We start from the raw sequence: 57,671 nt of genomic DNA on the forward strand, positions 1-57,671 counted from the left end.
GGTTGGCGGTTTTCGCGGAGTATGAGTGGAGACACACCCCCCGTCGTCGATGTGTAAGTTGCTGGCCCCTCCCCCCGTCATCGAAGTGTAACTGGTTTCGATGCAGTGACTGATTCCACGAAATCGAGCAAGGGCGTTCGGTATTAGTGAACGCAGAGTCCAAGTCGCCAATCGTACAGAGCACTCCTATCAGACTCTACTGATATCTGAAGGTGCCTTCGTCCAAATGAAGGGGAAGAGTTCCCCGACGAATTACCTCGAGTCCATACCGCTACCCCCTCCCCCCGTCATCGATGTGTAAATCACCGATGAAGGACGGGTAGAGACGACAGGGAAGACGGTCTCAATCAGGCAGAGAGCGTCTAACGCTAGTGATAGCAAGGAAAGAAGGGTGTAGAACACCAGCCATTCAGAGTGTTTGACCTCGTTCGGTCAGCTGGAACACTACCCCACCTGGCACTCACTCTAGGTCCATTGCGGTTCTGGTTAACCCGGAGGTTACATAAAACTTCGTTAGACTAGAGTCATAACTTCTAGAGATGTTATTTCTGGAGCCTCACGACCTCTCGTCCGTGTCTGCGGCTGTTCCGTCTGTTTTCTACGATCTCGTCTACTCCCCCCGCCCCCTTCTCACGGTTTTACACATCGATGACGGGGGGAGAGGGTCCCCGTTTCCGGCCTCGTCGAACTCGTCTTCACTTTGGGTTAACCGGTGCGATGTACTCGTTCTTCCACGAATCGCCCTCTCGCCACTGCCAGTAGAAGTAGCGGTAGCTTCTCTCGCCCGTTTGCTTCGTTGTCTTCACTGTAATGTAGGCCCCACTAGCAGGGACATCATCGTAATCCTCAGGATCTGTCGATATCTCACGTTCTTCCATCTCCTCGAGGTCCTCTTCGTCGACCTCTTCTTCAGCCCGTCGACGTTCGAGTTCATCTTGGCGTTGCTGGCGTTTCCATTCCGCCAACTCGGTCGCGTACGACGCAACCTCTTCTAGCCGCTCCGACGATTGCTTCTCCAGTGGCTCGCGAAGATATTTTGGGAGATCGGGCGCTGGTGGTTTCGTTGACTCCTCTTCTCCCATAGTTACCCCACGGTGTGCGACCAATATTAATCTGTGGGGTAACTCAAAGTCGTTCGCTCAGGTCCAAACGAAGAAGCTCTCCTCAGTGACGCAGGATCTGAAACTACAGTACTTCGACGAGATAATCAGACGCATCCGATTCGAGCGCATCGACATAATCGTCGTAGGAAAAAACAGACGCATTTGTGGAGATGGTTCTCGAGCGAAGTCTGTATTCGTCTAACACCCTCGATTGTTCTGATCCTCGATCTCGATGTCCTGGGAAAACCAGCACTCCGTCAGTTTCCATCGCAAGGATATAGGAGGTCAACTGGTACACGTCTCCAGATGAAACAGAACCTGTCTTCCATTTCGCGTCTACAACCGTAATCGGAGCTCCTTCGCGATTTCTGACGACGACATCAGGACGCATCGAGACGGCATGTGGTCCATCTACGATGTTCTGAATTGATGCTTGGCCTTCCACGACCAAGTCACCGTGTTCCTTCGCTGCCGCCCGAAATGCCCGTTCCACGATCCGTTCAAAAATATAATTCATATTCACGAAGAGAGCGAGTGACCGCTGTGATCCAGCACTAACATCCTCGAAGAAATCACGTGTCAAAACAGTCCGAGTCAGGTCTACCAGAGTCTCGTAATGGTCATTCAGTCGCGACAGCTCGATTCGCTCTACTGCCTCCACTGAGACTGGCGAAGGGGTTACAAACTGCCGGAGCCGCTGCTCCTGAACACGGAGACTGCTGGCGAGGTCTGTGTCTCGAACCAACCGAGTGAGGACTCGAGTCGCTGTGAGTACAGCACGATTCAATTCAGAATCCGCCGTGAACTCATCGTGCTCGATCGCAAAGTTCGTTGGTGCACTTATCGATCGCCGGAGCTGTCGTTGGACGTCAATTCGACCGGTGACGTGCTCTCGAACCGAGTTCGTCCTAACGTATTCCCGATGCAGTCCCCGGTCAAGAACAGTCCGTAGCTCACTGAGAAACAATACAGCGATCGCATCGAAAAAGGTCGATGCAGCACTAAACTCTGTCTCGACATCAATTGACTCGACAGAGGTATCGAAGGCATATTGCAGTGCCCAGAGTAGGTTAGTGACGGAACGTTTCGGTGTTACCTCCACCTGCGTTCCGCTTGGGAGGGTCAACACACCAACATGCGAACCCGTAGAAAGTACCGCTAGTCCCTCGCTTGTATATGATACAGAGAGCGGTGCTGGCGTACACTCCTCCTCAAGTTGTTCTAGAAAGGCAATATCTTCTTCACTAATCTCAAATGGAATTGTTTGGTCATGTTCCTCTAGCGAGATCGGGTTTGACGGTGGAACCGTTTCATCCTTCGATGTAGAGTCAACTACGGGTCCGAAGTGGCTGACAGCAAACTCACTCATCTTTGTTTGCCGCTTGTTGAGCGAAGGACTGGAGCCCCTCAACCAATGCGTCCATCTCTTCGTCGGTTAACGTGGCGACATCGAGCGTCGGTGATTCGAACTCATCCTCATCAGGATTCCATGTGTGTGCATATCCGTCAATTTCATCAAATACGGATGCAGCATCATCTATGAATTCTGGAGTGAGCGAATTCTCTTCGCGACCCGAAAGCCAGTCCCATCGGAAATCGATTTCCCCGTCCTGATTGAGTTGAATCACGCCGACACCAGGATCAATGTCGTCTGTTTTGAGCTGGGCTGTTGGGAATTGATCTCCCCGGCCAGTATCAACCCATCCAAGGTCCTCACCGATGTCCAACAGCCGTTCGACCCGTTCTGCGGCTTCCGAATTCAAATTGCTTCGTATACGCTCTCGAAATGCCTCTTGAGTCTTCTCGCCGGCAGCCCAGGAATCCTGGCCCTTGACCGACGTACCGTCTCCGTCCGATACGACGACCTCTGATGTATCAATAAGCGGGATCGGATCGCTGATTCGCGCAATCTGGCATAGCGCGATATACAACGACTCGGCATCGAATGACCGAATCTGTTCTGTCTCCCAGTCGATGAGGCGTTCGCCGGTTTCGGTGAGAAGGTCGTTCTGAAGCCGGTCGAATTGGCCGAAATAGTACTCCTCCAGTTGCGGAAGGATATCGTACCGCCATGCGTCGACGACGTCTATTGCTGAATCATGTCCAAGCAAGTAGGTGTGACCGAGCTGCTTGCCTTTCCCAAGCTCAGGTGCATGTAGAATCCGCTTATTCAGCTCCGATATCGCCTCTACACTTGCGCCCAACAATTGTTCTCTGCGAGAGCCTGCAGCGCCTGGCTGCGTCACTGCAACGGTCGGTGAGTTCGCCTCCATGTTGTATTCCTGCCAGACCACATTGAGATCCGGGGGGAAATCCACGAACCGGAAGCGCCGGCGAAGTGCTGTATCCACCAGCGCAATCGACTGATCGGCTGTGTTCATGGTTCCAATCACGTATAGATTAGGCGGCAGCGAGAACTGTTTACCAGAGTGAGCCAATGAAACCTCAAAGCTCCCGCGTTTGTCTGCCTCAAGTAACGTGATGACCTCTCCGAACACTTGGGCGAGATTCCCGCGATTGATCTCGTCGATGATGAGAACATACGGGGGTGCGTTTCCAGACTCACTAAATCCGTCCGAGGCCGATGCGGACTCCTGTGCTTGGTCGTACGCTTTTTGAGCCCGTTCCGTGACACGCTTCAACACACCGTCTTCGATCTGGTACTGGACGTCGCCTCCTTCTGTGGCCTCAGCTGTCAGCCCCTCAATGAAGTCTTCGTACGAGAACGAGGGATGGAACGTTACGGACGCAACCTGCTCATCGCGCGGCTTCCCGTCGCTCTGGTCGAACACCCACCAATCGGCAAAACGCTTCGCCTCGAACGTCTTACCCGTTCCCGGTGGTCCATAGAACACGACCTGCTTTGCAGACTCCAACTGTCGCGTTACCGTCTCAACCACATCTTCTGGCGGCCGTTCTGGGGGGTCAACACTCTGAATCTCATTCAACCGATAGTACTCCGGCAGCACTTCGTCGAATTTGTCGATCAAGAGATCCAGCGTCAGCGCGTCGGTTTCGGTGATGGTCTCAATATCGACTCGGTCTTGCCATCCATCTTCACGTAGTTCGTCTCCAACGTACAACCCGTACCGCACACCGTCCCACTGAATCCCCATGAACAACTGGTACGCGTTGCCCTTGCTCCCACGGCTTTCGGGATAGATCGCAAACCAGGCGTCGTCACTAAGGATATTTCGAGGGGCGAGGAAATCGACGACGTGAGCCGTACTTTCGTCAATTCCCACCTCCTCAATCAGAGCGCTCGTAATATCGTCTAAATATGCACTGACACGCGGGCGGAAATAGTCGAAGTACAGTTGACCGAGAACGCTGAATGAATCGAACGCCCGCATGATGTCAGTGTCATACTTTGTATTCTCTTCATCCACGAACGTCTGCAGATCTTCTTCTGACAACGAACCCTGTTGCCGGATCCTTTCCAGTGCGCTGAACCGGATCTGATTGACTTTGATATCACCCTCGTACTGAGCGTGCTTCGTCTCCAGGTATTCTCCAGGAAGGCGATGGATTACTGGTATTAGTCCGACCTCGTCAGGATTGTCGATATCTGAATCACCAGAGCTTTCGAGCTGCTCTGTGCCAGAAAACAGCGTCTGGTCGTACTCATGCAACTGCTTCGAAAACCGCCACAACCAGCGTAAGAAGAACGTTCCAAGTGGCTTCGGTACAGGTTGTTGTGTGATTCGGTGGAGAAACCCCTCAAATTTCTCTTGATCAATATCTCTGCTGTACTGCTCTTCGAGATTCCTGGCTAACCGCTTGGTAAATTCGTTGTAGAGCTCTCTCTTTTCATCGCCGGACAAGGACTTCAACGTCTCTTCTGGTTGTGCCATCAATGACTCTTCACGGGCAGGCCACCAGTCAGCAAAATACCGGATCAGCGCTTCGAGCGCTGCCTCATCGTACCCCTTGTTGGACGATCGCGCCGCAGGTGGAACCGCTAGATACGCATCCTTCAGTGCCTGCGTATCGAACACGAACCCCTGAATTTTGAGAAAGCTCGGCATCTACGGATGAGATGATACCCTACTCAAATATCAGTTTCGCTACTCATAATCTCCCGAACAGGGTCTCGTTGGCTAGAATATCTCTCCAGGGAATGAGGGTATATTCGCTCTCACAAGAGTTACCCCACAAATCAGAACTTGTTTGGTTTTGTGGGGTAACTAACCGCAATGGAATCTCTGTTTTCCTCGATTAAATCTCACTGGAACCCGACGGCAGAATCGTCGTCTGATGCAGAGCCAGTCCAGTCGGCATCGCCAGAACCGATATCGGGAGTTCGGTTAGAGGAGGAGGAGGCCCCACCGGTCACATTGAGGTCCTCGACGTTCGGGAAGTCTTCTAGAGAAACCCCGTCGGCATCTCGCGTCGCCGCATTCCGCTTCGCTTTCGTGACGATTTCTTCGATATCTGCACCACTGAGACCGCGACTCCGCCTTGCGATATCTGCAAAATCATCGCCCGAGAGGTCGTGCGGAACCCCCTGTAATTTCGACTGGAAAATCGCGTGACGACTCTCCTCTTCGGGAAGACCAATCTCGATATGCATGGCTAATCGTCCTGGTCGAAGAATTGCTGGGTCGATGTCTTCGGGGCGATTCGTTGCTCCGACAACGATGGCCGTTCGATCGTCCGCAGTGAGGTGAACCAGAAGTTCGCTCGTAATCTTCCGGTCTTCAGCGTGAGCTCCGCCGGCGCCGACATCGCGACCGCCGAGGAGATGTTCGGCCTCGTCGAGGAAGATCACACAAGGGCCGACCGATTCAGCTTCTTCGAACAACTGGCGAACTCGTTGTGGCCCCTCGTTGATCCATTTACTCGTGATGTCAGCAGGGCCTAACTCGACGAACGGGACAGCGAGTTCACCTGCTAGCGCTCGAGCAAATAGAGTCTTCCCAGTTCCTGGCGGTCCGTGGAGGAGAATCCCTCGTGACGGCTCGATTCCGAAACGGTCGAAGCGTTCGTCACCCTGGGTCGCTGCATGAATTGGTTGTAGAACCTCGTCTGTGAGCCGCTGCTTGACTTCGTAGTAGCCCCCAACGTCGTTGAAGCCAATCTCTGAGTTCATCCAGTTGTACTCGAATTCGTCGGTAGCTGCTTTCGCTGGTGCCCTGGAGGTCTGGGAGTGACGTTGAGTCTTGTCTGAGCTGGCAACATTCGATGAGTCCGGCTCATCCCGACCTGTCTCACTTTCTCGCTGGATCTGTCTGAACTTGTCGTAATCGACGTTCGGCGTTACATGACGGCCAGTAGCGTAGTGGTACCCGTTTTCTCCTCGGGGATTGTAGTACATCGTCGAGACAATCGAAGCGGAAACAACCAATCCGAGAGCCGCTTGGATCCGGACATCTGCTGGAAAAACAGCCCCGAGGAATCCCGACTGGGGAGCTGAAAGCATCGAGGTAGCCCACGAAGCCGCCTCAGCGATGAGTAGTAATACGAAGAACAGCTCATACACAAGTGCGAATGGGAAGAGTCCGATGACACCTACTGATTTGAACAGGGGGAATCCGAATCCACCTGCGACATAGACAATCAAGATCCCGAGCCCGAGAGCCACTACAGCATTCGGTGGCAAATCGAGCCAAGGGGCCACTATCCACATGTGGATAAGTGCCAACGCAGACCAGGCGAAAATAAAGAATAGCCTGTATATGCTTCGCTTCTTGTGATCTCGCTCCATGACTCGGTAGGTCACGTACTCGATAGTGGCGAATATACCGAGGAAGATGATGACGGAGAGTACGGTGTTGAGGAGTTTCATCGGCTCACGAGGTCTCCCTCTGTACGCTGAGTACGTCACCGAAAGACGTACTCATGGGCTTCTACACACACTCTATGCCGTTACTACGCTATAACATCTCGCTCCGTAGGGAGGTGGTCGGGTCGTAGTCCCAGGCGCAATTTCACAGGGTCTCTGATTGCTCACCTCCACTATCATTATCCCACGGAGGGTCGGAGGCTCGACTCGGTCCCTCTCTTTGGGCTGCCCAGTCGATGTCTGCCTCACTTGCTGAATCAGCCAACTCGTCGTTTCCAGGGCCGATGAGGTGTTTTCCACCCCGCTTTCCCATATTGTACGCTGCGTATGGGCTTCGCGTCATTGCCCCTGCGAAGACGATTCCGCTTGCCTTTCCGGCCTTGACTCCTGTCTTCCCGACTTGCTTGCTGGCTCGACCGGTCGTGATCGCAGCTCGTCCTGGAGCTTTCGCCGCGCTCTGTGCAGTCCGAAGTCGCTTCACACTCCTGGCCGATTTGGAGGCGTCATCTCTGAGCGCCACAGCTTGCTGACTGAAACTTTGGGCTCTATCGTTGATGTCGATGGTTGTATTCCCGCCAGAGGCAGTCTCGTAGGTCACCTTGCCCTCAGCGTCGGGAGTTACAGTGGAGACTCCAGTTGCTGGCTCTTCAGAACCAGTCAGAATCCCTCGACTGGATGCTTCAGTGACATCGAATTCGCCATTTTGGTAGGCCTCAGTCAGGAAGTCTCGGTTCGCATCAGCCTCATCGGCGGCAGCAAGGTTCTGACTGATCGCTCTTCGGTGACTGTCGATGCTCTCCGACCCAATTGCCTTACGAGCGCTACCCAGTCCACCGCTCTTCGCTCTTGAACCCAGTTTCTTCGCGGCAGAGGAAGCCCGATTTGCGTGTGAACGCGCCGCGTTCACTCCCGGGGCACCAGCAACAAATCCAGCGGCCGAGTCTTTCCCTCTTGAGAATAACCCGGGTGCTGAATCGACACTGTCCTCGACGGCTGATTCTCGCGTTCCCAGCGCATCTGAGATACTACTCCGCATCGTGCCACCGACGGTCGAATTCCCGGTGGAGGCAGATGGATCCGACGCGGTCCCTCCGCCACCGGCGGCACCGGCCGCTCCACTACTTGACCCACCGGCACTCCCACCACTCGCTGCTCCAGACCCAGAGCTGGAGGCGCTGCTGACAGCCGCCGATCCGGCTCCCGCGCCGACAGCGACTGCACCGACGCCGGTGGCTGCGATTGCGGCGGCCACCGTCATCGTGAACGCGGCGTCGACGCCGAGCGGCTGGCCTGCCCAACCGATGGTCTTCCAGATCACGACGAACAGGATAATCGGGAAGATCAACGCCAATGCTGCCGAAACGTAGAAGTCGGCGACGTCGCCGGTCGCGGAGATACCACCGGTCGCGATGACGTTGAATACACGCATCACCAGGGCGATGATCGGACCGACGAGCAGGGCGTAGACGCCCATTCGGAGCCACGTCGCAGCGAAGTTGCTGATAGCCTTCATCGGACCCCAGTTCGCGTACCAGAGGACGGCGAAGAAAGGCGCACCCACGGCGACCGTGACGACGATGAACTGCCGGAGGACCAGCAGAACAGACGCAAGGATCGTCGCGATGAGCATCAGCGGCACTGCCACGAGGAGCGCGACGACCTCGACGCCAAGTCCGAGCGTGGATCCCCAGCTCCCGCCGAGGTCGGCGTTGAACGTGAGGACGAACGTCGCTGGTGCAAGCGCATTTGTGACCGCGTTCGAGGCTTCGATGAGGAACCCGAACAGCGGCTGCGAGATCGCGATGAAAAATATGACGGCGACCACGCGAGCCACCATGTTCCAGAGCGAGGCTTCGCGGTCCTGACTGAACGGCATCGCGATCAATCCGGCGGCGATCAAAATCGGGAGAAGTGCAATCGAGAGACGGAAGACGTCGTCCCAGGCGGTCGTGACCTGGGCACTGGTCATGATTGCTGGATCGATGTTCAGCAGTGGCTTCAGCCCGAAGTTGAACATGAAGTTGATCGCACTCACGAGCATCGAGCGGATGAACTCGAAGAGTGCCCGAGCAATAGCGTCAGGAATCCAGCCGAGGTCTAGGAGGTCACCCATCGGCCAGATCCTCAATGTCGTCGACGCGTCCGCTCATCTGGACCCCGCAAGCGGTCGACAGTGTATGGAGTGACGAGTTCATGCCTCCTCCGGGGTGTTTCCGTTCTCGCTCGACCCGGCTGGCCCGTCCGGGTCTACGTCGCTGGCATCAAACGACGGTTCGTCGATCTCGACAGAGAGCCCATCGTCGAAATCAGCCTCCATCGCCATCTGGAGGTCCATATCCCGATTCATCACGTGGGGCAGGTCCGTCATATCGAGGTCTTCGTGGAGTTCGACGTTTCGGGCATGACCTTCTCCCTCGACGAGGTCGACGCCCTCGACGCCGGCGAGCCAGTCCCACGGGTCGAGCGCGTCATCGAGAACCGTGTGTTCGAACGGCCCGCTCCGAATTTCGAGCCGTCGTCGACCGTGGACACTCGTCGCGAGCAGACACTCCGAGTAATCAGAGTCCTGTCCACGGGCCGCCGTCTGGATGAAGCGAATCTCGTCGGCGGACAGCCCATAGTACTCGGCGGTCTCCTCGGAGACGGATTCGGCGTAGAACAGGCACTTCACGTCACAGTTCTCGTACACCTCGCGGCGCTCAGGCGTTCGAACGAACTCGTGGGCTGTTTGGCTCATCAGCGTCAGGCCTGCCTCGTAGTGGCGGGCGTGCCGGATGTAGAGGTTGATCAGGTCGCGTGCAGCTGGCCGGCCCAGGAGGTAGTGTGCCTCGTCGAAGGTCACGTCAACCTTGTACGGCGAGCGCTTGGCCTCGAGGTATGCCCACGAGAGCATCGCGTGGAGGATGAGCGGCATTTCACCTGTGTCGGCGAACGAACTCATGTCCATCACGACCAGCCGCGAGGAGAGGTCGAGGTTCGTCTGGCCGTTCAGATTGTGGTTGATACCGCCGGGTTTGAACGACTCGAACTTTGGTTGGAGCGAGGTCGCCAGCGCGACGTGGTGCTCGGTCGGGGAGACGATCGTGTCCGAGAACGGGACACCCTTCGCAGCCGCACTGCTGCCGGATTCCTCATCGAGTTCGTCGCCGAACACACCAAGCGCTCGGAAGTGTTCGACCTCTTCGTCGTCGATGACGCCGGCTTCGGTTGCGGCTTCGATGCCGCCGGTCGCGATGACGTTCACGCCACGAATCAGGTCGTCGATGACTGGCGATTCGTTGCCGTAGGTGTCGAACTCTCCGAGGATGATGCCCTTCGAGAGATACGCGTAGTGTGCTGCCTGAATCAGGATACCCTCCTCGCCAGCAGACATCCCGTCACGCTGTTCGAGGTGCGTGTTCAGCATCTCGATGACAGACCGAATCGTGAGCGCGTACGTGTCTTCACCGCCCTCGTACTCGGCCTCAGCAGGTGGCGAGATGTCCAGCGGGTTCACCGTGTAGTTCCCACCGAAACGGATTACCTCGCCACCCAGCGACTGAGCGAAGCGTGGATAGTCGTCGCCGGCGGGGTCGAACAGGATACACTGAACGTTTGGGTCGCCGAGCAAGCGACGGTAGATCTCCATCTTCCGGAAGTAGCTCTTGCCCGACCCGGTTTTCCCGGAGATCGCCATCGAGTGTCCCGATAGGGCGTAGCGGTCGAGGATGACCGGGCGCTTCGTATCGTCGAACCCGAACAGGACGCCCTCCGGGTCGTAGATGGACGGCTCGACCAGGTTGAAGAACGTCCCCAGCGCTTCGAGCTGGATCGGATGGGTGTTGTTGATCGTGTCGGTCGCGAGCGGCGCGACGGAGCCCATTGCGTCCAGCTGTTGGTGCTTGACCGGACTGAGGTCGACGTCCTGCTCGGCGAGGATGGCTTCGACGCGGTCGAGCATCTCGTCCAGTTCGTCCTGTGTGTCCGCGACGAGTTCGAGGTAGATCGAGACGTCGTAGAGCTTGGTCGTTCCTCGAATGGTGTTCTGGAGGAGTCGTTCCAGGTCCTGGCGTTCGAGCTCGTCCTGATAGGTGTCCGTGCGACCGCGTTTCTGCTTAACTGCGACCGACGTGACTGCCTGTGTGTAGCGTTTCTGAAGCTGGCGACGAACGTCCTTTGCGGCTCGTGGTCGAACGTGCAACGAGAGTCGGAGGTCGACATCAGCGAGCGTGAGTGGGACGAGCCAGCCCAGTCCTACCTTTCGGGGGAACGAGGTGACCGTCAGAATCTGCGAGATTCGGTCGTCGCGGATCTGGAACTCCGGATAGTCCTGCACGACTCGCGGTGCGATGAGTCGCTTGTCGAGTTCACCGCGCTCTTTCATCGTCTCCATCGGCGTCGCGAGGTTGACGTCGTCGGCCTGGAGCTGGTAGGCCGCCCACTCGATGTTCTCGGTCGTCGTCTCCTTCCCGAGGAGATTCAGGTAGTCGAGGGCGTGCTGTGTTTCTTCGCCTGACAGCCCATCTATCGGGAGCCGTTCGTCACCGTCTTCTGGTGAGTCGTTACTGAACGCTTGCGTGATTCGATTGATCATCTCTGGACCTCCAGCCCCGGTTGAGCCAGAGTAACCGTCTCCCGGCGAAGCCCGGGTCGCTCAGACATCTGCCTCCTCCGTCGGAGATTCGTTGTCTCGACTCTCGTCCGTCGGCCCGCTCATCTCCTCGAAATGTTCGAGGACGCTTCTGCGACCGCGCACGGCGAGGCCGACACCGACGACGAGGAGGAGCAATCCGACTGCATACACCTCGACGACGAACGCCGTCGACGCCGTCGGCGTACTGTCCCACTGGAAGGGATACGCCTGACTGAACAGGTAGACTGCCACAGCAGTCACGCCGACGCCGGCGAAGCCCACGATGGTCGCACGCTGGCTCGATGGAAGCAAGACAGCAAGACTCAGCAGGAAGGTCGGGAGACTCCCCGCCGCAAGTCCGAACGAGGCCTCGCGGACGACCCAGTAGGACTCCGATCCCGGCTGACCGCTCCCGAGAAACGTCGTGAGCGAGACCACTGCGAACAGGAGACTCGCAGCGAACAGTCCGACGCCAGCGTACACTGACAGTGGGGAGTGATAGTTCGTCCCTCGACCAATGGGGCCGACGGCTCTGGCGTACCACGCGAGAATCCGTGAGTTGTCGACCTGTTCGACGTACTCCTCTTGAACCCGACCACCATACGGGAGGTCGCCCGTCGTCTCCGGACGCGGATCGGCGTCCTCGTCTGGTTCAAGCAGTGCCTCTTCTCGATCTGCGCTGTCAAACGCCGCTTCCAGATCTAACCGCTCACCAGTCGCTGGATCGGTCTGCGTCTTCTCATCGGGTTGGGTGAAGACGCTATGCTCGAAGGAGACCGGTGCCTCCTGTCCTCGATAGACCTGATAGAGGACGTCGAGGACCTCCGCTCGGTCATCGAGGATCGAGGTTTCGACGCGGGTCCGGGGTAGCTGTGAGGCGACCCGCTGAACGCGAGCCCAGACCTCGTCGAGATACGGCTCTTCGTCCTCAACGTTCTTCGCACCTCCTCCGAACGGGAGTGCATCCGCAATCGCGTCGAAGCGACCGCCCTCGTCGTCTTCTCCCTTCATGACCGCGACCGCGACGAAGAACCGGCGATCTCGGACATTCGCAAGCGCAATCGTTCGGTCGAGCCACTCCGCGTGAGCCACGCGTCCGTATTCGAGGAGCGCCGAGTCAGCGACGTGGTCGATGTGTGGCTGTGGAGCCACGCCCGCCGAAGCGACGCCGCCGTCAGTGGCAGTGTCCTCGACGACATCGTCGGGTGCCTCTTCATCCTCCACTGCTGGAATGGCTGTCGGCTGTCCAGTTGGCGCGCCCAGTGCATCCGGGCCGATGAAGCGTTCGAGGTAGCGGTCGCCGTCGAACCGGGTCGTCAGCGTCAGGAACTGTGTCGGGAACTGCAGGCCCCGGAGGAACGTCATGTACGAGATGTACAGGCTGGTCCGACGCTCTTCGGAGAGCGTCAGCCACTCGCGGGGCTCAATCTCGACGAGCATCGTGTACGCTGTGGGCGTCTCGATAACGCCGCCATCTCGGACGTTCTCGAAGTTGAGTAGGTCGAGCGTTGACTGCTCGCCCCCCATGCTATTCCCAGGGTTCATCGGTCGTCCTCCGTCGACGGGGAATCGAGGTCTGGTCGTGTCGCGTCGACGACACCCTGGTAGGCGAGATCTGTTCCACTATCCTTCACGGAGTGCTCTGCCCACCCAGCTGGTCGTGGCTGGGTCAGCCACTCATCCTGCGTCACTCCGATACCGAGATCGCCGTGTTCCGGGTCGGGATGCCGCCAGACGTAGACGTTCGAGCCTGTCTTGAAGTGAAACACAGCGTGAGCGTACTTGAGCGGACGCTGTCCGGGTGGTGTCTTCATGAAGATCAGCCCGCCTATCCCGATGCCTAGGGCGAACAGCGGGAAGGTGAACAGCAGCGGGAAGCCAACCGTATAGAGAACGGCACACGGCGCTAACGGGATCGCCAGCGATTCTGCGAGTCGCTTCACCGAGAAGCCCAGAAACTTCGACTCCAGGAGATTGCTCGCAACGGGCACAGGGTCGGGCATCTACTCGACCTCCTCGCCGTCACAGAGTTCTGCTTCGGTCGGAAGCACACCGCCTGCTTCCAGCCGTTCAGCTCCTTTGATCAGCATCCCGCGCCAGTTGACCCCGTGCCGCTCACGAACCGCGTCTAACTGTTCGAACTGCTCGTCGTCCTTGATGATGATCCGTGTCGACTTCATCGCTCGACCTCAACTGGACTGAACTCGTCGACCGATGGGCGTTCGTGACGTGCTCCGGTGTCGAGCGTTCGCAGTGACCCTCGAGAATCGAACAGCGAAGAAACCGGGTTGTGGTCCTCAGCAGAGCTACCTGGTTTGTCATGCCTGCTGGACTCCGTGAGTTCCTCTCGCCTTCGCTTCTTACGCCCGTGTGACCGTTCCGACCCGTGGCCCTGGGAGGGTTCTGTCGAAGCTTCACTCCGCTTCTGATCGGTGAACCAGATCTCCCGACCTTCGAGTCGCTTGGCTCCTTGAATCAGCATGCCCCGCCACTGCACGCCGTATTTGTCTCGGATCGTTCTGAGTCGGTGGTACTCTGTCTCGTTTCTGAACCGGATCTCGATTTCAGGCATTCTCAACTCACCACCCTCAGCTGGCACACTCGGCGAGCGAGCCGTCACTTAGGAACGAGAGTTCGAATGCAGTCACGACTGGTAGCATCGTGCCGGTGGGGAGCGACAGGACTGCCCCAGTTGTGGGTACTGTTTGGTAGTGCATCACACCACTCCTCGGCGAGGAACCCATTTGTTTATTTCAGGAATGCGTATGGCGTAATCCTGCGTACAGCGCACTGTTGCGGCAGGCGCAAGCGTGCGATTTCCGCATTCTTAGAGGACTTTTCTCGCGGTACAGCCTCGTCGATAACGACGACCATGCTGACACCTCACCAGTCCCACCTCCTGCTGCCGTTCGCTGGTGGCTTCCTTGAGCGCCTGCCTGACCTGCTGCTCCCCGTTACAGGGCCACTGACGATTCCAATCGAACGATTCCACGTCACTGGTGATGTCTTGGGCTCGTTCACTGACCTCGGATGGCTGTCTCTCTTCGTATTCCAGCAGTTCCGTCCGGAGACAATACTCGCAGTCGTGGACTTCAGTTCGATGCTCGACTTCCCGCCGTGGACGGCGACAGTATTCGTCTACGCTGGTCTCGTCCTGTTGGTTTTGGGAGTGATGGCCTGGCTCGGGAGCCACAGCCTCTATCGCCGTGCCTGGGGTCGAAGACTCGCCATGTCAGGCGGCGGGCTGTTCGTTGTTGGGACCGCTTTCGGGACGTTCGTGGACCTCCTGCAGTATGTCCTCGGATAAGTCTCGTGAGGGCCGCTCGTCCCTCTCAAAACCACGCCGAGTAGCCCGACTCACGAAACGACTACCTCGAACTCCCGTTCGTCTCTCTGGAACACTCGTGAAGACACGGCTCGTCGTCGCCGGCGTCGTTTTTCTTCTCGTCTCCAGTGCGGTCATCGGGGCAGCGGCAGGCGATCTGCTCATCCCCAGTCCAGAGCCGGGCGTCGAGAAGGACTACGACGACACCTTTCGGGTGTTGTCGAGTAACGATCCCGACCCAGGGCGGGGGTCCAGTGTCGTTCAGGTCTACGAGTACGGCGAGAACGGAACGATCACCGAAGTGAACCGGACCGTCGTTACCCAGCCGGTCCAGCTCTGGGACTCGAACATCCAATCACGCGACGCACTGCTCATCGCGAACGAGTCCGATATGTACCAATCCGGACTCCACGGGTTCGTTCAGGTCCCGTACCGTGACCAGTGGACGACCCTCCGGGACTGGTGGGACGGCGAGTTCCGAATCCTTCCGATCTATACCGGCGACCCGAGTCGAGCCACGAGCAACGACGGCCAGTACACCGTCGAAGTCCGACACCCCAACGGCTGGTGGAACCCCGTCTACAACGCAGACGTCGAGCGCGTCGACGGAAACCTCACCGTCACGAATCCAGACGAGGCGCTCGTCCTCTCCTCGTACTACAGTACCGTGATCGAGCGGAAGATCCAGATCATCGAATCGCTCCTTCAGCACTCCGAGATGGCCCCCAGTGAGTCCGCCGCGCGAAGCACGTCCGTCGTCCCCACAGAGAACGGCATTGAGGTATTCCCAACCACCGACGGCGCTAACGTCAACCTCCAGTGGCAACCGGGCACTCATGCGCTTGTCCGTGATGCGTACGTTGGAAACATCGACGTGATTCCCGGCGTCTGGCACGACGGTCGGTACGTCACCCCGAGCTGGCAACTCACTACCTACGTCCCGTGGGATTACCGGATTGAGGAGCCAGCCGATTACAGCGAGAGCGGAACCTGCACGATCACCCACCACCACAAGCAGGGCAACACGACGGTCACTCACAACCACACCTATCCCCTGACCCGCTGGGCCAACTACCAGCTCATCGATTCGAACGCCTCGATTGTGAACGTCACAGCGGGGAACATCAGCCTCGACCGAACGCGACCGGGGATGTGGACGACGATGAACTACACGACCTCTCGACCACGTCGGCTCCCACCGGGGAACTACGACCTCACCGCGACACTTCGAATAGAGGTCGAGATGGAGACTCACTACGGCGTCTCTAGCGCGCAGTGTTCCGAGTGGAACAACCGACGAACGGTCAACCGGACGGTCGAACTCCAGTACTCGGTTCCCATCGAGACGGTCAACAGCGACGACCTCTCCATCGACGTCCAGGTGTACGACCGACCGGGTCGAGACATCGTCGCCGTCAATTGGAGTGGCGAGCAGGGACTCGCAGCCGGCGCAGCTGCATGGGAAGACGTCGAAATACAGATCGGCGAAAAGACGATGTACGTCACGGCGCCGTGGCGATTCTACTCTGTCTCTCGGAATACGCACGTCGAAGAGCGGACCCAGGGTGGAACGACTCAGGTAGAAGCCTCCCATTCGTACAACGGGGCCTATCCAGCGATGCTCCGGTATCGGATGAGTCCCGGGAACGTGAGTGTCCTCGCGGAACAAACCGCAGACCAACGAATCTGGTGGGAGACGACGTACGTCGCTCAGAACCGATCAGTTCCAGCGGCGTCGCTGCCCAGTACCATCGTCGCCCCGGAGAACACGAAGCCGACCTACCTCTACGACCAGTACGCGGGCATCCTGAAAAGCCTGGATCGCACGATGGGCGAGACGGTGAGTGCTCAGGCAGGTGATGTCTGGGGACTTCCCGTCGCTACCTCTGTGAGCGTCGTCCGCTATCAGGAGTCACGACTCACAGTGACGATGAACCACAGCGCTGGGACAGCCGAGGTATTCCTCTCTGATACTGCCGGGAACCCAATCCCGAACCGACTGGTCAGTCTCGATGGAGCCAGCGTACAAAACGTGACGACAGATGCGAACGGACGAGCGACAGTTCCTCTCTCAGGGACGCTCGTCCGTGCTCACTTCGCCGGCGATGATTGGCGCGAGTCTCGGTCCCAGTACTACCTGGAGACCCACTCCTATGGCGTCTCGCCCACCTCGTTCCTTTCGGGGGCTACCGACCTCTTCGGCTACCTCAACGCCGCAATCTCGAATACAATCATCTTCATTGAATGGCTCGTGCTCGGAATCTTCGCGCTGTTCTGGATGCGATTCATGCGCGAGAAGCCTGCATGATTGTGGCTTCTGTAACCTGCGGGTTTGTGATCTGAAAAGCTCGGTTGTGATCTTCTAAGCCTGACGGGTATGGCGTATCCGATACAGGGCGTGTTTTCTACGCCGGTTTTCTGCGTATTGCAGCTGAAGAGGTGTGATCCAAACTTTGTCTGAGGATATGAACGTAGATCTCGATTATAACCGAAGAATCAGTGGGTTATTCCCATTCTGGAGAAGTTTAATGGAAGTCACAAGAGATGGGGTTAGACATGGGCGAGGAGAGTCTGGAGTTGGATACGGAGCGGATAGAGAACTTCATCGACCGATACTTGGAGATTGATCGTCAAGCCCAACAGCCGTATGGTGTATTTTCATTTCTATCTGGGCAACGGGAGAAGAAATATCAACAGACGCTCAAATACTTCCTGGATCCGCACAAGCCCCACGGTTTCGGTGATACACTTCTAAAAGTGTTCTTAGAGGTTATTGGTTCCCCTGAGTTGAACGTTGCAGCCCAACACGTCGAGATCGAGGAAGAGGTGCATGTCGCAGACGACAATTCGGATGGTCGTATCGACCTCGTTATCTGTGGCGGGCAAGCCTTGGACGACCACCCAGACTGGGCAGTATTCCTTGAGCTGAAAGTCGGTGCCGACGAGAACGAGAATCAGACACCAACATACGCTGCAGCAGATCGTTGGCAATTCACGTGGTTCGACTCGACCGAAATCACAGTCGACGAACTTGAGGAGGCAACCTATGTGTACGTGAAGAAAGCATTGGCAGATCCCCCTGAAGACGACGAATTTGACGCGGTTGATTGGGCGGCAATAGCAGAAACATTCGACAATCGTCTCCAAGGCTCGCTATTCCAGTACCCGAACAGGAGTGTCATCCAGTTCACTGATTTCATTCAATCACTACAGGAGACCGAAAACATGGACTCACCACTCGACGAAGACGAACTCACTGAACGTCTCAAGCTATACTTCGAATACGACGACGTCATCCAACAAGTGGAACAAGCACACAGGCAATTCGAGAACGATTTCGACGACGTCAGCAAGTACCTCACAGATCGGTGGGCGGATAAAATCCGAGACCGGTTCGATGTGGCAGAGTCCGGGTGGAAGGTCCGGTCGAATGACAGCCCGAAGTGGCAGGGGTTGATGCCGGAGTACTGGGATCAAGACCCGTTTGGCTGGGACAGTACAATCGCACTGTACTTCCGAATCCCATCCACAACCGAGAACCTGCGAAATCAGGAACTCTCGTTCCAGTTGCGACTGCCACCGCAGCGCAAAGTCCACAAGCAGACCTTCGAGGGAGAACGTTCGTTCAATACCGTGTTTACCGAGAAGTGTACGGGTGAATATGAGGAAGACATCCGTACAGAACTAAAGAAACTGGACGTGGACGAGATTGAAATGGGGAGGGCCTCCGCGCTGGTCACTAAGAAATACGACCTCGATCCAGAGAACTTGGTCGCCTCTTATTTCGCCCAAGTTACAACTGCCGTCGACGAGTTTTGCAGTGAGAGCACCCAGTTGTTGACGCTCATGAACTCAGTGTTCGAAATATCGTACGAGGAAGCATTCGGTGAACAACCGACTGGTGAGTTTACAGGCACCCTGTCGGAACGATAGTATTCAACAAATCGTTCTTTCGGGAGTGGCAAACTGAGCAGGTGACGTGGTTCCATGCCTAATCCTCAAAGGAAATTTCGCCAATGGTGTCAGAATATCCACAAAAACCCATCAACTGTCAATGGTTCCAATGTGGCCACCTGGGCTTCATTGTGAGTCTTTATCAGTTATTCGTCAGTGGCTAGTGTTATGGGATTGCTTAGTCGGTTATTCGGCTCGGGCAACGATGCCGATTCGGAATCGAAGGACACCTCCGAGCCGGAGCCAGATATCGTGATTGACAGCCCATTAGACAAGGAGTTCATCCAGGGAGAGTTTCGTGGCGAGCGGGTCACCTTCTCGTCAGTGCCATCGCCAAATGGGGAGTGGCGGTGCTTGTACGGACGGACTGGAATGAACGGCGGCACTCCAATCGTCTTAGTCAGAGGGGACGGGGAAGTTCAACACGCATTCGCTGTCACTCGTGCAGAAAACGTTGCCGTCGCAAACACCGGGCACGTCGTTGTAACCGACATCGGCGAAGCTGATAATCAAGATCTCGCTGGGACACTCAATGTTGTCGCTCCTGACGGCCAGCCAAGCGTCGAGCATGAGTTCGATGCGAACATCTGGGAGTGTTCGATTACCGAGGATGGTCAATATGCTTCCACAGCAACCCATAATCCCGACCGTTCGGTATACATCTTCGATATCGAATCTGAGGAACTCATCACGGAGTTCGAGACGCCGAATCTCAACGGCCCACCACAAGAATTCGGAGAGATCGATGGCGAACTCGTTCTGTACCTTTTCGATGGTGACGAGCGATATCGAGCTATCGACCTCGACGGTAATACAGTCTGGAAGAGCCAGAAACTCGAGAATCAAGATCGTATCGACGAACTTCTGGACAGCAGCGAACGAGCTGATCTGGAGGAGTCTATCGAACTTCTCGAAGAGGCGTACGAACTCACCGACGACAAGAACAGAAAGAAATCGATCGCAAACAAATTAGCAGACGCTCACTGGAAGCTATCGAAGGAGATTCACAAAGAGGAGGGAGACACCGACGCCTGGTGGTCGCACCTCAACCAGGCGAAACAGTACTACTACGAAATCGTATCCTGGTACGACGGCAAGAAAGGGGTCGCCAAAGTGGAGCGCAAACAGGCGAAGTACCATCTGAAAGAAGGAGACGAAGAGACGGCGCTCCAGCTATTACAGAATATCGCCGAGCTTGAGAAGGAGCACGACGTTCAGTTGCTCACTGACGCCGACAAGGAGAAGATCGAGAATCTATCCTAAGAGCCATTCTATAGAATCGGGAGATTCACCTTCGTCAGAAGGGTCGATAGAACAGTCCCAGTGCGAGTATCTGTGCCCCAATTCCACCGACTAGTAACGCTCCATTCCAGATCCGTGAGTTCGACCGAACGAGGCCGAACCTGAGTTGTTCAGGGGATAGTGGTTGGAACGGGCGAATTGCGTGATCACCACGGCCGACCGTTAGGGCATCTGCGATCAGGTGTGAGACGATCCCCAGGAAGACGGTAGTTCCTGCGAGTAGAGCGAGCGGCCAGGCTGGAATCTCAATAGGGAGTCCGATGAGACCGACATAGAGTCCAGCTGTCGTTACTGCTCCAGCACCCACTGCGAACCAAATCGTGTGGGTCAGACCTCTGTGTGGGAGCCAACCGTAATCGTGGTCGAGATCGGGAAGCCGACAGACGGCCACCGCGAGAATCGTCATCCCAAACCCGACAATCCCGAACAGACCTGTTAGTGGAACCATCAGCAGTAATGCAACGCCCCGGTGTCCGTCCTTGTACATGGGTTAGTATAATCGATTATCGTCTTTGTAGTGAATCATGCCTAGAAAGGATACGAGCGTGGCTATATAATCTGTTCTGTAGAGTAATGGGCGTTTCATGACTGGTCTTCCCCCATGCCATATCTTCCGACACGACCATAACCTGCGAACTTGTGTTTCGTCTTATGCCAAGTTATAACCAGCCAAATATTGTTTGCCCACTGGATGATTGCGCCACTCAGGTTTCTCTGCCAGATCTTTTCCAGTACAGCGATATGAGCTACGGATCTTTTGTGAATGACCTAACTTGCCCTTCTTGCGGAAATTCGATACATCCAGAAGACGGCGTACTTGAATACTTGAGCCGGATTGATATTGAAGAGGCTCCCTTACATCCACTCTCTATCGGTGGATATTGTTTGAATGGAACGATAGAGGTCCCTCTCGGCCGGACACGAGAGGAAGGAATAATTCAACAGATTTCAACGTCAGTATCCAGTAATGGTGAAGAGGTTCACTCTTCAACAACAGGGATTCCGCTTCGAGCGGGCATTGCACGTGTCTGGGACTCTGAAGGAAGGGACCAGGATCAAATGTTGGGGGAGCAAATCCAGCCAAGGATGGGTCCCGCTGTGGTCCTTGATGATGAAGTGATCGCTGACGTAGATGTGATTACAGAGGACGACGGAACCAACAAGATCGCCTTCCTGACTTCGAACCGGGCTGGAGTCTTAGATGAGGATGTAATTTTCGGATATCATCTGTCTCTATATTGTCCCACATTTCAGGGGCCACCGTGGACTGAACTATTGCGTGAGGGAGTAAAAGCGATCTATGATGGGAACCCTCGAACGGCCTACCCCTCGTTTATTACAGCGTTCGATAATTTCCTTCTCCGACAGTTGTTCCGTACTGCAAAGGCCCAAGATGAGTCTAAGGAGGACTTCAATGATTTAATCGATGGGCTCCGGGGTTGGAGAAATTATGTGAAAGAGGGACTCGAGGAGTACACTGGAGAGCGTCTCACTCTATCAAATCATACTGTGTACGAGAATTTCCGAAAAGTCAGAAAAAGACGGAACGTAGAACTAGTCCATGTTTCATATGATGATGACATTCCAGAAATCTCTCCGGATGAAGCCACCAATGATTTCAAAGATGTTCTACGAGCAATGCTAGAGATCTATTCTATCTGTTTAGACAAACGGCAAGAAATCTCAGAAGTAGAATAAAAACCCGGAAACGCAACTGTGCGTCTTCCGCATCTTGTGAGAGTTTTTCTCCGCTTGCAATAATTGAGTAATGGACAGTATGCCGTCTGTTTCTGATCTCGTCGATCCAGCGTTTCGACTGTTCACCGTCGCGGAGGTGACAGCTAGATATCTCGCGCTGATCTTCCTCGTTATCGGCATCATCGGCTTCTTCACAACGAAGACGAATTCGCGACGGTCGATTCGCTACCGAGGGATGATGGTTGGAGCTGCTGCCGCTCTCGTTGCAATCCTCGGTATGAGTGCGTTCTACGACCTCGTCGCATTCATCATGGGCGGGACGGGATTTCTCCCATCGGGCTGGCCGTACGGAGCGAGCGGGACTTCGGGACTTCTCCCCATCGCGCAAGCAGCGTCTGGAATGCTCTCCTATCTGGGTCTGGCTTGTTTTTCGCTAGGGGCTGCGCTGTGGGCGGGAGGCTCAAGATACGGTCGAACCTCAACTCGTGGATACCGCGGAGTCACTTGGGGGCTCGTGATGATCGGTGTCTCGATGGGTGGAACCCTGCTCTCCGCTATCGCGGGGATCTATGGGCTCTGAGTATCCGAGAAACCCCCAAAAACTGAAAGGCAAGTCGCGCTTCGGCCGATGTTGGCCGGCCCCAATTCTGTTGATCGCGGAATCGGAGCTAGACGCGACCTCGTTCGATGGATCCGTACTGCGCGTTGAGTTCTTCGGCAGAGGCGAACTCCACTTGATCGAGGAGTTCGTTCACTGCCTGGTCGTAGGACTGTCGGTCGAGGAGGTTCCGATTGCTGTACGCCCGAAGGCGATCACGGGTTCCCTCTTTCACGGGAATCGAATATCGGCTCATCGCTGACGTCCCCTCTGGCTGTTCAGCCTACCCCTTCTGGTAGTATACGACATGGTGGTCACTATGGTTCGACTACAGATCGGGACCGCAACTACTTGCTCGCTCTATGTGGGTTGGTATTGAGTATAACTGTTTCCCCACAATCCCCTCATCGAACGCATTTGCTAACTTTCAAGGCGAATCTCTTGAGGTCAGACCTCGGGGATGAAACCAATAACCCGTGAAACAAACCATTATGACGGAACACCACTAATCAAGAGACAGCGATGGAATACAGTCACCGCTACCGAGCCTATCCGACACCAAAGGTAGCGGAGCGACTGGAACATCATCTCGACGTTCATCGCCAACTCTACAACCACGTCCGCTGGGACTACGAGAACAGTCTCAGCGCCAACAAGCCGAGCGAGTACGATCAGAACAACAAACTCCCCGAGTGGAAGCAACGCTGGCCGCTGTTCTCAGATATGCACTCAAAGGCCGCGCAAGCCACTGTAGCACGCTTCCACCGGAATCTCTCCAACCTTCGCAGGAAGAAAGAGAAAGGGCACAAGGTTGGTAGACTCAAGCGACAAGCACCCAGCGACTATCAGAGCGTGACGTACAACCAGTCCGGTTTCGACCTCGATGAAAAGAGGGGCTGCGACAGGTTCGCCTACGTTCGCTTCAGCAAAATCGGCTGGGTCAAAATCCGCTACCATCGTCCGATCCCTGACCACACCATTGTCAAAGAAGTCACGTTCAAGAAAGAACGATCCGGCGAATGGTTCGTCTCCTTTGCACTGGAAAACGACGATGCAGACAGCCCTGACAAGCCAGCTCTTGATTCACTCGATGCGAGCAACAGTGTCGGCATCGACCTGGGCATCCTCAACTACATCCACACGTCGGACGGGAAGACGGTGGATTGGCTCGCCCTCGAAGACGACTACGAGCGACTACGCCGTGAGCAACGCAAACTCTCGCGGAAAGAGAAGGGGTCGAACAACTACGAGAAACAGAGGGTCAAAGTCGCGAAGATCCAGCGGCGGATTCGGCGCAAAGTGCTGGACTACCAGCACAAAATAACAACGTGGCTCGTCAGAGAGTACGACGCTATCTTCGTTGAAGATCTCAACGTCGCCAAGATGCTTCAGAGCGACGGAAATGCTCGCAACAAACAGGATGCGGCCTGGCGGCAGTTCATTTCCCTCCTCGAATACAAAGGCGACCTGTACAGCACTCACGTTGTGCAGGTCGAAGCCAGCGGGACGACGAAAGAGTGTGCATCGTGTGGAGTTGAGACAGAGAAACCCATCTGGATTCGGGAACACTCCTGTCCAAGTTGTGGTTTTGAGGCGGATAGAGATGCAAACGCTTCGATGAACGTCTTGCAGAGAGGTTTTTGCGAATTAGGGCTGGGATGGCCCGAATCAACGCCCGTGGAGACTGTGACCGCTACGGACACCGCTGATATTCAGCGTGTGTCTGCAAGTCATGTCGTAGAAACGGGAAGCCTCGGGGCTTAACCTCAAGGCGATTCACTGCCGAGATTCGCGCATCTGTGCGTCCGACGCAACCTTGCGGCCACCGTAAGATTGCGAAATCCGCATTCCTGAAACAAACATTATACCTTCCAGCTTACGGCTGGTGTGCAATGACGAACCAGCACACCACAGACTCCGACCCCGACACGAACAGCCTCCGCCGCTTCCGGCGAGTCCCCAACTTCGAGAGCCTTCTCGTCACCGCGTTCTTCTCGCTGATGCTCTTCGTCAACCCAGTAGCTGCACAATCCAGCGGACCTACGGGTGGGTCCGGTGGCTCTGTCGCCGGCTGGGAGACGATCCTCACCAATCTCTACGACGTCGTCTATACGACGCTCCAGTACGCCGGCCTCACTGTGCTGGTTCTGGGTCTGATCGTTTGGCTCACCGCCCGGACGAACTCCCAGCGGTCAGAGACGGGAATGAAACTGACGCTCGGTGGCGGGGCAATGGTCATCGCGTACTTCGGGCTCGGAGCACTCGTCTCCCTGCTCGAGTTCATCGCAGGGTGAGCCCGACGAGTACCCCGCCCATTGACCCCTTTGGAACTGACTCGTGACCGGATTTCATACCGCCATTGCGAGGCACCTTCCCGTCGGGGTGGACGATCCACTTGGTTCGTGGACGGTAGTCCTGACTGGTCGCTCGTGGCATCGGTCACAGCTCTCACGATGTGGCCTTCTTTCCGAACATGCACACGCTAACCCACAATCCGCTGTATAGCCGCCTCAGCCAGCGACTCACTCCGCACGAACTCCCACAGCAGTCGCAGTTGATCACCAGCGAGGGGTGGTCCAGGTGACGAATGGGTCGGAATCATCCCGTAGATCCGGCTCTGGAGGACGAGAACCACGACTTCCGAGCATCGATGACTCCGAAATCCAGAACGCGGTTTCGACACGGATCCAGGGTCTGACGAGTGACGACTCCGGACCAAGTTCGGAAGGCGGAAAACCTGCTGAAAGTGCCGAAGAGAGTTACCCAGACACCTCTCCGAGTGATGGATCATCCCAGTCGGACCATGATTTGGGGAGGGACAACTCTGACAGACTTTCCGACGACTCTGATGACGACGACGATGGATTTCGCCCGTATATCAAAATCACACCGGCCCGTGAGCAGGTGACACCGGACCACGTTGTCAAGGGTCTCTATGGTCTCTACCGAGCTGGCAGTGGCCGGGAGATGCCGTTCCATCTCGAACGCCGGCTTTCGTTCGTGAGCACGCAGCGGACGTTCGAGTTCCTGATTCACAAGCCAGCAGATACCCGCCGATTCGACTTCTACCTCGGCGTTCGGCCTTACGAGGTCGAGGCTCTCGAACACCTCGCAGCGAACGTCCGGGCGATGTATCCCGAGAGCTTCCACTTCGAAATCGTCCCGTTCGCCACGACCGATATCTTCGTCGACGACGTCGAGCCCGCTGGTGCGACGCTCGCGGATCTGGCCGCGTTCGAAGGTATCGATGAACTCGTTGAACTGGACGGCTTCGAACCAGACCTTCTCGATGCACCTGACGATACTGGTGACGAATCTCGACGTGGCTCGAATGTCGACCCGACGCCGCCGGCGATGGTTCGATGGGGGGGCGTTGAGACGAAGAATAACGACTGGATGACGTTGCTCTCGCAGTTCAGCGAGATCTCGGTCGACATCGAGGATTCGTTCCGGTCGCCCCTGAGCGTTCTCCTCGAACAGGCAACCGAGACGGACGAACCGTTCGTCTTCCAGGTCGTCTTCACGCCTCGTCGTGACTGGACGAAGGAAGCAGAGGTCCAGAAACGGAACCTCAAAATGGGGACTACTGGCGTCTTCAGTTCGTTCAAACAGGAGGCTGCCGCGATGATCCTCGGCACGTCCGAAGAGGAGCGTCGGCAGCGTCACCGGCCAGATACACCCGAACAGATCGGGGGCACCATCTCTGGCGGGGGTGACGGCCAATCGACGCGACACAGCCGAATGGGGCAGATTGACCTGAAGCAGCCGACCGTGACATTCGACGTGTCCCTCCGAGCAGCCGGCGAAGCGAGCGTTGTGAACGGCGTCACTGGCGCATTCACCGCTCTCAGCGGGCCGTACTACGGCGTCGAGGGGGCAAGCGTCAGTCGGGTGGGCCATGAGTTCGATGCGCTCTGCCGGTCGCGACTGAGCCCGACGAGTATTCGAGAGCGTTTCCAGAGCAAGAACCCGATCATCGTCGCTAGTCCAGACGAGCTCGCGAACTTCGTAACTGTACCCAGCACGGGCGCGCTTCCGAAGGCGAGCCGTGGTGCGTCTGGTGGCGCTCCAGACGCTCGCTCGCCGCTCACCGCGACCGACGAAGAGTTGCTCGCGGAATTCGACTCTGGGATGTGCATCGGCGAGGCTGAAACTGCATCTCCCGACCGTGACAACATCCCCATCAGTCTCACTGCGGAGCAACTCACCCATCACGTACTCAGGGCGTCGACGACGGGTGGCGGGAAGACGACTGCGATGATCAACGACGGTCTCAGCGCGTACGACGAACTTGACGGGCCGATCTTCATCTTCGACAAGAAGGGCGGCAGTATGGCGACAGAGTACAAACGAGCGCACTTCCGGCAGTTCGGCGACCTCGACGACATCGTCCATCTCCCGGTTCCTGGGCCGAACGGCGAACTGCCTGCGTTCCCGTTCTTCGACATCCGGCCCCAGATTGCGGCTGGCATGAGTCGTGAGGCAGCTGTTCAGGAAAAGATCGACCGCTACAACGAACTACTGGAGTACGTCCTCGGAGACGAACAACACAACCAGGCTTTCGTCGCACAGGAGATCCTCAGCAACCTCATTGGTGCGTTGTTCGACCCGGTGTACGGCCAAGACGCGTACGCCATCAGCGATCTCCTCGATGCGGCCACGAAGATGCAGACCGAGCAGACGATTCCAGAGGTCAGCGATCCGGAGCTTCACGCGACGCTCACGCGCCACTTCAGTGCCGAGGAACGACGGTTCGCCACGTCGATCGACGCCGTTCTCAACCGCATCACGAAGCTGAAAGAGCGGGACTTCATCTGGCGGATGCTAAACTTCGTTCCCGAATGGGACGGCGAAGCCCAGCGGTATGCTGACGAGCAGATGCTACTCGACCTCGATGGACTCCTCGACTCGAAGTCGGTCGTGCTGATTGATACCGGCGAATTCCGACCCGCGTCGAGCAACGTCTTCACGGTGCTGATGCTGGATTACCTCTGGTCGTGGGTGCGACTCCGAAAGCGATGGAACCGGACTGTCCTCGACCCTGCCGACGGTTACTGTGTGAACCTGATCATCGACGAGGCCGCACCGATTATGCAGTCCAGTCTCGTTCGTGACGAGATGATTCCTGACGCCCGTGAGTTCGCTCTCGCGTTCGAACTCATCGTTCACTTCCCGGAGCAGGTCAAACGTGACGCACTCGATACGCGGGCCTACAAGGAAATCCTCCGCAACATCAACACCAAGCTCATTGGCAAGCTCGCAATCGACGATGAGCTGGCGACGACGCTGTTCCACGAAGAACTCGACGCCGTCGCCCTCTCGAATCGGATCGCGTCACTCCCTCGCGGTGAGTGGCTCGCACAGCTACCCGACACCGGCTTCATGACCGACACGCCGGAACTGGTGACACTCAAGCCGCTACCCGTCCCGGACGGACACAGCGACGGAGAGGAGTCGGTCGACGCGGGCACGTACAGCCCGACGGCAGAGATGACTTTCCAGGAGGCAGACGAACTCCAGTGGTCACGTACTCGATTCACGTATTGTCTCGTCCCAGGCGTCAACAGTCCGCCGGATGCCGCCCAGCGTGCAGCCCGCTATGGAACCGGGCCGATGAACAGCGCGACAACTGAACGACCTCCGACGCCTCCGGACGGAGACCAGAATACCGAGCAGCCTGACCCCGAAGAAATAGACGAGCCTCGGAACTTGGATGAACACGACTCTCAGGTGGACCCCCATCCCGACTCTGCTATTGGCGGAGCTTCCAACGAGTTCGGAACCGTTCTCGGAACCGGCTCGCCATCACAGGCTCACTTGGATGATCCGAAGGAGAGAGAAAACTCGGGAATGGAGAGTCCTCCCGCAGATACCACAACCCACGTCTCTGATCTTCCAGCGACACCTGAGACTGCTAAGAACCCCGACCAGGAGAGTGGTCTGACAGACACAGCACGGCAGTTCCTTCGAGACGTGATCGCAGGGATCAACGGCGAACTGGATGGGTACGATCTGACGCAGTCGATGACGGCCATTCGGGATGCGATAGAGGGAGAGGTCGACGAAGAGCAGTTGGTGGAAGACGGACTCCTCGAAATCCAGCGCGTGTACGGTCGGAAGTATTACTACGTGCCTCCAGCGGGACAGGCCGCAGTCAGCAGGAAGATCTACGCGGGCCGGAACAACGGAGACCTCTTCGAGAAAACGGCTCACAAGGTCTACGTCGAGTACATCGCTCGCCACCTGCGAAACCGGGGGCTTCTCGTCGAAACCTATTACGAGCCGATGGCTGGCGGGATGGTCTTCGACGTCGCCGCATTCCTTCCACGTGACGACGGAAGCCGAACGCTTGCGGTGATCGCTGAGGTGGTGACGAATATCCGTCCGGAATTGATGGTTAAACACTACGACGATCTCGCGTCGTTCGAGGGGGTCAGGAAGATGTGGGTAGTCCCGCATACGGACGTCGCCCACGAAATCATCAGAGCACTGGCCGAAGCTGGACGCCTTGAGAACGTACCCCACAAAACTACCAAGAACTATGCACGTCTCTCCGAGGAGGCGTTCGACAATCCCCGCGAATGGCGATTCGTCGGCGGTCGCAATATCATCGAATCAGTCGACCAAGCTGAGGAGGACTCAGAGGGTCATGATCTGCGTCACTAGTTGGGCGCACCGGGCGCTCTATAGAGTCTCTAAAGCGACCTCCTGCTTTCCTGCGTCTATCGACGAAACACCTAGAATAGGTCTTGGAAGGAGAGGGAACGCAGGTCCGCACGAGCAGCGCGCAGGCATACGGTTTTGGGCGCACGGGCTCGTTTCGGAGGGGGCACAGAGCGCACGGCGCTGCACTGAGGTTTATCGCGATACCGAATCGGCTGTGAATACGACAGAAGCAGTTCCCCGTTCTATCCATGTCCAGCAGTGAAATCGACGAGCGTCTGATTCCAGACAGATTAGCCGAGTGTGAGCAATGGATCTGTTGGCAGGAAGTCGAACGTGATGGGAAGCCGACAAAGGTCCCGATCAAGCCATACCACACCAGCGGGACATCGAACGCCAGTGCGACAGACCCCGCAACGTGGCGTGATCTCCAGAGTGCACTCGAGTTCCATCAGAGCGACCGTGTCGATACCGATGGGATTGGATTCGTCTTCGCCCCCGAGACATCTATCGTCGGCGTTGACCTGGATGACTGCCGTGATCCTGCTACCGGCGACCTCACTGACTGGGCCCGTGACATCGTCGAGCGCCTCGACTCATATACCGAGGTCTCTCCATCTGGACACGGTGTTCACGTCCTCCTCGAAGGAGAACTTCCGCCGGGTCGTAATCGGCGTGGTGACGTCGAGATGTACGACGAGGCTCGGTTCTTCACCGTCACGACCAACCATGTCGACGGGACGCCTGAGACGATTGCTCGCCGGCAAGACGCACTGCTCGGTGTTCACTACGAATACGTTCAGACATCACCCGATTCGGATACTGAGGCAGTTGACCTCGACCAGGCAATCGACGCGGCAGCGGAGACTGGAAACGAGGCACAGGGTGGCGAATCTACTGGCGATGGGCCCGATGGAGAACCCGGTGATGGGAAACCACCAGCTCTCGGTTCGAAGTCGAGTTTGTATGCTCGCTACGGACTCGATTTCCCGGACATAGAAGATCCGGCGCTCGAAGTCGCCCTGCACAGTTCCAGCGTAGATGCCCTTCCCGATGATCCTCCCACTACACTCGACGAAATAGCTGGTCCAGGTGTTGACCTCGATGATGACGCACTCTTGGAGCAGGCGATGGCCTCGAAAAGTGGCGACACCATCGCAGCACTCTACGATGGAGACAGGGAACTCTGGGCCTCGCCCGAGAGCCGATATCCGTCACAGTCGGAGGCAGACATGGGGCTGTGTTTCTACCTGGGATTTTGGACTGGTGGCGATCCCGACCGGATGGATCGCCTGTTCCGGGACTCCGGCCTCTACCGGGGCAAGTGGGATCGAGTCCACTTCGCGAACGGCGCGACCTATGGGGACGTCTGTATCGCCCGGACGCTCCTGACTATTGATGACTACTACACACCGCCAACGAATCAAGAGCGTTCAACACCTGACGACCGAGAGGAAAATTTGGATGTGGCGCCAGCCTCGGAGGCGTCGATTCATGATACTGGTTCTAGTCCCGTTGGTACCGGAGCCGTTGACGACGCTCGTCGTTTAGCTGCAAAGGTACAACGTCAGCAACGTGAGCTTGAGGAGAAGCGTGAGCGGATTGCAGAATTAGAGACTCTTCTGCGTCAGTATCGGACAGTTCTGGGGATCGACCCTGCCAGTGAGAGGACTCTCATCAGAGAACTGAGGGACACAGATACTGTCACCAGCAACGGGAGTCGAAGCCACCCTAGCCGCCAGTCCTGGACTGGTAGACACGGCGACAGTGGCTCCCAAGACGGTGCCGAACTACAGTCGAGAGGACAGGGCCAGCCCGATCGCGAGGACACGGCTACTGATGATGTACTCCACTCTCATGAAGAACTCAGTGGGACATCAGATGAGGAGAAGCCATCCTCGAGTGGATTACTCGATCGCCTTCGGCGGCGACTGTCTTGAGACGCCGCCAATAACGAACTGCTGCACCCTGTTTCAACAGCTGGCGTTACGTGGATCTGGACATCTATCGGCTCCCAGTAGTTCAGGAATGGGTGACATTTATTTATCCGTGACTTGTGCTTCTATCTCACTGTCTAGTCGCACTCATGAAGGACGCCCTGGAACTACTGTACACAGGAGATCTCCACCTCGGCCGTCACCCGAGTCGAATCCCGGATGATTTGGATGGTCCGGAGCTGTCGCCGAAAGCTGTCTGGCTGTCGACGGTCCAGGAAGCAATCGACCGGAACGTCGACGCGGTCGTGATTGCTGGTGACGTCGTCGATCAGGAGAATCGCTACTTCGAGGCGTACGGCGCGTTCGAAGATGGAGTTGCACAGCTCGACGAAGCGGGGATTCCAATCGTCGTGGTAGCCGGGAACCACGACTTCGATGCGCTCCCCGATATGGTCGATAACCTCGACTCCGACTCGCTCCAATTCCTCGGGAGAGACGGGCAGTGGGAACGCTGGACGCTCGAACGGGACGGCGAGCCCATCGCCCACTTCGATGGCTGGTCGTTTTCGGCTGAACACGTCTACGAGTCCCCGCTCGATGAGTACGAGTTTCCGACGACCGATGACGCACCCCAGATCGGCGTGCTTCACGCCGACCTCGACTCGCGAGGAAGCCGATACGCACCGGTTCTGTCCAGCGAACTCCGCGACACTGCAGCAGATGCCTGGCTACTCGGTCATATTCACAGTCCAGGCATCCAAATCGACTCGCGTCCACTGGCGTTGTACTCGGGGTCGCCACAACCCCTTGACCCAGGGGAACAGCAAGCCCACGGCCCGTGGACGATAACCATACCTGAAAACGGAGACGTACAAGCTGAACAGATTCCCCTGGCATCCGTTCGCTACGACAGGGTTTCTGTCGACGTCTCCGGGGTAGACGACCCACAGGAAGCGACCGCCGTCATTTCGGACGAAATCAAGGAACACGTTCGCTCCGAACTCGATACGAGGTCGCTGGAACTCAGCCTCGTTCGCGTTCATCTAACTGGACGGACGGATGCGCACTCGGCGCTCGTCGATCAGCATAGGTCGATGGAGCGTGACCTCGGATTCCGTGAGGGATCGGTTTCCGTCCGGATCGAATCGATCGACGTCGATACCCGTCCGGCAATCGATCTCGAAGACCTTGCAGAAGGAGACAATGCAGCTGCGTACCTCGCTGACTTCCTGCTCGAAATCGAGAACGGTGACCCTCACGAAACCTACAGCGAGGTGGTCGATGACTCGCTAGCAGCGGTACGGCAGGCTCATAGTGCGAATGCGTACAACCCACTCCGACGCGAAACCGAACTCGAGGATCCGGACGACGATGACGCTATCGAGCATCTCGAACAGCAGGCGCGGGTACTGCTCGATACCCTACTCGGCCAAAAGGAGGGGAAGGCGTGACCAGGGACCCGATCTGCTTCGAGGAAATCCAGATCGTCCAAGCTCCCGGGTTCGAAACCGGTGGCTTCTCGGTCGACGACCTGTGTTCCGGCATCAATGTCGTTCATGGACCGAACGCGGCAGGAAAAACGACGCTCGCTGAGTCGCTCGAATGGCTTTGCTGGCCCGAGACCGCCGACGAACGTGCGTCCCTCGTGGGGCAGCTCTCACTGAATGGTGAAGCCTGGCGAGTCGAAGTCGACAATGGGCGCACGAGCTACCAGCGTGACGGCCAGGAGGCGAACGGTCCGAGCCTGCCTCCGGCCGATCAACGCGACCGCTACCGTCTCTCCCTCCACGACCTCCTCCAGCGAGACAACAACAACGAATCGTTCGCCGAGATAATCGAGCGAGAATCGGCTGGTGGATACGATCTCTCCGCAGCATACGACGAGCTAGGATATTCGGATTCCCCGAGTCGGGCAAACAGGAACGTCGTCCAGAACGCCAAGGGGGCGATTCAGGAGTTACGTGAGGCGCGGAATGACGTATCCGAACTGCGCCAAGAGCAGAACGAGCTCTCCAGGTTACGTAGTCAACTGGAGGCGGCGCGTCGAGCACAGGAGCGCTCCGAACTGCTCGAGCAGGCGATCGACTACGCACAGGCGAGAAACGAGCTGGAGCAGGCTGAATCGAGGCTCGACGAGTTCCCCGATATTTTAGAGCAGGTCGACGGAGACGAAATCGGTCGTGTTCGATCCCTCGAAGATGACATTGACGAGTGGGTCGACAAAAAAGACGAGGCCGAGAAAACGAAAGCAGACGCTCAGGACCGGCTCGATGAGGCTGATCTTCCTGAAGAAGGCCTCCCGACAGGCCGTATCGACCATCTGAAAGAGCTTCGCGATGACCTCGATTCTGCGGAGGGCCGGAAACGCGATCTCGAGGGAGAGTTGGCTGACGCAAAACGGCAGCGAGAAACTTCCCGAGAGGACATTCCCCTCGATGTCGATACCGAGGACCTCGTTGGCCTGGAGCCCGTCACGTGGAAGACCGTCTCGAAGTTCGCACGAGAGGCCGAGGAACTCCAGTCCGAGCGTGAAACCCGGGAGGCCGTCCAGCGACTACTGGAGGATGGAGAGCATCCTGAGCCCGATCTACCCACGCTTCAACGTGCGAGTCAGTCGCTGGAGGAGTGGCTGGCTGCGTCCGTTTCTACGGAGTCGAACGACGGTTCGGAAGCATTCCGCATCGCCACGTTCTCGGCCATTTCCCTCGCCTCGACGGCCGTCGCGCTGGGGCTTCTGGTGCATCCACTGCTGTTCTCCATCCTGGTCGTTGCCGCTGGTATCTTCTGGTATGGGCTGCGCGCTCGCTCACAGTCCAAAGACGGAGGGGATTCACGAGAACCGCATCGCGAGTCGTTCGAGAAAACGGGTCTGAACCCGCCGGCGGCGTGGACCGAAGACGAGGTTCGGTCCCGTCTGATAGGGCTTTACGACGCAATCGCAGCGCACAAACTGGCCGAGCGACGGTCTGAATGGCGCGATAGCCTGGCGACGGACTCAGACACACTCGAACAGAAAGAGCGGGATCTGGAGAAAACACGTACCAAACTTCAAGATCAGTTGGGCGCCGCGCCAGATGCCTCTGATGTTGAACTCGCCGTGATCTCCAAGCGAGTACTCGACTGGCAGGAAGCCCACGACGAGGTTGAAGGGATTCAAGAGAGCATCGACACTGTCGATGAGCAGATCGAGACCGCCCGTGAAGACCTCCAAGCGAAACTCGATCCCTACGGCTACGACGACGTCCAGAGTTCCGGTGAGGCGACCGAGGCAATCCGGAACCTCGAGAACCGCGAACAGCAACGCGAAACCGCACAGCGAGACCTCGACCAAGCTACCGAGACGATTCAGGAAGCCACCGAGAAGATAGATGCGCTGGAGGCTGACCGCGACGAAATCTTTGTGGATCTGAATCTCGACCCCGATGACCACGATCAGTTGGAGGAACTCTGTGAGCAGGTCGAAGCATACGACTCGGCTGCGGAGGCTGTACGAGAGGCCGAAATCAGGGCGAACACGGAGGCCGAAGAACTCGAAAGCTACCCAGAATTCGAACCGGACCTCAAGGAGCAGGAGATTGCTGACCTCAGAGAGGACCTCCGTGAGGCGGAACGAACTGCCGAAGATTTCGACGACCTGCAGTCACGGATTGCCGATATCAAGGCGGAGATCAGACAGGCGAAGTCCGACGACCAAGTTGAAACGGCGCTCGCAGAGCGTGACCGGGCGCTCGATGACCTGCAAGACCAACTCGAGGACGACTGTGCTGCAATGGTCGGCGACGTCCTGGTGGATCACGTTCAGGAGGCGACGATGGAGACCAGTCGCCCGGACGTCTTCGAGCGTGCTCGTGAAATCCTGGCGACGATCACTCGTGGCCGGTATCGGTTGGACTTCGACGAGAATGAAGCCGAGTTCCGTGCGTTCGACGAATCCAAACAGAAGGGACTCGCGCTCGACGAGCTTTCGAGCGGTACTCGGGTTCAGGTCTTGCTCGCCGTCCGAATTGCTTTCGTCGAACAGCAGGAACAGGGTGTTCGGATTCCACTTCTCCTCGACGAGACGCTCGCAAACACCGACGATCGCAGGGCGAAGACCATCATCGAGTCGACGATCGAACTCGCTCGGAACGGTCGGCAGGTCTTCTATTTCACCGCACAGGGCGACGAAGTGGCGAAGTGGACTGCTGCACTGGAGAGCACGAACGGTGTCGACCACGAGATTGTCGACCTTGCGACGGTTCGCGATGTTGACGATTCGGTCCACATTCCCGAACTGGAATCTGTCGAATCGTTCACTCCGAAAGCACCCACTCCCGACGGTCACGACCATGCCTCGTATGGGGACGAACTCGCGGTGGACTCGTTCAATCCGCACCGTGGCGCCGGGACGGCGCATCTTTGGTATCTCGTCGACGATGTCGAAACCCTCCATCAACTCTTAGAGCTCGGGATCGAGCACTGGGGACAGCTGAACAATCTGCTCCAGTGGGGCAACGGGGACCTCTCCTCCGTTGATTCCGACCAGATAACAATAGTAGAGGAGAACGCTGCGGCGCTGAACGAGTTCGTCGACGCTTGGAAGGTTGGTCGTGGCGAGCCCGTTGATCGAGAGGTTCTCGAAGCCTCTGGCGCTGTGAGCGGTAACTTCATCGACGAGGTCACTGCCCTTGCCGAATCGGTCAATGGGGATGGAAGACAGATCGTCGAAGCTCTGCACAATGGCGAGGTAAACCGTTTCCGTAGCGGGAAAGCGGACAAGCTGGAAACGTACCTCGAAGAGAACGGGTACATCGAACCTCGTGATACGCTGGACCAGGGTCAGATCCGTGCCCGAGTTATTGAGCGCTACGTCGACGAAGGCGTCTCTCGTGACGAGGCCAAAGACAGGACTGACGAACTGCTTTCACGCTTGGGTGAGAGCTGATTCTCTCGGACTGCTCTCAGATTTCGTGGCCTGCTGGCGATTGATTCTGGGATTTATCATACCCAAGGGGATGAGGAGAATCAGAGAGGGAGCGACGAAAACACATCTGATAGCGAATCGGTGTGTCTCGAACGCATACTCCAGTTCCTCCTCGGAGAACAACGATGTCCAGCACTGTTGCCCCAGATCTGCAGGATCGTATCCAGACCATCAGCGACGCATTCGCGGCGTTCGACGAATCCCGAGTCGCCGGCGGAAGTGACCCGACGTTCGCCCTCGACCAGCGCGATATAGAGGACCAACTGGAGCGGATGTGCGCCTACCGAGTTCCGATGGACGAGGCTGTTCGAACCATCGTTCGGAAGGCCTGCACCGATGCCGACCTCGACCGGGACGATCTCACTGATGACCTCGCCAAACTGGCTGGCTACGGCGGACGTCCCCAGAAAGCCACTCGAACGATGCTCAACAGCATCGATGAAGCCGACAAGTGGGTCGACGTCGTCGCCGAAGTCGTCGAACTGTGGGAGCCCCGGAGCGAGAAGATAGCCCAGGTCGGACTGCTGGGCGACGAGTCCGGCCGACTCAAGTTCGTCGTATGGGCCAGCGCCGACCTGCCCGAACTCGAGGAGGGTGGCACCTACGAATTCGAGAGCGTCGTCACCGACGAGTACCAGGGCCGGTTCTCGGTGAGCTGCAATTCCGCCACCTCGATCAGCAAGACAGACCAGTCCGTCGAGGTCAGCGACGGCACGATCGAAGTCGTCGGGAGCATCGTCGACGTTCAGGAAGGTTCGGGCCTCATCAAACGCTGTGGACAGGACGACTGCACTCGAGTTCTCCGGAACGGCCGGTGTGCCGAACACGGGCAGCGAGACGGCGACTTCGACCTCCGAATCAAGGCGATCCTCGACGACGGTGAGCGGTCGGTCAGCGTGCTGTTCAACGAGGAAGCGACGGAAGCGGTCACCGGCATCTCGTTGGACGATGCGACGACGATGGCGATGGACGCACTCTCGACCGATGTCGTCGCCGACGAGATCAGCGACCAGCTCCTGGGTCGCCGGTTCCGGCTCGCCGGCAGCGTCTTCGGGACGTACTTCCTCGTGGACCACGCGGAGCGGTGTTCCGACGAGAGCGACCTGAGTGACGACGTACTGGAGCCAGCTGTGACTGCTCGACAGCCTGCACGTCGAGTCCTCGCACAGGAATTGAACGCTTCGACACAGACGTTTCAGGAGTCGGATGCAGAGCGAGCGCCCGTCTTTGGACTCTCTCCGACGGGTGCAGCGCTCAACCGGGTGTTGATTGTAGGGACGCTAACTGAAACACGGGATGTGGGGTCGGACAGTGAGTATTGGCAGGGACGCGTCTACGCTGGTTCAGAGCCGGTATTCGTCTACGCGGGGCAGTATCAACCAGATGCGATGGACACGCTACGGAATGCAGAGACGCCGTCGTACGTCGCTGTCATTGGCAAGCACCGTGCGTACGAGTCCGGTGACCGGACGAATGTCGCACTTGAACCTGAACGTATCGTCTCCGTCGATGCGGAGACGCGAGACGAGTGGCTCGATGAGGCGATCGCGCACACTCGTGCCCGACTCGACACTCATGAGGCAGGTGAGTCACCGTTTAGCGATGAGGCAGAGGCGGCGTACGGTGATGACGTAGACGAACTAATTGAGGTCGTCAGTTCGCTCGACGGTCACGAAGAAGAGTAACGGTCCTCGCTTCTCCTCGCCGTCGATGTGTCCGCGTGAAATTTATCGGAACCAATTGGGTGGGACAAATGATCGAGAATAGAGCCCCCACTGACGGAACAACCGCTCGAGAACGTCTCGAAATGCATCTCGCTCAAGCATTGACTCGCGCGGAGTCTACCAATGTACGACACCATCTCGAAGCGGCCCTAGAGGAGTGTAGAAAGCTTCCACCAACCCCGTTGATCGAGTGCCCTCTTTGCGGACGTGTCGGCCTTCCCGAACGGATCTGTGAGCATCGCTGCTCGCCCTCATCAAGTGACCGATGAACGTCGCCTACACTGCTGTCCGGGCCGTGCCAAAACTTCGGTTTCCCTCAGGCTCCGTACACACCTTTATAACAAAAAACGAGGAGAGTAAGTTCCGATGAGGCGAACCAACACGTTTGATGTCGTCCCGCTATCCGAGGCGGATGAGGAACTCTTGTTCCGGTTGTTGGACGCCTCTGCTGCACTCTGGAATGAAATCAATTTCGAGCGCCAGGAGAGCTACACTGACTCCGATGGTGATGTATGGGATATCAGCGACTACCGGAACCGGTACGCCGGAGTACTCGGGGCTGCGACTGTCCAGCAGATTGAACGGAAGAACAGACAAGCGTGGCGGTCGTTCTTTGCACTGAAGCGGAAAGGTGAGCGTCCGGGTTTTCCGGGGTATTGGGGCAATCGAGAGGATGGGCGTGAGCTTCGTACCTACCTCAGGAATAACACGTATTCAATCCAGTGGGGTGAATATTCCCGCTTGGAAATTCTTGTCGGCAAGGACCTGAAGCGAGAGTACGGCCTTGGCCATAATGATCGGCCTCGATTTGAGGTACGGGGGAGTCCGAACTGGAGCGAGTACGAAAAGCAAGGTCGGTTGACGCTCTACTTTGATGAGGGCTCAAACCGATACAGGGCCCATCAGCCAGTTACGATCTGTGAGGATAAGCTGGCATCACCACTGGCCGAAGAGGCGGCCGCTCTGGATATCGGCGTAAATTCGCTCGTTGCCTGTACTACTACAACTGGCCAACAGTATCTCTATGACGGGCAAGCACTGTTTGAGCGGTTTGAAGAAACGACTCAGGAGATTGCCCGATTGCAGTCGATGCTGGATGACAGACAGTATAGCAGCCACCGAATCCGACGGTTGTATCGACGACGAACTAGACGGCGCGACCATGCTCAAGAAGCGTTGTGTCGTGATCTAATCATTAAGCTGTACGACGAAGGTATTTCGACAATCTTTGTCGGAGACCTTACAGACATTCTTGAAACGCACTGGTCGGCACGCGTCAATGACAAGCTCCACTCCTATTGGGCATATCGGAAGTTCACCGATCGCCTCACCTCCACTGCCGAAGAATATGGCGTTAGCGTCGTAATATGCTCAGAAGCATGGACCTCACAGACGTGTCCGAACTGCGATTCGACGACCGAAACGACACGACACAAAGACACACTGACCTGTCGTTGCGGGTTCGAGGGGCACGCCGATCTTACGGCCTCTGAGACGTTCCTCAGGGGTCAAACAACAATAGCGCGGCCGATGGCACGGCCCGTATGTCTCACGTGGGACGACCACCAATGGTCGGAGTCACCACACTCTCTCCGTCCCAGCGAGGTGCATACGAACCCGTAAGTTGCCTCCGTGGGACGCCTCTGTGTATCCCAGCGTGAGGAAGCCACTGGGTGGATGTCAATTCCTCGTAGACGAGGCTGAAAGTGAGAATATGAACCCGACAGAACTGTTCCAAAGACAATTCCCATTATCAAATATCCAAGCTAGTTCGGGTTTCTTCCCTCTACCACTCGATATCGAATCCTAGTTGATCAACAGAAATCCTTACAGGGTAGAATGTACGCGGTGTTAATCGATCTAAGGGTAAACCAGCTGCATCTGTTGGAACTGACCAGTACCCATTATCGAGCATCGCTTGATGTTCTCTTATGAGTTCCATTGCTCTATCACGCTCATCGGAATAGATCGCTGGGTCAGGCCAAGAACTTGCATCATGCACTCTATCCAGATTGTACTGGATATCACTCTCATTTAACTCATCCCAGAGCACCAAACAGCAAAGAGTTACGACTATTGCTCCAATTGCCATTGTGCTATCTTCACCGTGTATATTGTAGTTTCGCTGCTCCTTGATTCCCTTCAGTAGACTTGGGGAGTTCAGGTCACGGTGTGTTAGGTCATTATAATCTAAACCCCGAAATTTCATCACTAGACTGTTGATATTATATCTACTAACATCGTCAATCTCATCTAGGGTTTGTTCAACCAATGGACTAGCATTCTGCTCCTTCCACAGCATCAATGCGTCAAAAAGATACACTCTACCTCCTTCCCCAATGGGGTTCGACCTATGTGAGAGATTTAGCGGCCCATGACCTGATTTTACGATGCCGTTTTCATTGAGTTCTTTGCACCGTCTTCTCAGCATCCCTTCCAAAATTGAGAATCCGCTACCGGTTGCGAACTTGTATCCTAAATCTTTCTGTATCCCAAGGTAACTCGGATTTAGGCTGTAAATTTTTGCTCGTAATTCTGTTGGCCGAGAGAGTTCACGAATTGGGAGAAGTAGCATATGAAGTAAGGTAAAGAAATCTTCGAGCACGGTCTTGTATTTCTCTCCCCAGATGTGGGGGCCGTAGCGTCCTGGTCGGGACTCCATACTTTTCCTCGGGACACCGTTAATTCCCGGAGGAGTGCCTGCGCTGTGGAAGTGCCAATGTCCCCAGGGATGTTTTCCAGTGAGATAACGAAAGAACGCTCCGGTCCATGCCCAGAATAGATAGTGATCACCTGGAATCAGGATCCTATTCGGTTTTAAAATTGCATCACACAAGTATCGAGGGAAGCGACGAAGATCGTCAACGCTCAATTCGTGAATCGGCAGTTTTCCATGGACGTTCCCGATTGAGGTTGTATTGAATACTTTCGTACAGGACGCTGCTGGCAGTAGCTGGGAAAATGGTGGAATACCTAGGTGAAGAGTTTCTTCCTCGTAGAGTATCCCTCCTTGAGCAGGCGGATATCCGATAAAGATCTTCTCCTCACCACTGGGGAGCGAATCCCGGTCTTCTTCTTCGAGAAAGAAATCAAGCCGCTTCGCAATCACATTCTCGTGCTGAGGAGGCATTGTTACCTCCATGATTTTTATTATTGACTGGTAAAAGTACTCATCAATGAGCCAGCGAATTGACGAACAGCCACCACCACGGACCCTCATCTTGTTTTCGGACTATGCGTGTCCACTCAGCTATCTAGCGAAGGAAGCAATGGAACAGTATGCGGAGTGGGCTATTTTCCCCGTCGATACTGACTATCGTCTCTTCGACCTTTACAACTATATTCGGTCGCCTAGTGGGGACCTGGACAGGGATATCGATTTGGCTGATGAACAATATTTTACTGAGGTTCAGGAAAGTGCCAAAGTGTTAAATGAACAATTGAAGCTTGTGGATACGCTACAATCGCCCGGTTTTGTAGACTCGTACAATGCTCATAAAGCGGCGTTCTTCGTAAAAAAGGAATATCCTGAGGAGGTGTTTAAGCACTTCCATGAGAAAATTCTCCAGGCCCGATGGAGAGAAGGGAGAGACATCTCTCAACCAGATGTTCTCAGGTCAATCGGATCATCGACCGGGGTTTCCTCAGGTGAGATCCAAACTGCTCTTGACGATTCTGAACTCGGGGAAGAACTTGATACTCTCTTTAAAAAACGACAGAGAACACGTCGCCCCATTTCACCCACTACCGTTTATCAAGAGCTTTCTGTGCATGGTGTAGTACCATCCCAGACGATTTCTCAGCTTGTCGACGCAGGTCAAGGTCATCCTGGGGATGAAATGGGTGCACGATGGTTCCGATATCGTGAATATTTTAATGTGTGATTCCTCCGTTCACGCAACGCCAGCCAGCGACGCGGCTGTTCGCTGAGGAGCTCAACGCGACTACGCACACGTTCCAAGAATCCGACGAAGAGCGCGCTCCTGTGTACGGCCTGACGCCAACTGGGATCGGCATCAACCGGGTGTTCGTCGTCGGGACACTTACTGAGACGGCTGACGTCGGAAACGACTCGGAGTACTGTCAGGGGAAGGTGTTCGCAGCTAGCTCCCCTGTCTACGTCTACGCCGGCCAATACCAGCCCGAAGCGATGGCAGCGCTCCGAGCAGCGGAGACGCCCACCTACGTCGCAATCGTCGGCAAGCTTCGGACCTACGAGTCGGGAGATCGGGTCAACGTCGCCATCGAGCCTGAGTCGATCACCGAGGTTGATGAGTCGACTCGGGAAGCGTGGGTTGCTGAAGCGGCGGCTCAGACCAGTGGCCGGATCGAGGCGTTCGAGGCTGAGGAGGCCCCGTTCGGTGCTCAGGCACAGGAGGAATACGGTGATGATGTTGGCTGTTTTCGACAAGTACCCGTCGTGATCGAGGACAATGACCCTGACCAAGATAACGAATAGTGATTAGTTAAAATATTGATGACAAAAAACCTATAACTATGCTGACCACAAATGCCCCTATAAAGAACGCCAATATTATATATATGATGGAAATTATAGCTGATTTGATTTGATCTACATTTATGCTAGAATCAGATTGGCTGGTTGATGAATCGTACTGATAATTTGGGGTAGAGGTATCAGAGCTGTTATTGCTTTGTTGAACTGTATTTTCTTCCCTTATCTCATCAACCCAGTTTTTATCTCTATTATCCCGATTGATGGACCATTCAGATTGATCACTTTCTTCATTCTGATAGGAATCATCACTTGCTAAACTAGCATCAGCGGTATTAGACTCATATTTATTTGATTGACGATGCTTAGACCGCCTTTCCTGCCTTCGTTTCTCCCATCTCTCGGTGGGCGAATCATTATCGTGGTCACGATATTCTACGGTTGCCCCAGATCCCGTTTGAGTACTGGCTGACCCTTCATATCCTGATGTGGTTGCTTGTATATTCTTTGATAGCTTATCTATGTTTGGAACTTCAAACTGACTACTCTCATTTGTAAGCACATGTACCCACTCTATCGGTGGAGGGCATTGACTGGGATCGTTTTTACCATTGATGAAGCATTCAGCGAAGTAGTCGCGAAACTTTTTTGGGATATTCTGATATTGTGGACTTGAGGTAGGAGGTTGGAGCGTATCTGACTCAGTATCTTCGTAAGGGAATCGATTTTCTCTAATCATTGTGGCAAAGTCACCACTTGCTGCATTGGGTCCCTTAGCCTGAAATGGGTGATATCCTTCCATCATGAATTGAAAGAGATGTATGGCCAGTCCGAAACGATCATTAAATTGATCCTGTTGAAGATCTTCTCCCCTGCCATCAGGTGGTGCATATCTGCCAAATATCGTTGAACCCACAATATCACCGTTTGGTCCTTTTAGAGAAAATGAATCACAATCTATCAAAGAGATATATCCTTCTTTTACAAGTATATTAAAATGACTCATATCCCCAATTGCATAATTGTTATTATGGAGTACAGCAGCAATAATTGACAAATTAATCGCTGGCTTTAATCTTTCATCCCATGTGGTTTCATCCCACTTTAGATGTTTGTTTGCGAAAGACTGGGCATTCTCCCATGCATCTGTATTGATATGTGGCATTAAATAGCCAAGAAAATTAATTTCACTGTCATCGTAAACTAACTCTTCAGGCCAGATGAGGGGCTGATAACGATTGTGCGATAGAATATTGACGCTTGGGAAACTCTCGCACATCCAATTGAGTTTTTCTTCCTTTTGACCACGAATCTCTTCGTTAAATATCTTCACAACATATCCGGTATGTTCTTCGACTTGATACACAACGCCTTCCTTCCCACTGTCAAGAGCCTTTTTTAGAGTTATCTCTGCTGATCTACAGCTGACCTCTTCATTTACAAATTCTTCTTCTTTCATAGCAGAAGTCTATATTATGTTATTCATGGCTCTCACCCATTCAACTGCTTTTGGGCGGGCGGTTGGGTCGTCTATACCATCAATGAAGCATTCCTTGAATTTCAGCTGAATAACATCAGGTAATTTTGAAAATTCAGGTTCATGGTGATTCGTGCTTGAACTTCTTTCTGTGGTCTGGCGTGCGTCATTAATAAGCGAATCAAAATTTTTCTTTGAGGGGTCTCCAGATTCGAATGGGTGAGTACCAAGAAGTAATTGGAAAATATGCACTCCTAAACCAAACAAGTCTGAATTTTTAGCTTGAACTAATGTATTATCTGGCTCTTCTCTTAGTGCATAGCGGCTATCTTTATTGGATCCTTTAAAATACACATCGTCATATTCCAAATAGAACGTATCACAGTTTTTGAATAACACGTCATAATTTTGGACTGCGATATTTTCATGACTCATGTTCCCCACTGCCATGTCGTTTTCATGTATGTACTTTAGTCCAGTGGCTAAGTTCAGTGCAATAATCTTTCTTTGTAAATTCTCTTCTGAAAAGAATGGAAGTTCGCTTACTGTTTCTTTAACCCCGCTCAAGAAACCCTCATTTCCCATATTTTGTTGTTTAGCGAATTCCAGAATATTTTTTGTTTTTGAATACGGATTATACTGCAATCTACAACCAAGAAATTTATTATTTAGATACGTGCCCATCAGTTCAATAGGCCATTGGAACAATATTCTACCATTTCTTGGGGATTCTATTTCATTATTGTATTTCTGAAGCAACCTCACTTTTCCCTCCATTGATTTATTCCGATTTTCTACTGTGTATATTTTCGCGACACTGACATCGCGACCAGAAACACGATAGATACAGCCGTCTTGGAGCTCTTCCAATCTCTCCGTTAAAAAAACCGTGTCCGAGTTGGTTGAGACAATCTTCTCAGCGAAATTTTCCGCTTCTCGCTCCTTGGCCACGGGACCTGTCTGCTCTACTCCAGAATCGCTACTTTTCTGGTTTGGGGCGATCGTCTGCGCTGTACTCTCTTTCCGATCTTTACTATCCGTCTGTTTAATTTGGCTCTTGTCCCGATCAGATGGAATTACACCAACAGCAATTGTCTTATCATCCCCAGAATATTTTCGAAAACGATCATCGTTAAGGAATGCTCGAAATTCTTGCTGTAGCTGGCTTAGGTCCTCTGACGATTGAGCGAAGTTAAAAATCTGACCAAAAAAACTATCCTTAACTGACTCCCTGCCATCCCAGGTAAATTGATCTAGACCATCAGAAAAAACCGCAAATAAATCTACTTTCTTACTACCGCCAATTCGATACGAGTCTTCCCATCTATCACTCTGTATCGGGGTTGTCGTATTTGCATATTTGCTGTCCTCTCTTGGAATAATTAAATCATGTGAACCATTATGATGTCCTACGATTCCACCATCTCCTACCCCTGCACCAACAACTCCTGAGGGGCCACCAACGGTAGCCAAGAGAGTGGTATTTAACTCTGAGACAGGATTTTCAACCTCCTTAGCCTTTTCAGACAGTGCCTCACGAGCCGACTCAAATCCCTCCCGCATTAGACCGCGCATTGAATTTTCGTCGATTGTGTCCACCTCAGAAACTTCACTTTCGAGATGCCCCACTAGGGTGTCTGTTGCGATCTTCGAACCAATATGAGAGTATTCTGCGCTTCCGAGACCATCCGCTACGGCGAGTACAATACGTGAATCAGACAATTTCTTTCCAGACCATGAATCCTGGCATGGAGTTCCGTTTCCTTCATGATCTGGACCTTTCACTGAGCAGCCAACAAATTGGGAATCTCTAACCTCATTGCTGTCTTGAGTAGTTCCTGAGTCACTCATCGGGATCAACTTGGACAAAGTCCTTCAAGTGGTCTACATCTGCAACCTCGTCTGGAGCGCCGTCATCCTCTTGCGAGACCATCTCAAGACTGTTTTTCAAGAATTCAAAGTACTCTTTAAACATACCCTCTTTAATCTTCAGTGCTGGTCTCCCAGTCACATTCACTAGCGAATTAAGCGTATCCATGTCAGCGCCCCCGACGCCCATCGCAAAGAAACTGAAATGTCCTTTTTCTGTTCCGACGTCGAGTTGCTTTTGAATACGATTCCATCTCTGACCACCTTCCTCAATAAATGTAGGCTCTCCATCAGTTAGTAGCCAGAGAAAAGGGCGGGTATAGGGAATGCCCTCATCAGAATAGAACGATTTAACAGCTTCTGCGGCATCAATACCTAACTCTATAGCATCCGCCATCGGTGTTCTTCCATCATTGGATAATTTTGGCGGTTGCCATTTTTCAATATGCGTGAAATCTTGGTGAAGCTCAGCTGTTTCACCAAAAGTTACGACTGCCACATCAACACGGTTTTTTGCATGCTCTTCTTCCATTATCTCTTCTTTAAAATATTCTAGCCCTTCATTCAATTGTTCAATCTTTTTCTTTTCATCCCCGTCAGATGAGACAGTTTTTCTTCCCATTGAGGCAGATGTATCCAGAATGAGAACCGTAGGTGTACGCTGGACTGTAACATTAACCTCACCTGCGTCAAGCCCACCTGTAGAATCGGACATCGTTATTTCGGATTAGTAAGTCCCAGTCATAGGGACTTCAAATTATCGCTGACTTACAGGACGAGAATATGCTGACAGTCTGGTTCAAGCCGATATGCTTTGACATTGGAAATCCCTCTCTTTTCTCGTGTTCTTGCCGTAAGGATTACCAAGGAAGGTTGTAGCGGGTATCTCCCGAAAACGTATGTTACGTTATGAACTAATTGTTGCCACATATGAGTCCAAATGACTGGGCAGAAAAGATACGTGAGGATATGCCGGGCCCTCAAGAAACTATCCAGAAGCCAGGAGGCGATGGTGAACAGGAAAATCAACCGACTATAGCGGTTCTTTTTTCTGAATGTGATAAATGTGGAATGTCCGATGTTCTATCCTATCATCATGAACAGTGTGGGTCGCCAATCGTCCATCTTGAAAATGGTTGGCGATGTGGTGGCTGTGGAGCGCGGATCTCCCCTCATGATACTTGTGCTAATTGTGGTGCCTCTCTGGACATCGATAATCTTGAGGTACCGATTGATGTGAGTCACTCAGCGGATCCGAACGAAATTGAAGCCGCAATTCATGAAAAAACGAACCAACAGCGCTCTAATCATGGTATTGGTACGCTGCAATACAGTCCTCATCTAAGCACAATAGCTCTACAGCACAGTCGTGATATGGCACATCAGCAATATTTCGATCATACCTCACCAAACGGCGCCACGACAAAAGATAGATACCGACAGTTCGGCCATGATATACGGAAGTGTGGCGAGAATATTGCTCTGACGTATCCAACACCAATGACGCCGGTTGATGAGGTCGCGGGGTCCGTAGTCGACGACTGGATGGAGTCTCCGGGGCACCGAGAGAATATTCTCAGAGAACAGTTCGACAGGGAAGGAATTGGAGTCTATCTCACCCAAGACGGCGCGATATATACAACTCAGAATTTTTATTGAACCGAATAATCTTCTTTAGTGTCTTGCTCCATTTGTGTTGATTCGTAACGCAAGAACCTCTATTTGATACTCTTGTAGATTCACCCAAGATTTCAAGATGAAGAATAACTAACCATCAATCAGCGAGATAACAATGGGGTTCAGAGATCTTGAAGGAGAGGTGGTGAGCGCAGGAGCAAACTCACTAACATTGGGTAAGCTATTGGACGAAGGTGCGGAGGGGGGAGTGTATCGAATCAAGGGGAATAGCGACTCTGTTGTGAAGATTTTCAAGGAAGATTGTCGGACGAGTAAAGGAAAAAAGATTCCTGCGATGATCTCGGAAAGGCCGAAGGATCCTACTCATGATGATAAAGGGATCCGTTCAATAATCTGGCCAGAAGAAATCGTAGAGAGGGCGTCCGGAGAGTTTCTCGGATACACAATGCCCTACCTTGAGATCGATCAGTACTGCAATGCGCGAAGATATGCAAGGGAGGAGCTTAGTTGGAATTCCAGCTCTCACGAGGAACGATATGGCGTCGCGTTGAATTTAGCATATGCTATTGCTTCTATTCACTTTCAGGGGCATGCAATCGGAGATCTAAACCATCAGAATATTTTGATTCGAGACGGCTATGTTTCGCTAATTGATTGTGATTCTTTCCACATTGATGGAAATAGTGGTACTTATCCTGGAGAAAAGGTTTTCGGACGGTATTCACCACCAGGTGGGAGGGGAAGGAACACACTAAAAGACGTTCGTCAGGCCGATCTTTTTGGACTTGGTATCCACATTTTCCAGTTTTTGATGGAGGGGTTCCACCCATACCAAGCACAGGGCTCAGATGCGGCAGGCGGAAATTTCATTGAAGCGATTAAGGAGAATGATTTTCCGTATAAGGATCCCAAACCTGGCCGACTAGAACCTCATAGTGCTGTAGATGGCAAATATGATCAACTGCCAGACGGTGTCAAAGAAAAATTTGAAGAGTGTTTCGTCGTTGGAAAAGCTCGAGGACGCTATCGGCCTACGGCTAGCGATTGGGTTAAAGCATTGAACGAAGCCGGAGGATTTTCAGATCAGATCTCTATTGGTACCTCTTCAGGAAACTCCTCGACAAAATCACCGACGGGGTCTTCTCCTAAGAGTCCTTCAATAAATCCTCAAAATGAGGATCGGTTAGAAACATTAGAAGATAAATGGGGTGACCGACGGAAAGACTCACAGAGTTCTGAAAAAGGAAATACGCAATCCACCCGTAGTACATCTCAGTCTCAAGAAGATGATCGCTTAGAACAGTTAGAAGAGCAGTGGGATGACCGGCAGAATACCTCTCAAAGTGGGACCAGTACGCGATCTTCTACAGGAACCAACGGTGGTGGGTCAGATGAAGAAGATAGGTTAGAAAATCTAGAAGACAAATGGAGCAATCGGCGGGGCAATTCTCAGTCAAGCACACAGAACCCTAATGGGTCAGGGTCTACGTCAAATCAAGCCGGTGACGGTGACCGTTTAGACCAATTGGAGGATAAGTGGGACAAGCGTCGAGATGAGGATTCGCCCCCTGGAGGGACACAAAGTGCATCTTCTGAAAATACTGAGTCACCGAGTGATTGGGTCAATGACATTAGAGAAAATAACGACGAAGACAAGAATGAGAACTAAATTCGAATGGGATGTTAGGTTGATCAGGAGGGTGTGGATAAGTCACTCTCCACTGGGAATATTCGAGAGAGACGGTTCCCCCGTTAATTTGAAGTATATTATGAACAACCATTTAAACTGTAGATAAGCATGAGCAGTGATGATGGCTTAGAACCGACGGCGGATCCGACGGTTGAGCGAACTCCTACCGTGCTGATATTAGACACCTCGTCATCGATGGGGTCAAAGACTCAATCGTCAAGCGGAAAAAAGAAGAAAAAGATAAACCAGCTAAATGAGGGTCTGAAGCTCTTCGAGAAAGAAATTAAGGATAAGCAGCACGCTGCGGCACGCGTCGATGTCGCGGTAATAACTTTTGGAGGGAATGTTTCAGTAAAATCTGACTTCACTCCAATAGAAAACTGGAATGCGCCGACTTTGAAAGATAACGGGGGAACGCCGATGGGAGAGGCCATCGAAAAGGCGATTGATATCACGGAAGACAGGAAGGATGAGTATCAAAATGACGCTGTTCAATATACTCGACCCCTTATTTGGCTACTCACGGATGGTGAACCCACGGATATGAGTAACGGGGATCAAATGTGGGACCGGGTGCAGAAGCAACTCGATAAAGGTACGAGCGATAATCACTTTTTGTTCTTTGCTATGGGGGTAGGCGGAGCTGACATGAACACGTTGAGTGATCTGGTGTCGGTCACGGATTGGCCTGCCCTGAAAATCAAAGAGGGCATGTTCAAGGAGTACTTCCAGTTTGTGTCAAACAGTCTTGCTCGTGCTTCACATCCGGATTCTGGGGATACTGTTCAACTATCCCAAGACAAACTGGATGAGATTACACAGATTGACGTCAAATGACAGAGAACGATTGCGATGAACCTACTGTCATCGGATGCTCTGTCCGAGGACCCAAGCACGAAGAAAAAGAGATTCCCTGTCAAGACTCCTGGTCTGGAGGGTGCTTAGGAGGTGATTCGGCCGTTGTTGTTGTTGTTGGTGACGGTCTAGGAAGCGCAGAGCGTTCACATATCGGTTCACAAGTAGCAACAAGTACAACAGCGAACGTAATTCAAAGCTCACTGTCAGATAATCCTGAAATGGGCCCTGGAGGGATGGAAGAGTTACTTCGAAACGCGACCTCAGAAGCAAGATCGGCTATACATGAAGTGGCAACACATATTGATGCATCACCTTCCGAATTCAACACCACGCTGCTGACTATGGTGGCAACCTCCTCAGGTGTAGCGGTGGGTGCCATTGGAGATGGAGGCATAGTTGGGCGGTATCAAGGGTCCTACAAAGCTCTGGTACCACAAGAGGATACAGAGTATGCTAATGTGACCATCCCGCTGTTAAGTGAGAGTTGGGAAGAGGAATTCCGATTCGCGTACCATGAGGAAGTTAACTCTGTGGCTGTATTTTCTGATGGACTGAGCCCATGGGCTTGGAAGGGACGGAACCAGCCTGATCCGGAGTTTTTTGACCAACTCATTGACCATATACAGTCTAAAGAGGATCAGGAGAGCCTTCAAGAAGATCTATGTGAATTTCTGGATCATGATCATCATCGGAAATATTCTGGGGATGATAAAACGTTAGTAATTGGTGATATAGTTGCTTTGAATGACTCGGAGTCTAATTCTCAGTCGACTCAAACTGAGCCCTCATCTGAACAAAACCAGCCTGGGTAGATTCTGGCTGGTGTCTTTTTGTATGTCCAACTTTCGTCAAATGTGTTCAGATATCATGCGACAATCTATATTAACAATCCCTCTAGTTTGCAGGCAAAATTCTGATGAGGGAGAGACATGAACATAGGTGAAATCTTAATACAAACAGCCACGTCAGAAAGTCCTTTTAATATATTTTCAGTAGATGTTCTTCTGAGTTCAGGAATCGTGCTTGTATTCACTGGAATGGTCTTTCTTATTTCAGTCCAACTTCGATCAGTTGTTGATCTTCCACAGCGTGCTTCGGTTTTGATTACCGTGTGTTCGGGAGTTATGGCATGGTATTGGCTTTTGAACCATCCATCCATGTTACGATCTATCCGTCTATTAGTAGCTTTTACTGCTATTTTGCTGCCCGCATTAGCAACTGTCATTACTATCAGGGGACTGTTGGGGCTGACATAGATGTACAGCCAACTGCCTTATGAGATACCTGTTGTTCCACAGCTTCTGCCATCGATTGCGATTTTCTTTGGATTTGAACTACTTTTGCTCTGGTATTTTAATCAATTTTTAAACTCTACTGCGGCAGGGAAATCAGGCGGGATTCAATCAAACGAGAGGACCGTTATTGTTGGAACTATGACTATTGGATACCTTTTCTTGATGACTGCTATTATCCGTCAATATTCTTCTATTTCAGCGCTTTCTCTCTACTTATTTTTCCTTGCTCAGACTATCGAAGGTGCCGCATCATTAAGGCTATACAAGAAAGTTGTAGATATTATCACTAGAAGACACAGCTCCAATATCAGGTCTTCCAGTATCCAGTCGATCTATTCTAGGATTTACCCTCGAATCAAATATAGCTTTCTTATTTTATTTATAATTTCTGTGACTATTTCTTTCATTGTATTCGTGATCACCCGTGGACCCGTGGTCCACGGGACAGCTTACGACATTGCTTTAGCGTACACTGTTGGGTCTTTTTTAATTGCTGCACTTGGGGTTACATACCGCGTCCGTGGAACACCCCAAGTATTTAATAAAACATCTAAACTTGGTGTAGTTCTTTGTCTCGCTGGTGCAAACATCTATGATTATCAGACCATCACAGGAGAAATAGTAGCATTCAGTGTTGGTGCAGTTGGGTACACTATCGGATTTTGGCTTGCTGCACTTTTCTTGTTAAAATCTGGAACAAGCCCGATTGTTTCCTTTATCCGTCGTATGACTCCAATAGGTCCCTGAATCGACTATTGGGGATACGCCTTCGGCCGGATGTATATCACTTCCGAGGGTGTTCAAGAACTCGGTCAGCGACTCGCCTACGAGGACGATGAGATCCCTTCGTGGACACTTGACCCCGAGACTGTTGACGCCAATGACCCGCCATGGTGGTTGCCTGATGGCACCGCTATCGATCCCACAGTTACTTGTGGTAAATGTGATGAGGCTCCCAGGTAAGATATCCCGCCACTGTTTCGTCCAACACGTAGCAGAGCGCGTGTTGGTGATCATGCTTGTTGGTACTCACAACCTCTTCGGACCGAGAACCGATGTGTGTCAGGACAACGAGTGCGTCTTGGACACGAACAGGGCCGCTAGGGAACACTCATCACGCTCGATAAACCGATTGCCGACTCGACTTCCTCAATACCCGATTCCAATGAAGTAGTTCTATATCGCTTGGATCTTCGTGATGCTTGACCGATGAATTTTATTATGCTGGATATTTATGAGACTAGCTATGAATTCTGTGACTGAACGTCGGCGTGAGGGCAGGGTTCTGAACCTATTCCTCTTGGATACGTCCGGATCCATGAGGAGAGACGCAAAAGATTACGAGGGACGAGAGAGGCAGTTGATTGATCAACTCAACGACGGTCTTGAGTACTTCACCAAAGAAATCGGGGGCAGCGAGGACGCAGAAAGAGTAGACATCGGTTTAGTGTCCTTCGGTGGGGAAGTGACAATGGAGAAGGACTTTCAGCCAATCAATATTTCATGGATGGAGGACGGGCCACCGACGCTGAGCGCCGGCGGTCATACCCCAATGTGCGAAGCCGTTGTCAGGGGACTCAACAACTTAGAATCATACATGGTCGAAACTGACAGAACTCAGGAGCGGGCGCTTGTCTGGCTTCTGACGGACGGGAAGCCGAACGAAACTGAGGGAAGCAAGTGGGAGAAAACGAAGCGGAAAATCGAACATAGGACAGAAGATGACGACCTCACCTTCTACGCAGTCGGACTAGGAGAGAAGGCCGATATGGAAACGTTGGGGGACCTTGTAGCCGGCGTTGACGATGAAAACAAGTCCGTCTTCCATCTAGAAGAAGGGCAGACACGGGAATTCTTCATGCGTGCTTCTGAAAGTATAAAACAGAATTCAGAAAACATCGGGAAGCCTGACTACGATGACGACCGGACCGACGGCTCCTACGACACCATCTGCGGAGACACCACCGATGACGATGACCAGTCCGGCAGTTTTGACGACCCCTTCGGTGACACAGCCGACGACGGCTCGGAGAAGAGCCAAAGTGAGAACAGCGCTGTCTCAGATAGGGAGGTTACCGAGGGTGACGATGTTCGCGTGGCAACATCAGCGGCTACAATCGGACCCGAGATAGATACAGGCAGCGAGGGAACTGTATATCGTATCCAGGGAAACAGCGACTCTGTCTTGAAAATCTTCAACAAGCAGACACGGGAAGAGAAGATAGACAAAGTGCGGGCGATGATCAAGAATCCACCAATCGACTCTACCTACGAAGAGGAGAGGATCCGTTCGATCATTTGGCCTCAAGAGATCGCCGAAGACCCATCGACAGGAGCCTTCCTCGGGTACAAGATGCCGTACAGGGACTTAGAACAGACAAAAAGTGCCCTTGAGTACGCGGTGACTGAATTGAAGTGGGATGAGAATGCGGCTCAAGAACGGTACAGGGTTGCGCACAACTTGGCGCTCGTAGTCAAGGCCATCCACGAACAGGGACACGCGATCGGCGATTTCAACCACGACAACATCCTTGTAGACGAGGACGGCTTCGTCACGCTCATCGACTGTGACCGTTTTCTGATCCACGGCGAGACCACGATCTATCCAGTCGACACATTCGTGCCTCGTTACATGCCACCCGAAGGCGGAGGGAGCAGCAAAGAAGAAGTCCAAGAGCTCGACCGGTTCGGCCTTGGCGTTCACATCTTTCAATTCTTGATGGAGGGCTTCCATCCTTTCATCGCGCAAGGTCCGATGGCAGCGAACGGTAGTTTTGGAGAGCTAATACGCAAGAATCAGTTTCCTTACCACGCAGAGAACACAGGTTTTCAACCGCACGATGATGCCCCCAATTATGAGAAATTACCAGCGGATATCAGAGAATTATTTGAAAATTGTTTTGCTGAAATTAGTTGGGGGCGTCCTGAACCAGGATATTGGATCAAAACACTCAATGATCTGATCACGGAAGATAAAGATTGAATATTAATAATGTCAGAACACGATCTGGAGTCTGTCAATTCAACCATTGCCAAACAGCCAATAGTGTTTGTTTTGGATACCTCCAACCTGACTAAAAGACAGATTTCTGCACTGAATGAGGGGCTAGAACTCTTTCACGATGAAATGGAATATTTGGTTGATGAACACATATCGTTTGAGGGTGTAGAAATAGCTGTAGTGACATATGGCGGTGACGTGACCGTTGAACAAGAATTCACACCTATTGAACAATGGATTCCACCGACTCTAAGTAGAGAACGTTATAGCCCTATGGGTGAGGCAATAATAGAGACCTGCAGGATGGTAGAAGATCGCAAAGAGGAGTACCAAGCCAATGGTCTACCGTACCGCAAACCAGAGATCTGGTTATTGGCCAATTCATCCCCGACTGATATGAACAAGGGAGATAAAAGATGGAGCCAAGTTGAAACAGTTCTAGAGACGGGAATCAATAACGATGCCTTTCGGTTCATACAAGCCGGTGTCACCGGGGCGGATTTGGAGACACTTTCTCAATTATCCCCTGAAACGGACATTCCACCACTCAAAGTCAAAGAACAGGAAAATATGTTTAGAGACTATTTTGAGTTCGTTGCTGAGAGCCCTCGGAGCTTCACTTCTGTAGCAGCGTACATCTCTGTAACCGACATAATTGAAGATTCTGCTGCCCTAACGCTTGTCGATTAACTAAACACGCTCAAATCTGTTTATGACATGTATGAGTATTTTGGAAGTTTCATAATGGAATATAATCATATCGCTTGGATCGGCCTGCCGCTATACCTGGGAAGTGGCCAACAGTGAGATAGATGCCTTCAAAATATTTACACACCCTGCTAAACTTTTTATTTCCCACCCAACTGCAGGCTAATAGGAGCGGACCCAACTTCGAAGGGCAGTCCCCCCGCTTCCCGGCTGAGAACTACAATCATCAAATGGGTCAGGTCAGCAATGACAGAAAATGAATACGGACTCGATACAGCCGAACATACCGTGGCACGAGTTCCGGTTATGTTCATTGTAGACACGAATGGCGGGACCAAACACCAGATTACTACTGAAAATGGACCGAGAAAAATCATATTCGAACTGAATGAGGGATTAAACCATTTTGCCCGCGAAATAGAAAGCGATTTCAAAGCAGAATTGGCAATTGATGTGAGTGTTACTAGTACCGGAGGATGTCCGACGGTAGAACAGGAATTTTACCCGATACATTCCATTTCCACGCAGTCCCTAAGTTCAGGACTGCCGGAACTAACTGCCGGAGGACCGTCTCTCGTGTTCGAATCAATCCACAAATCACGAAAGCATTTAACAGATTATGTCGAAGCGGTGGATGAAAAGGGATTGTCAAGAAAGCCGGCCTTGGTTTGGCTTCTGCATGAGAGTGAACCGCTCGCTGGCTCCGAGGAGGAGTGGGAAATAGCGCAGAGAGCTATTAAAAAGGGGACCGAGGGGCGTGATATGTTCTTTTTTGCAGTTGGATTGGGCGGCTCTCACAGGGGTGCTGCAATGGAAGGCCTTAATAAACTAGTCACAGAAGCAGATGACGAGAATGTAACGGTCTTCAGACATCGATATAGGAACATAAGAGAGCTATTCCATATAATTTCCAACGTTACAATTGAACATACCCAAGGGGAAGGATTGTCCAGCCCTGTCGAAACTTCTCTTCGACAAATCTAGTAAACCAGTAGCAATCAAGAGGTCAATCCATCAAATTGGACTAAGCAAGAATGACAGAATAATATAACTTGGATACGGTCACCCGTCCTGTCGCACGCGTACCGGTTTTAGATAGACGTGTCTGGCGGGCACTGTCTAGTTCTGGACTCCCTCAGCAGGAGTGCGGCCATCTAACGCTTGATTCGGCCGATATCGATTGTAGTAGTGTCTGAAGCGTCTGAGCCACCGTATTGTGCTGGCCTGACTGCCCCGCCAGAACGAATGAAAGCGGTTGAGCCTCATTGCGAGGGTCTGAAACCACTTTTCGATGTAGTTTCGGTCGTGGTAGTCGAGCCACCCGCTCAAATCGTGACGAGAGAGGGGAGTCAGGTAGCCGCCAGCATGAACCAGAAACACCGTCTAGTCAACATCGTGTTTCTCGGTGAGGCGGTGAAGGAATGTGCCGCAGGATCGGTGCCGCGGCGGCTGTAAACATCGACCTCCAGAAGCAGCTTTGAGTTGGTGTCGATCGCGGCGAACAGCCAGTGTTTCTCGCCGTCGATCTCGATCTGTGTTTCGTCGACCGCGACAAACGTCGGCGAAATCCTCGGCGGATCACTCTGTGTCTCGGCGAGGGTTTCCTTCCAATTCCATATCGCTTGGTGGCAGCGATCGACACCCAGCCAGCTCAAGACAGCCTCGACTTCACGCACTGACAACCCCATCGAATGAAGTCGAACCGCGAAACAGCACACGGGTGTCGGCGTGCGTTCGTTCTCCCAAGCGTCTTGATTCTCTATCTCTAATTCCTCTTTGAGGAGGTTCGCGAGTTGCATGGACACTTCTCGCTACAACCTTCTCGCTTCTCAATCCCTCAACTAGACATTGACTTGTTTCTGATAGTTACCTATTTATGATAGAAATTCAACCACCAATTCTGCTGTTTGAGCCGACACCTGACCTGAAACCAACCGATATTTAGCCTACTTCGGTGGAATCAGCAATATAGTCGGATCGGAGCTGAAGGACTGCATCGCTGTCCGTCGCTGGGATGAAAACTGCGCGCAGTTCGCCGTCAACGTACTGGGCGAAAGGTTCCGCTGAGAGGTCTGCTTCACCGAATTGAGTCCAAGCGCCGTTCGACTGGTACGAGAAAACAGCGCGACGATCGGTGAACAAGACACTGCCAATCTGAACCGAGCCATACTGACGCCGGTGTTCGACCTCCATTTCGACGACGAGCGTTTCTTCTTCCTCCAGCACACATTCCGCAGATGACATTGGTGAGGTGTACTGATTCAGGGGAGAATAATCTTGGTGTGATGAATATTCGGCAGTCGGAAAAGGGGTTAGAATTCTAAGTCTCGGAGAGACTTCTTATGCTACTTGGTTCTACGTCGTTCTCTTCACCTGCTGTTTCGTCGCTGTCTCCGACGCAGTCGAACGATTCTGCGCAACTACTTCGACATCATCCTGCGCGAGCCACCAGTCGGGCATCCAGTCCGCGATCGGGAACACCCAGCTTTCGGATCCTCGCCAGTACGCGATTGGATTCCTCGGCACGGCTGTTCCGGTAATCGAGGGCTTCGATTTCCGGTGTGGTCTCGTTCGTCGTGACTCTACGGCTGCGGTCTGCTGTGGCGTCGACGCTGATTCGCCGTCTGAATCGTCAGTCGACTGTTCGAGAATCGTGATTTCGCTATCGCGTCGAGTCTCGAACGTTGCTTCGTTCCCGTACCAGCCCTTGTGGACGTTCTCGACACGCACGAGGTCACCGACCGTCAGTTCGGGGAACCGGTGTGATCGGATGAGCGTGCGGCCACCGAAGTCCGTTGGATCTGGCGTCGGGCGCGTCTCGTCCCATTCAGACTTCTTCCAGATAGCAAAACGTATCGTCCCGGTCTCGTCCTGAAGCACGCCGGCCTGCTTGATTCCGGGGTGAGTGTTCTCGAAGAGGATCGAAACACGACCCTGCGTGGAGAATCTCCCCTTCGTCTGAGCAGTCGACATATATCGGACGTTGCCGATCTTCTGGACGTTCTGGGGATCGTT

The 57,671-nt window shown here is 53.7% G+C and carries 44 protein-coding genes and 1 pseudogene (1 of these 45 only partly in view); 24 read left to right on the top strand and 21 right to left on the bottom strand.

What is annotated here, in order from left to right; genetic code table 11:
- Positions 1-695: 695 nt before the first annotated feature.
- The 11 genes from DVK01_RS19380 to DVK01_RS22900 form a co-directional block, all read right to left on the bottom strand.
- A complete protein-coding gene (locus DVK01_RS19380) occupies positions 696-1,082 on the bottom strand; it encodes a hypothetical protein (RefSeq protein ID WP_121538359.1) in 387 nt (128 codons plus the stop codon).
- 103 nt (positions 1,083-1,185) lie between these two features.
- Entirely contained in the window at positions 1,186-2,472 is a 1,287-nt protein-coding gene (locus tag DVK01_RS19385; RefSeq protein ID WP_121538361.1) for an McrC family protein, read from the bottom strand.
- Positions 2,465-5,131: an McrB family protein gene (locus DVK01_RS19390; protein WP_121538363.1), complete on the bottom strand. Its 2,667-nt coding sequence runs from the start codon at positions 5,129-5,131 to the stop codon at positions 2,465-2,467. Before DVK01_RS19390 ends, DVK01_RS19385 begins: the two co-directional genes overlap by 8 nt.
- A gap of 197 nt (positions 5,132-5,328) precedes the next feature.
- Positions 5,329-6,891, bottom strand: a complete 1,563-nt coding sequence (locus DVK01_RS19395; protein ID WP_121538365.1) for a 26S protease regulatory subunit — start codon at positions 6,889-6,891, stop codon at positions 5,329-5,331.
- A gap of 142 nt (positions 6,892-7,033) precedes the next feature.
- Positions 7,034-9,001: a hypothetical protein gene (locus DVK01_RS19400; RefSeq protein WP_121538367.1), complete on the bottom strand. Its 1,968-nt coding sequence runs from the start codon at positions 8,999-9,001 to the stop codon at positions 7,034-7,036.
- Between the two features lie 78 nt (positions 9,002-9,079).
- Positions 9,080-11,461: a VirB4 family type IV secretion system protein gene (locus tag DVK01_RS19405; RefSeq protein ID WP_121538369.1), complete on the bottom strand. Its 2,382-nt coding sequence runs from the start codon at positions 11,459-11,461 to the stop codon at positions 9,080-9,082.
- Positions 11,462-11,521: 60 nt separating this feature from the next.
- Positions 11,522-13,045, bottom strand: a complete 1,524-nt coding sequence (locus tag DVK01_RS19410) for a hypothetical protein (protein ID WP_147435197.1) — start codon at positions 13,043-13,045, stop codon at positions 11,522-11,524.
- Positions 13,042-13,503 carry a hypothetical protein gene (locus DVK01_RS19415; protein ID WP_121538372.1) on the bottom strand — a complete coding sequence of 154 codons (462 nt, stop codon included), beginning with the start codon at positions 13,501-13,503 and terminating at the stop codon, positions 13,042-13,044. The genes DVK01_RS19410 and DVK01_RS19415 overlap by 4 nt, the downstream gene beginning before the upstream one ends.
- A complete protein-coding gene (locus DVK01_RS21930) occupies positions 13,504-13,680 on the bottom strand; it encodes a hypothetical protein (RefSeq protein WP_158598786.1) in 177 nt (58 codons plus the stop codon). It lies immediately after the preceding gene.
- A complete protein-coding gene (locus DVK01_RS19420) occupies positions 13,677-14,072 on the bottom strand; it encodes a hypothetical protein (protein WP_121538373.1) in 396 nt (131 codons plus the stop codon). Before DVK01_RS19420 ends, DVK01_RS21930 begins: the two co-directional genes overlap by 4 nt.
- Positions 14,073-14,088: 16 nt before the next feature.
- Complete coding sequence (locus tag DVK01_RS22900; protein WP_255355561.1) at positions 14,089-14,217, bottom strand: hypothetical protein; 129 nt, start codon at positions 14,215-14,217, stop codon at positions 14,089-14,091.
- Positions 14,218-14,372: 155 nt separating this feature from the next.
- On the opposite strand from DVK01_RS22900, the gene DVK01_RS19425 reads away from it, so the two are divergent.
- From DVK01_RS19425 to DVK01_RS19440, 4 genes are all read left to right on the top strand, one after another.
- Entirely contained in the window at positions 14,373-14,807 is a 435-nt protein-coding gene (locus tag DVK01_RS19425) for a hypothetical protein (RefSeq protein WP_121538375.1), read from the top strand.
- 97 nt (positions 14,808-14,904) lie between these two features.
- Positions 14,905-17,133: an Ig-like domain-containing protein gene (locus tag DVK01_RS19430; RefSeq protein WP_121538377.1), complete on the top strand. Its 2,229-nt coding sequence runs from the start codon at positions 14,905-14,907 to the stop codon at positions 17,131-17,133.
- 248 nt (positions 17,134-17,381) lie between these two features.
- Entirely contained in the window at positions 17,382-18,758 is a 1,377-nt protein-coding gene (locus DVK01_RS19435) for a PD-(D/E)XK nuclease family protein (RefSeq protein WP_158598787.1), read from the top strand.
- A gap of 189 nt (positions 18,759-18,947) precedes the next feature.
- Positions 18,948-20,042, top strand: coding sequence for a hypothetical protein (locus tag DVK01_RS19440; protein ID WP_121538381.1), 1,095 nt, complete (start codon positions 18,948-18,950; stop codon positions 20,040-20,042).
- A 34-nt stretch (positions 20,043-20,076) separates the two neighbouring features.
- On the opposite strand, the gene DVK01_RS23035 is transcribed toward DVK01_RS19440, so the two are convergent.
- Positions 20,077-20,568 carry a metal-dependent hydrolase gene (locus DVK01_RS23035; protein ID WP_121538383.1) on the bottom strand — a complete coding sequence of 164 codons (492 nt, stop codon included), beginning with the start codon at positions 20,566-20,568 and terminating at the stop codon, positions 20,077-20,079.
- Positions 20,569-20,822: 254 nt separating this feature from the next.
- Here DVK01_RS23035 and DVK01_RS19450 point away from each other — a divergent pair, with 254 nt between their 5' ends.
- Positions 20,823-21,779: an LYR motif-containing protein gene (locus tag DVK01_RS19450; RefSeq protein WP_147435198.1), complete on the top strand. Its 957-nt coding sequence runs from the start codon at positions 20,823-20,825 to the stop codon at positions 21,777-21,779.
- A 79-nt stretch (positions 21,780-21,858) separates the two neighbouring features.
- A complete protein-coding gene (locus DVK01_RS19455; protein ID WP_147435199.1) occupies positions 21,859-22,359 on the top strand; it encodes a hypothetical protein in 501 nt (166 codons plus the stop codon).
- An 88-nt stretch (positions 22,360-22,447) separates the two neighbouring features.
- On the opposite strand, the gene DVK01_RS21710 is transcribed toward DVK01_RS19455, so the two are convergent.
- Entirely contained in the window at positions 22,448-22,633 is a 186-nt protein-coding gene (locus DVK01_RS21710; RefSeq protein WP_007538796.1) for a hypothetical protein, read from the bottom strand.
- Positions 22,634-22,899: 266 nt separating this feature from the next.
- Between DVK01_RS21710 and DVK01_RS19460 the strand changes: the two genes are divergently transcribed.
- The 8 genes from DVK01_RS19460 (at position 22,900) to DVK01_RS19500 (ending at position 39,287) form a co-directional block, all read left to right on the top strand.
- Positions 22,900-24,141: an RNA-guided endonuclease TnpB family protein gene (locus tag DVK01_RS19460; RefSeq protein WP_121538389.1), complete on the top strand. Its 1,242-nt coding sequence runs from the start codon at positions 22,900-22,902 to the stop codon at positions 24,139-24,141.
- A 128-nt stretch (positions 24,142-24,269) separates the two neighbouring features.
- A complete protein-coding gene (locus DVK01_RS19465) occupies positions 24,270-24,671 on the top strand; it encodes a hypothetical protein (protein WP_121538391.1) in 402 nt (133 codons plus the stop codon).
- 610 nt (positions 24,672-25,281) lie between these two features.
- Complete coding sequence (locus DVK01_RS19470; RefSeq protein ID WP_147435200.1) at positions 25,282-29,043, top strand: ATP-binding protein; 3,762 nt, start codon at positions 25,282-25,284, stop codon at positions 29,041-29,043.
- A gap of 248 nt (positions 29,044-29,291) precedes the next feature.
- Positions 29,292-30,980, top strand: coding sequence for a hypothetical protein (locus DVK01_RS19475; protein WP_121538395.1), 1,689 nt, complete (start codon positions 29,292-29,294; stop codon positions 30,978-30,980).
- A 146-nt stretch (positions 30,981-31,126) separates the two neighbouring features.
- Positions 31,127-32,428 (top strand): DNA repair exonuclease, encoded by a 1,302-nt coding sequence (locus tag DVK01_RS19480; protein ID WP_121538397.1) that lies wholly within the window; start codon positions 31,127-31,129, stop codon positions 32,426-32,428.
- Positions 32,425-35,901, top strand: a complete 3,477-nt coding sequence (locus DVK01_RS19485) for an AAA family ATPase (RefSeq protein ID WP_121538399.1) — start codon at positions 32,425-32,427, stop codon at positions 35,899-35,901. The genes DVK01_RS19480 and DVK01_RS19485 overlap by 4 nt, the downstream gene beginning before the upstream one ends.
- 164 nt (positions 35,902-36,065) lie before the next feature.
- A complete protein-coding gene (locus DVK01_RS22385) occupies positions 36,066-37,625 on the top strand; it encodes a hypothetical protein (protein WP_199722391.1) in 1,560 nt (519 codons plus the stop codon).
- 405 nt (positions 37,626-38,030) lie between these two features.
- Positions 38,031-39,287 carry an RNA-guided endonuclease TnpB family protein gene (locus tag DVK01_RS19500; protein WP_121538403.1) on the top strand — a complete coding sequence of 419 codons (1,257 nt, stop codon included), beginning with the start codon at positions 38,031-38,033 and terminating at the stop codon, positions 39,285-39,287.
- Between the two features lie 163 nt (positions 39,288-39,450).
- Here the strand turns inward: DVK01_RS19500 and DVK01_RS21715 are convergent, their stop codons facing one another.
- Positions 39,451-40,794 (bottom strand): hypothetical protein, encoded by a 1,344-nt coding sequence (locus tag DVK01_RS21715; protein WP_158598788.1) that lies wholly within the window; start codon positions 40,792-40,794, stop codon positions 39,451-39,453.
- 46 nt (positions 40,795-40,840) lie between these two features.
- Here DVK01_RS21715 and DVK01_RS19505 point away from each other — a divergent pair, with 46 nt between their 5' ends.
- Complete coding sequence (locus DVK01_RS19505) at positions 40,841-41,548, top strand: DsbA family protein (RefSeq protein ID WP_121538405.1); 708 nt, start codon at positions 40,841-40,843, stop codon at positions 41,546-41,548.
- Entirely contained in the window at positions 41,545-42,123 is a 579-nt protein-coding gene (locus DVK01_RS19510; RefSeq protein WP_233562818.1) for a DNA-binding protein, read from the top strand. The genes DVK01_RS19505 and DVK01_RS19510 overlap by 4 nt, the downstream gene beginning before the upstream one ends.
- A gap of 7 nt (positions 42,124-42,130) precedes the next feature.
- Here the strand turns inward: DVK01_RS19510 and DVK01_RS21720 are convergent, their stop codons facing one another.
- Genes DVK01_RS21720 through DVK01_RS19520 form a run of 3 tightly spaced genes read right to left on the bottom strand, consistent with a single transcriptional unit; the run spans position 42,131 to position 46,181 of the window.
- A complete protein-coding gene (locus DVK01_RS21720) occupies positions 42,131-43,579 on the bottom strand; it encodes a hypothetical protein (protein WP_147435202.1) in 1,449 nt (482 codons plus the stop codon).
- Between the two features lie 9 nt (positions 43,580-43,588).
- Positions 43,589-45,448 (bottom strand): protein phosphatase 2C domain-containing protein, encoded by a 1,860-nt coding sequence (locus tag DVK01_RS19515; protein WP_121538407.1) that lies wholly within the window; start codon positions 45,446-45,448, stop codon positions 43,589-43,591.
- On the bottom strand, positions 45,441-46,181 hold the full coding sequence (locus DVK01_RS19520) for a VWA domain-containing protein (RefSeq protein ID WP_121538409.1): 741 nt from the start codon (positions 46,179-46,181) through the stop codon (positions 45,441-45,443). The genes DVK01_RS19515 and DVK01_RS19520 overlap by 8 nt, the downstream gene beginning before the upstream one ends.
- A 215-nt stretch (positions 46,182-46,396) precedes the next feature.
- Here DVK01_RS19520 and DVK01_RS19525 point away from each other — a divergent pair, with 215 nt between their 5' ends.
- The 4 genes from DVK01_RS19525 to DVK01_RS19535 all read left to right on the top strand — a co-directional run bounded on the left by DVK01_RS19525 (position 46,397) and on the right by DVK01_RS19535 (position 50,464).
- A complete protein-coding gene (locus DVK01_RS19525; RefSeq protein ID WP_121538411.1) occupies positions 46,397-47,125 on the top strand; it encodes a CAP domain-containing protein in 729 nt (242 codons plus the stop codon).
- Positions 47,126-47,258: 133 nt separating this feature from the next.
- A complete protein-coding gene (locus DVK01_RS21725) occupies positions 47,259-48,773 on the top strand; it encodes a hypothetical protein (RefSeq protein ID WP_147435203.1) in 1,515 nt (504 codons plus the stop codon).
- 129 nt (positions 48,774-48,902) lie between these two features.
- Positions 48,903-49,631 carry a VWA domain-containing protein gene (locus DVK01_RS19530; protein ID WP_121538413.1) on the top strand — a complete coding sequence of 243 codons (729 nt, stop codon included), beginning with the start codon at positions 48,903-48,905 and terminating at the stop codon, positions 49,629-49,631.
- Complete coding sequence (locus DVK01_RS19535) at positions 49,628-50,464, top strand: protein phosphatase 2C domain-containing protein (protein ID WP_121538415.1); 837 nt, start codon at positions 49,628-49,630, stop codon at positions 50,462-50,464. The genes DVK01_RS19530 and DVK01_RS19535 overlap by 4 nt, the downstream gene beginning before the upstream one ends.
- Before the next feature lie 65 nt (positions 50,465-50,529).
- Here DVK01_RS19535 and DVK01_RS21730 read toward each other — a convergent pair whose 3' ends face one another.
- Positions 50,530-50,877 (bottom strand): hypothetical protein, encoded by a 348-nt coding sequence (locus DVK01_RS21730; protein ID WP_147435204.1) that lies wholly within the window; start codon positions 50,875-50,877, stop codon positions 50,530-50,532.
- A gap of 31 nt (positions 50,878-50,908) precedes the next feature.
- Between DVK01_RS21730 and DVK01_RS21735 the strand changes: the two genes are divergently transcribed.
- The 4 genes from DVK01_RS21735 to DVK01_RS21740 all read left to right on the top strand — a co-directional run bounded on the left by DVK01_RS21735 (position 50,909) and on the right by DVK01_RS21740 (position 55,640).
- Complete coding sequence (locus tag DVK01_RS21735; protein WP_147435205.1) at positions 50,909-51,694, top strand: hypothetical protein; 786 nt, start codon at positions 50,909-50,911, stop codon at positions 51,692-51,694.
- 499 nt (positions 51,695-52,193) lie between these two features.
- Positions 52,194-53,930: a VWA domain-containing protein gene (locus tag DVK01_RS19540; protein WP_158598789.1), complete on the top strand. Its 1,737-nt coding sequence runs from the start codon at positions 52,194-52,196 to the stop codon at positions 53,928-53,930.
- A gap of 9 nt (positions 53,931-53,939) precedes the next feature.
- Positions 53,940-54,638: a hypothetical protein gene (locus DVK01_RS19545; protein ID WP_121538419.1), complete on the top strand. Its 699-nt coding sequence runs from the start codon at positions 53,940-53,942 to the stop codon at positions 54,636-54,638.
- A 264-nt stretch (positions 54,639-54,902) separates the two neighbouring features.
- A complete protein-coding gene (locus tag DVK01_RS21740) occupies positions 54,903-55,640 on the top strand; it encodes a hypothetical protein (protein ID WP_147435206.1) in 738 nt (245 codons plus the stop codon).
- A 135-nt stretch (positions 55,641-55,775) separates the two neighbouring features.
- On the opposite strand, the pseudogene DVK01_RS19550 reads toward DVK01_RS21740, so the two are convergent.
- The 3 genes and pseudogenes from DVK01_RS19550 to DVK01_RS19560 all read right to left on the bottom strand — a co-directional run.
- A pseudogene (locus tag DVK01_RS19550) lies at positions 55,776-56,455 on the bottom strand (IS6 family transposase).
- Between the two features lie 142 nt (positions 56,456-56,597).
- Positions 56,598-56,900, bottom strand: a complete 303-nt coding sequence (locus DVK01_RS19555; protein ID WP_121538421.1) for a hypothetical protein — start codon at positions 56,898-56,900, stop codon at positions 56,598-56,600.
- 111 nt (positions 56,901-57,011) lie between these two features.
- A protein-coding gene (locus tag DVK01_RS19560; protein WP_121538423.1) for a hypothetical protein crosses the window boundary here: on the bottom strand, positions 57,012-57,671 show its 3' end. It continues 1,269 nt past the right edge of the window; only the last 660 of its 1,929 coding nucleotides appear in the window; the start codon falls outside the window, past its right edge — the gene reads right to left on this strand; it ends in the stop codon at positions 57,012-57,014.

Origin of the sequence: Haloarcula sp. Atlit-120R, from assembly GCF_003665885.1 — an archaeon.
Lineage (GTDB): Archaea > Halobacteriota > Halobacteria > Halobacteriales > Haloarculaceae > Haloarcula > Haloarcula taiwanensis.

Coding starts and splice junctions, on each gene's coding strand:
- DVK01_RS19380 (WP_121538359.1), bottom strand. CDS start 1,082: ATGGGAGAAGAGGAGTCAACGAAACCACCAGCGCCCGATCTCCCAAAA.
- DVK01_RS19385 (WP_121538361.1), bottom strand. CDS start 2,472: ATGAGTGAGTTTGCTGTCAGCCACTTCGGACCCGTAGTTGACTCTACA.
- DVK01_RS19390 (WP_121538363.1), bottom strand. CDS start 5,131: ATGCCGAGCTTTCTCAAAATTCAGGGGTTCGTGTTCGATACGCAGGCA.
- DVK01_RS19395 (WP_121538365.1), bottom strand. CDS start 6,891: ATGAAACTCCTCAACACCGTACTCTCCGTCATCATCTTCCTCGGTATA.
- DVK01_RS19400 (WP_121538367.1), bottom strand. CDS start 9,001: ATGGGTGACCTCCTAGACCTCGGCTGGATTCCTGACGCTATTGCTCGG.
- DVK01_RS19405 (WP_121538369.1), bottom strand. CDS start 11,461: ATGATCAATCGAATCACGCAAGCGTTCAGTAACGACTCACCAGAAGAC.
- DVK01_RS19410 (WP_147435197.1), bottom strand. CDS start 13,045: ATGAACCCTGGGAATAGCATGGGGGGCGAGCAGTCAACGCTCGACCTA.
- DVK01_RS19415 (WP_121538372.1), bottom strand. CDS start 13,503: ATGCCCGACCCTGTGCCCGTTGCGAGCAATCTCCTGGAGTCGAAGTTT.
- DVK01_RS21930 (WP_158598786.1), bottom strand. CDS start 13,680: ATGAAGTCGACACGGATCATCATCAAGGACGACGAGCAGTTCGAACAG.
- DVK01_RS19420 (WP_121538373.1), bottom strand. CDS start 14,072: ATGCCTGAAATCGAGATCCGGTTCAGAAACGAGACAGAGTACCACCGA.
- DVK01_RS22900 (WP_255355561.1), bottom strand. CDS start 14,217: ATGCACTACCAAACAGTACCCACAACTGGGGCAGTCCTGTCGCTCCCC.
- DVK01_RS19425 (WP_121538375.1), top strand. CDS start 14,373: ATGCTGACACCTCACCAGTCCCACCTCCTGCTGCCGTTCGCTGGTGGC.
- DVK01_RS19435 (WP_158598787.1), top strand. CDS start 17,382: ATGGGCGAGGAGAGTCTGGAGTTGGATACGGAGCGGATAGAGAACTTC.
- DVK01_RS19440 (WP_121538381.1), top strand. CDS start 18,948: ATGGGATTGCTTAGTCGGTTATTCGGCTCGGGCAACGATGCCGATTCG.
- DVK01_RS23035 (WP_121538383.1), bottom strand. CDS start 20,568: ATGTACAAGGACGGACACCGGGGCGTTGCATTACTGCTGATGGTTCCA.
- DVK01_RS19450 (WP_147435198.1), top strand. CDS start 20,823: ATGAGCTACGGATCTTTTGTGAATGACCTAACTTGCCCTTCTTGCGGA.
- DVK01_RS19455 (WP_147435199.1), top strand. CDS start 21,859: ATGCCGTCTGTTTCTGATCTCGTCGATCCAGCGTTTCGACTGTTCACC.
- DVK01_RS21710 (WP_007538796.1), bottom strand. CDS start 22,633: ATGAGCCGATATTCGATTCCCGTGAAAGAGGGAACCCGTGATCGCCTT.
- DVK01_RS19460 (WP_121538389.1), top strand. CDS start 22,900: ATGGAATACAGTCACCGCTACCGAGCCTATCCGACACCAAAGGTAGCG.
- DVK01_RS19465 (WP_121538391.1), top strand. CDS start 24,270: ATGACGAACCAGCACACCACAGACTCCGACCCCGACACGAACAGCCTC.
- DVK01_RS19475 (WP_121538395.1), top strand. CDS start 29,292: ATGTCCAGCAGTGAAATCGACGAGCGTCTGATTCCAGACAGATTAGCC.
- DVK01_RS19480 (WP_121538397.1), top strand. CDS start 31,127: ATGAAGGACGCCCTGGAACTACTGTACACAGGAGATCTCCACCTCGGC.
- DVK01_RS22385 (WP_199722391.1), top strand. CDS start 36,066: ATGTCCAGCACTGTTGCCCCAGATCTGCAGGATCGTATCCAGACCATC.
- DVK01_RS19500 (WP_121538403.1), top strand. CDS start 38,031: ATGAGGCGAACCAACACGTTTGATGTCGTCCCGCTATCCGAGGCGGAT.
- DVK01_RS21715 (WP_158598788.1), bottom strand. CDS start 40,794: ATGCCTCCTCAGCACGAGAATGTGATTGCGAAGCGGCTTGATTTCTTT.
- DVK01_RS19505 (WP_121538405.1), top strand. CDS start 40,841: ATGAGCCAGCGAATTGACGAACAGCCACCACCACGGACCCTCATCTTG.
- DVK01_RS21720 (WP_147435202.1), bottom strand. CDS start 43,579: ATGAAAGAAGAAGAATTTGTAAATGAAGAGGTCAGCTGTAGATCAGCA.
- DVK01_RS19515 (WP_121538407.1), bottom strand. CDS start 45,448: ATGAGTGACTCAGGAACTACTCAAGACAGCAATGAGGTTAGAGATTCC.
- DVK01_RS19520 (WP_121538409.1), bottom strand. CDS start 46,181: ATGTCCGATTCTACAGGTGGGCTTGACGCAGGTGAGGTTAATGTTACA.
- DVK01_RS19525 (WP_121538411.1), top strand. CDS start 46,397: ATGAGTCCAAATGACTGGGCAGAAAAGATACGTGAGGATATGCCGGGC.
- DVK01_RS21725 (WP_147435203.1), top strand. CDS start 47,259: ATGGGGTTCAGAGATCTTGAAGGAGAGGTGGTGAGCGCAGGAGCAAAC.
- DVK01_RS19530 (WP_121538413.1), top strand. CDS start 48,903: ATGAGCAGTGATGATGGCTTAGAACCGACGGCGGATCCGACGGTTGAG.
- DVK01_RS19535 (WP_121538415.1), top strand. CDS start 49,628: ATGACAGAGAACGATTGCGATGAACCTACTGTCATCGGATGCTCTGTC.
- DVK01_RS21730 (WP_147435204.1), bottom strand. CDS start 50,877: ATGACAGTTGCTAATGCGGGCAGCAAAATAGCAGTAAAAGCTACTAAT.
- DVK01_RS21735 (WP_147435205.1), top strand. CDS start 50,909: ATGTACAGCCAACTGCCTTATGAGATACCTGTTGTTCCACAGCTTCTG.
- DVK01_RS19540 (WP_158598789.1), top strand. CDS start 52,194: ATGAATTCTGTGACTGAACGTCGGCGTGAGGGCAGGGTTCTGAACCTA.
- DVK01_RS19545 (WP_121538419.1), top strand. CDS start 53,940: ATGTCAGAACACGATCTGGAGTCTGTCAATTCAACCATTGCCAAACAG.
- DVK01_RS21740 (WP_147435206.1), top strand. CDS start 54,903: ATGACAGAAAATGAATACGGACTCGATACAGCCGAACATACCGTGGCA.
- DVK01_RS19555 (WP_121538421.1), bottom strand. CDS start 56,900: ATGTCATCTGCGGAATGTGTGCTGGAGGAAGAAGAAACGCTCGTCGTC.